At 40.2% G+C, this 57,671-nt stretch carries 52 protein-coding genes and 5 tRNA genes (1 of these 57 running past the window's edge); 32 read left to right on the top strand and 25 right to left on the bottom strand.

The features are described 5' to 3' along the window. Positions 1 to 841, top strand: the 3' portion of a protein-coding gene (hcp, locus tag ACTB1O_RS06035) for a hydroxylamine reductase (protein ID WP_462994238.1). The gene continues 776 nt to the left of window position 1, outside the view; only the last 841 of its 1,617 coding nucleotides appear in the window; the start codon falls outside the window, past its left edge; it ends in the stop codon at positions 839 to 841. A gap of 108 nt (positions 842 to 949) precedes the next feature. Here hcp and ACTB1O_RS06030 read toward each other — a convergent pair. Further along, positions 950 to 1,023 (bottom strand) — tRNA-Lys (locus ACTB1O_RS06030). A gap of 106 nt (positions 1,024 to 1,129) precedes the next feature. Continuing rightward, entirely contained in the window at positions 1,130 to 1,372 is a 243-nt protein-coding gene (locus ACTB1O_RS06025; RefSeq protein WP_462994237.1) for a hypothetical protein, read from the bottom strand. A 189-nt stretch (positions 1,373 to 1,561) separates the two neighbouring features. Here ACTB1O_RS06025 and ACTB1O_RS06020 point away from each other — a divergent pair, with 189 nt between their 5' ends. Continuing rightward, positions 1,562 to 2,809, top strand: coding sequence for a PAS domain S-box protein (locus ACTB1O_RS06020; RefSeq protein WP_462994236.1), 1,248 nt, complete (start codon positions 1,562 to 1,564; stop codon positions 2,807 to 2,809). 25 nt (positions 2,810 to 2,834) lie between these two features. Further along, the gene (locus tag ACTB1O_RS06015; RefSeq protein WP_462994235.1) at positions 2,835 to 3,443 is read left to right on the top strand and encodes a sensor histidine kinase; all 609 of its coding nucleotides are present in this window, start codon (positions 2,835 to 2,837) and stop codon (positions 3,441 to 3,443) included. A gap of 21 nt (positions 3,444 to 3,464) precedes the next feature. Here ACTB1O_RS06015 and ACTB1O_RS06010 read toward each other — a convergent pair whose 3' ends face one another. Next, the gene (locus ACTB1O_RS06010) at positions 3,465 to 4,370 is read right to left on the bottom strand and encodes a PPK2 family polyphosphate kinase (protein WP_462994234.1); all 906 of its coding nucleotides are present in this window, start codon (positions 4,368 to 4,370) and stop codon (positions 3,465 to 3,467) included. 336 nt (positions 4,371 to 4,706) lie between these two features. Here ACTB1O_RS06010 and ACTB1O_RS06005 point away from each other — a divergent pair, with 336 nt between their 5' ends. The 3 genes from ACTB1O_RS06005 to ACTB1O_RS05995 all read left to right on the top strand — a co-directional run bounded on the left by ACTB1O_RS06005 (position 4,707) and on the right by ACTB1O_RS05995 (position 6,500). Next, positions 4,707 to 5,009 (top strand): hypothetical protein, encoded by a 303-nt coding sequence (locus ACTB1O_RS06005; RefSeq protein ID WP_462994233.1) that lies wholly within the window; start codon positions 4,707 to 4,709, stop codon positions 5,007 to 5,009. A gap of 192 nt (positions 5,010 to 5,201) precedes the next feature. Beyond that, positions 5,202 to 5,954, top strand: coding sequence for a rhodanese-like domain-containing protein (locus tag ACTB1O_RS06000; RefSeq protein ID WP_462994232.1), 753 nt, complete (start codon positions 5,202 to 5,204; stop codon positions 5,952 to 5,954). A 93-nt stretch (positions 5,955 to 6,047) separates the two neighbouring features. Beyond that, positions 6,048 to 6,500, top strand: a complete 453-nt coding sequence (locus tag ACTB1O_RS05995) for a pyridoxamine 5'-phosphate oxidase family protein (protein WP_462994231.1) — start codon at positions 6,048 to 6,050, stop codon at positions 6,498 to 6,500. Positions 6,501 to 6,562: 62 nt separating this feature from the next. Here ACTB1O_RS05995 and ACTB1O_RS05990 read toward each other — a convergent pair whose 3' ends face one another. Then, positions 6,563 to 7,612, bottom strand: a complete 1,050-nt coding sequence (locus ACTB1O_RS05990; RefSeq protein ID WP_462994230.1) for a tetratricopeptide repeat protein — start codon at positions 7,610 to 7,612, stop codon at positions 6,563 to 6,565. 1,321 nt (positions 7,613 to 8,933) lie between these two features. Further along, entirely contained in the window at positions 8,934 to 9,302 is a 369-nt protein-coding gene (locus ACTB1O_RS05985; protein ID WP_462994229.1) for a hypothetical protein, read from the bottom strand. 112 nt (positions 9,303 to 9,414) lie between these two features. Here ACTB1O_RS05985 and ACTB1O_RS05980 point away from each other — a divergent pair, with 112 nt between their 5' ends. Then, complete coding sequence (locus tag ACTB1O_RS05980) at positions 9,415 to 9,702, top strand: SemiSWEET family sugar transporter (protein WP_462994228.1); 288 nt, start codon at positions 9,415 to 9,417, stop codon at positions 9,700 to 9,702. A 52-nt stretch (positions 9,703 to 9,754) separates the two neighbouring features. On the opposite strand, the gene ACTB1O_RS05975 is transcribed toward ACTB1O_RS05980, so the two are convergent. The 3 genes from ACTB1O_RS05975 to ACTB1O_RS05965 form a co-directional block, all read right to left on the bottom strand. Continuing rightward, positions 9,755 to 10,201, bottom strand: a complete 447-nt coding sequence (locus ACTB1O_RS05975) for a CGGC domain-containing protein (RefSeq protein WP_462994227.1) — start codon at positions 10,199 to 10,201, stop codon at positions 9,755 to 9,757. Positions 10,202 to 10,408: 207 nt separating this feature from the next. Then, positions 10,409 to 11,509, bottom strand: coding sequence for a ribosome small subunit-dependent GTPase A (rsgA, locus tag ACTB1O_RS05970; protein ID WP_462994226.1), 1,101 nt, complete (start codon positions 11,507 to 11,509; stop codon positions 10,409 to 10,411). Between the two features lie 101 nt (positions 11,510 to 11,610). Next, positions 11,611 to 13,302 (bottom strand): PAS domain-containing sensor histidine kinase, encoded by a 1,692-nt coding sequence (locus tag ACTB1O_RS05965; protein WP_462994225.1) that lies wholly within the window; start codon positions 13,300 to 13,302, stop codon positions 11,611 to 11,613. 158 nt (positions 13,303 to 13,460) lie between these two features. Between ACTB1O_RS05965 and ACTB1O_RS05960 the strand changes: the two genes are divergently transcribed. After that, positions 13,461 to 13,631, top strand: a complete 171-nt coding sequence (locus ACTB1O_RS05960) for a hypothetical protein (RefSeq protein WP_462994224.1) — start codon at positions 13,461 to 13,463, stop codon at positions 13,629 to 13,631. Positions 13,632 to 13,687: 56 nt separating this feature from the next. Here the strand turns inward: ACTB1O_RS05960 and ACTB1O_RS05955 are convergent, their stop codons facing one another. Together ACTB1O_RS05955 and ACTB1O_RS05950 are read right to left on the bottom strand one after the other, a co-directional pair. Next, a complete protein-coding gene (locus ACTB1O_RS05955) occupies positions 13,688 to 14,305 on the bottom strand; it encodes an HD domain-containing protein (RefSeq protein ID WP_462994223.1) in 618 nt (205 codons plus the stop codon). 194 nt (positions 14,306 to 14,499) lie between these two features. Further along, complete coding sequence (locus ACTB1O_RS05950; protein ID WP_462994222.1) at positions 14,500 to 15,699, bottom strand: glycoside hydrolase family 3 protein; 1,200 nt, start codon at positions 15,697 to 15,699, stop codon at positions 14,500 to 14,502. A gap of 314 nt (positions 15,700 to 16,013) precedes the next feature. Here ACTB1O_RS05950 and ACTB1O_RS05945 point away from each other — a divergent pair, with 314 nt between their 5' ends. Beyond that, entirely contained in the window at positions 16,014 to 16,178 is a 165-nt protein-coding gene (locus ACTB1O_RS05945; protein ID WP_462994246.1) for a hypothetical protein, read from the top strand. Positions 16,179 to 16,289: 111 nt separating this feature from the next. Here ACTB1O_RS05945 and ACTB1O_RS05940 read toward each other — a convergent pair whose 3' ends face one another. Next, positions 16,290 to 17,237, bottom strand: coding sequence for a gasdermin (locus tag ACTB1O_RS05940; RefSeq protein WP_462994221.1), 948 nt, complete (start codon positions 17,235 to 17,237; stop codon positions 16,290 to 16,292). Positions 17,238 to 17,479: 242 nt separating this feature from the next. Here ACTB1O_RS05940 and ACTB1O_RS05935 point away from each other — a divergent pair, with 242 nt between their 5' ends. Continuing rightward, positions 17,480 to 18,358 carry a hypothetical protein gene (locus ACTB1O_RS05935; protein ID WP_462994220.1) on the top strand — a complete coding sequence of 293 codons (879 nt, stop codon included), beginning with the start codon at positions 17,480 to 17,482 and terminating at the stop codon, positions 18,356 to 18,358. A gap of 240 nt (positions 18,359 to 18,598) precedes the next feature. Here the strand turns inward: ACTB1O_RS05935 and ACTB1O_RS05930 are convergent. Further along, positions 18,599 to 18,681, bottom strand: a tRNA-Leu gene (locus tag ACTB1O_RS05930). A gap of 469 nt (positions 18,682 to 19,150) precedes the next feature. On the opposite strand from ACTB1O_RS05930, the gene ACTB1O_RS05925 reads away from it, so the two are divergent. Further along, positions 19,151 to 20,146: a YbgA family protein gene (locus ACTB1O_RS05925; RefSeq protein ID WP_462994219.1), complete on the top strand. Its 996-nt coding sequence runs from the start codon at positions 19,151 to 19,153 to the stop codon at positions 20,144 to 20,146. A gap of 7 nt (positions 20,147 to 20,153) precedes the next feature. On the opposite strand, the gene ACTB1O_RS05920 is transcribed toward ACTB1O_RS05925, so the two are convergent. Further along, a complete protein-coding gene (locus tag ACTB1O_RS05920) occupies positions 20,154 to 20,792 on the bottom strand; it encodes a class I SAM-dependent methyltransferase (RefSeq protein WP_462994218.1) in 639 nt (212 codons plus the stop codon). Between the two features lie 129 nt (positions 20,793 to 20,921). On the opposite strand from ACTB1O_RS05920, the gene ACTB1O_RS05915 reads away from it, so the two are divergent. Continuing rightward, positions 20,922 to 22,109, top strand: a complete 1,188-nt coding sequence (locus ACTB1O_RS05915) for a cation:proton antiporter (protein WP_462994217.1) — start codon at positions 20,922 to 20,924, stop codon at positions 22,107 to 22,109. A gap of 1 nt (position 22,110) precedes the next feature. Here ACTB1O_RS05915 and ACTB1O_RS05910 read toward each other — a convergent pair whose 3' ends face one another. After that, positions 22,111 to 25,977 (bottom strand): DNA-directed DNA polymerase II large subunit, encoded by a 3,867-nt coding sequence (locus ACTB1O_RS05910; protein WP_462994216.1) that lies wholly within the window; start codon positions 25,975 to 25,977, stop codon positions 22,111 to 22,113. Between the two features lie 101 nt (positions 25,978 to 26,078). On the opposite strand from ACTB1O_RS05910, the gene ACTB1O_RS05905 reads away from it, so the two are divergent. Beyond that, positions 26,079 to 26,807: a thymidylate synthase gene (locus ACTB1O_RS05905; protein ID WP_462994215.1), complete on the top strand. Its 729-nt coding sequence runs from the start codon at positions 26,079 to 26,081 to the stop codon at positions 26,805 to 26,807. Between the two features lie 67 nt (positions 26,808 to 26,874). Here the strand turns inward: ACTB1O_RS05905 and ACTB1O_RS05900 are convergent, their stop codons facing one another. Next, positions 26,875 to 27,381, bottom strand: coding sequence for a HEAT repeat domain-containing protein (locus ACTB1O_RS05900; RefSeq protein WP_462994214.1), 507 nt, complete (start codon positions 27,379 to 27,381; stop codon positions 26,875 to 26,877). Positions 27,382 to 27,605: 224 nt separating this feature from the next. Between ACTB1O_RS05900 and ACTB1O_RS05895 the strand changes: the two genes are divergently transcribed. Together ACTB1O_RS05895 and ACTB1O_RS05890 are read left to right on the top strand one after the other, a co-directional pair. After that, complete coding sequence (locus tag ACTB1O_RS05895; RefSeq protein WP_462994213.1) at positions 27,606 to 27,791, top strand: hypothetical protein; 186 nt, start codon at positions 27,606 to 27,608, stop codon at positions 27,789 to 27,791. A 134-nt stretch (positions 27,792 to 27,925) separates the two neighbouring features. Then, positions 27,926 to 28,255 carry an acylphosphatase gene (locus ACTB1O_RS05890; RefSeq protein ID WP_462994212.1) on the top strand — a complete coding sequence of 110 codons (330 nt, stop codon included), beginning with the start codon at positions 27,926 to 27,928 and terminating at the stop codon, positions 28,253 to 28,255. Between the two features lie 63 nt (positions 28,256 to 28,318). On the opposite strand, the gene cas1 is transcribed toward ACTB1O_RS05890, so the two are convergent. Continuing rightward, positions 28,319 to 29,254 (bottom strand): CRISPR-associated endonuclease Cas1, encoded by a 936-nt coding sequence (gene cas1 / locus ACTB1O_RS05885; RefSeq protein WP_462994211.1) that lies wholly within the window; start codon positions 29,252 to 29,254, stop codon positions 28,319 to 28,321. A 415-nt stretch (positions 29,255 to 29,669) separates the two neighbouring features. Here cas1 and ACTB1O_RS05880 point away from each other — a divergent pair, with 415 nt between their 5' ends. The 5 genes from ACTB1O_RS05880 to ACTB1O_RS05860 all read left to right on the top strand — a co-directional run bounded on the left by ACTB1O_RS05880 (position 29,670) and on the right by ACTB1O_RS05860 (position 34,259). Beyond that, complete coding sequence (locus ACTB1O_RS05880) at positions 29,670 to 30,497, top strand: ABC transporter substrate-binding protein (protein ID WP_462994210.1); 828 nt, start codon at positions 29,670 to 29,672, stop codon at positions 30,495 to 30,497. 275 nt (positions 30,498 to 30,772) lie between these two features. After that, positions 30,773 to 31,459, top strand: coding sequence for an amino acid ABC transporter permease (locus ACTB1O_RS05875; RefSeq protein WP_462994209.1), 687 nt, complete (start codon positions 30,773 to 30,775; stop codon positions 31,457 to 31,459). Between the two features lie 3 nt (positions 31,460 to 31,462). Then, on the top strand, positions 31,463 to 32,218 hold the full coding sequence (locus tag ACTB1O_RS05870; RefSeq protein WP_462994208.1) for an amino acid ABC transporter ATP-binding protein: 756 nt from the start codon (positions 31,463 to 31,465) through the stop codon (positions 32,216 to 32,218). 6 nt (positions 32,219 to 32,224) lie between these two features. Continuing rightward, complete coding sequence (locus ACTB1O_RS05865) at positions 32,225 to 32,887, top strand: amino acid ABC transporter permease (RefSeq protein ID WP_462994207.1); 663 nt, start codon at positions 32,225 to 32,227, stop codon at positions 32,885 to 32,887. Between the two features lie 160 nt (positions 32,888 to 33,047). Next, positions 33,048 to 34,259: a hypothetical protein gene (locus ACTB1O_RS05860; protein ID WP_462994206.1), complete on the top strand. Its 1,212-nt coding sequence runs from the start codon at positions 33,048 to 33,050 to the stop codon at positions 34,257 to 34,259. Positions 34,260 to 34,403: 144 nt separating this feature from the next. On the opposite strand, the gene ACTB1O_RS05855 is transcribed toward ACTB1O_RS05860, so the two are convergent. Further along, positions 34,404 to 35,207: an ABC transporter substrate-binding protein gene (locus ACTB1O_RS05855; RefSeq protein ID WP_462994205.1), complete on the bottom strand. Its 804-nt coding sequence runs from the start codon at positions 35,205 to 35,207 to the stop codon at positions 34,404 to 34,406. Between the two features lie 173 nt (positions 35,208 to 35,380). On the opposite strand from ACTB1O_RS05855, the gene ACTB1O_RS05850 reads away from it, so the two are divergent. From ACTB1O_RS05850 to ACTB1O_RS05835, 4 genes are all read left to right on the top strand, one after another. After that, a complete protein-coding gene (locus tag ACTB1O_RS05850; protein WP_462994204.1) occupies positions 35,381 to 36,673 on the top strand; it encodes a phenylacetate--CoA ligase family protein in 1,293 nt (430 codons plus the stop codon). Beyond that, positions 36,670 to 37,974, top strand: a complete 1,305-nt coding sequence (locus tag ACTB1O_RS05845) for a phenylacetate--CoA ligase family protein (RefSeq protein WP_462994203.1) — start codon at positions 36,670 to 36,672, stop codon at positions 37,972 to 37,974. Before ACTB1O_RS05850 ends, ACTB1O_RS05845 begins: the two co-directional genes overlap by 4 nt. Next, complete coding sequence (locus ACTB1O_RS05840; RefSeq protein ID WP_462994202.1) at positions 37,975 to 38,409, top strand: ACT domain-containing protein; 435 nt, start codon at positions 37,975 to 37,977, stop codon at positions 38,407 to 38,409. Between the two features lie 80 nt (positions 38,410 to 38,489). Continuing rightward, positions 38,490 to 38,561: transfer RNA gene (locus ACTB1O_RS05835), tRNA-Arg, on the top strand. 47 nt (positions 38,562 to 38,608) lie between these two features. Here the strand turns inward: ACTB1O_RS05835 and ACTB1O_RS05830 are convergent. The 3 genes from ACTB1O_RS05830 to ACTB1O_RS05820 all read right to left on the bottom strand — a co-directional run bounded on the left by ACTB1O_RS05830 (position 38,609) and on the right by ACTB1O_RS05820 (position 46,204). Then, complete coding sequence (locus ACTB1O_RS05830) at positions 38,609 to 41,614, bottom strand: VWA domain-containing protein (protein ID WP_462994201.1); 3,006 nt, start codon at positions 41,612 to 41,614, stop codon at positions 38,609 to 38,611. A 280-nt stretch (positions 41,615 to 41,894) separates the two neighbouring features. Next, positions 41,895 to 43,319, bottom strand: a complete 1,425-nt coding sequence (locus tag ACTB1O_RS05825; RefSeq protein WP_462994200.1) for a PEGA domain-containing protein — start codon at positions 43,317 to 43,319, stop codon at positions 41,895 to 41,897. A 326-nt stretch (positions 43,320 to 43,645) separates the two neighbouring features. Next, the gene (locus ACTB1O_RS05820; RefSeq protein WP_462994199.1) at positions 43,646 to 46,204 is read right to left on the bottom strand and encodes an MEMAR_RS02690 family S-layer glycoprotein; all 2,559 of its coding nucleotides are present in this window, start codon (positions 46,202 to 46,204) and stop codon (positions 43,646 to 43,648) included. Positions 46,205 to 46,772: 568 nt separating this feature from the next. Between ACTB1O_RS05820 and ACTB1O_RS05815 the strand changes: the two genes are divergently transcribed. Further along, a tRNA-Gln gene (locus ACTB1O_RS05815) sits at positions 46,773 to 46,845 on the top strand. A gap of 110 nt (positions 46,846 to 46,955) precedes the next feature. Here ACTB1O_RS05815 and ACTB1O_RS05810 read toward each other — a convergent pair. From ACTB1O_RS05810 to ACTB1O_RS05800, 3 genes are all read right to left on the bottom strand, one after another. Continuing rightward, positions 46,956 to 47,660 (bottom strand): DUF1614 domain-containing protein, encoded by a 705-nt coding sequence (locus ACTB1O_RS05810; RefSeq protein WP_462994198.1) that lies wholly within the window; start codon positions 47,658 to 47,660, stop codon positions 46,956 to 46,958. 116 nt (positions 47,661 to 47,776) lie between these two features. Further along, on the bottom strand, positions 47,777 to 48,385 hold the full coding sequence (locus tag ACTB1O_RS05805; RefSeq protein ID WP_462994197.1) for a fibrillarin-like rRNA/tRNA 2'-O-methyltransferase: 609 nt from the start codon (positions 48,383 to 48,385) through the stop codon (positions 47,777 to 47,779). Continuing rightward, on the bottom strand, positions 48,382 to 49,251 hold the full coding sequence (locus tag ACTB1O_RS05800) for an NOP5/NOP56 family protein (RefSeq protein WP_462994196.1): 870 nt from the start codon (positions 49,249 to 49,251) through the stop codon (positions 48,382 to 48,384). Before ACTB1O_RS05800 ends, ACTB1O_RS05805 begins: the two co-directional genes overlap by 4 nt. A gap of 168 nt (positions 49,252 to 49,419) precedes the next feature. Here ACTB1O_RS05800 and ACTB1O_RS05795 point away from each other — a divergent pair, with 168 nt between their 5' ends. Next, complete coding sequence (locus tag ACTB1O_RS05795; protein WP_462994195.1) at positions 49,420 to 50,337, top strand: calcium/sodium antiporter; 918 nt, start codon at positions 49,420 to 49,422, stop codon at positions 50,335 to 50,337. A gap of 23 nt (positions 50,338 to 50,360) precedes the next feature. Here ACTB1O_RS05795 and ACTB1O_RS05790 read toward each other — a convergent pair whose 3' ends face one another. After that, complete coding sequence (locus tag ACTB1O_RS05790; protein WP_462994194.1) at positions 50,361 to 51,569, bottom strand: tripartite tricarboxylate transporter permease; 1,209 nt, start codon at positions 51,567 to 51,569, stop codon at positions 50,361 to 50,363. A 110-nt stretch (positions 51,570 to 51,679) separates the two neighbouring features. On the opposite strand from ACTB1O_RS05790, the gene ACTB1O_RS05785 reads away from it, so the two are divergent. The 4 genes from ACTB1O_RS05785 to ACTB1O_RS05770 all read left to right on the top strand — a co-directional run bounded on the left by ACTB1O_RS05785 (position 51,680) and on the right by ACTB1O_RS05770 (position 54,432). Next, complete coding sequence (locus ACTB1O_RS05785) at positions 51,680 to 52,360, top strand: uroporphyrinogen-III synthase (RefSeq protein WP_462994193.1); 681 nt, start codon at positions 51,680 to 51,682, stop codon at positions 52,358 to 52,360. Between the two features lie 4 nt (positions 52,361 to 52,364). Then, positions 52,365 to 53,510: an RNA-guided pseudouridylation complex pseudouridine synthase subunit Cbf5 gene (locus ACTB1O_RS05780; RefSeq protein WP_462994192.1), complete on the top strand. Its 1,146-nt coding sequence runs from the start codon at positions 52,365 to 52,367 to the stop codon at positions 53,508 to 53,510. Between the two features lie 147 nt (positions 53,511 to 53,657). Further along, positions 53,658 to 53,741 (top strand) — tRNA-Ser (locus ACTB1O_RS05775). 166 nt (positions 53,742 to 53,907) lie between these two features. After that, the gene (locus ACTB1O_RS05770; RefSeq protein ID WP_462994191.1) at positions 53,908 to 54,432 is read left to right on the top strand and encodes a hypothetical protein; all 525 of its coding nucleotides are present in this window, start codon (positions 53,908 to 53,910) and stop codon (positions 54,430 to 54,432) included. A gap of 80 nt (positions 54,433 to 54,512) precedes the next feature. On the opposite strand, the gene ACTB1O_RS05765 is transcribed toward ACTB1O_RS05770, so the two are convergent. Continuing rightward, positions 54,513 to 55,247, bottom strand: coding sequence for a hypothetical protein (locus ACTB1O_RS05765; RefSeq protein WP_462994190.1), 735 nt, complete (start codon positions 55,245 to 55,247; stop codon positions 54,513 to 54,515). A gap of 199 nt (positions 55,248 to 55,446) precedes the next feature. On the opposite strand from ACTB1O_RS05765, the gene ACTB1O_RS05760 reads away from it, so the two are divergent. Continuing rightward, positions 55,447 to 55,590 (top strand): hypothetical protein, encoded by a 144-nt coding sequence (locus tag ACTB1O_RS05760; RefSeq protein ID WP_462994189.1) that lies wholly within the window; start codon positions 55,447 to 55,449, stop codon positions 55,588 to 55,590. A 288-nt stretch (positions 55,591 to 55,878) separates the two neighbouring features. Then, the gene (locus tag ACTB1O_RS05755) at positions 55,879 to 57,453 is read left to right on the top strand and encodes an amidohydrolase family protein (protein WP_462994188.1); all 1,575 of its coding nucleotides are present in this window, start codon (positions 55,879 to 55,881) and stop codon (positions 57,451 to 57,453) included. Positions 57,454 to 57,671: the final 218 nt, after the last annotated feature.

Genomic DNA, 57,671 nt, shown 5'->3' with positions numbered 1-57,671 from the left:
CGCAAACGCATACCCGCAGCTCAAAAACCACACACACCTCATCGGAAACTACGGAGGCTCATGGCCTTTCCAGAAAGAGGAGTTTGAGAGTTTCAACGGCCCGGTACTTGTGACAACAAACTGCCTGGTCCCGCCAAAAGGCTCCTATAAGGACAGGGTTTATACAACAGGACCTGTAGGATTCTCAGGACTGATTCACATTGAAGAGGATGAATCAGGATTCAAAGACTTTTCAGCCATAATTAAGCACGCAAAACGCTGCAGTCCGCCTACACCCCTAAACGGGGGAAATAACACAGACCTGATAACAGGATGTGCACATGATGCAGTCCTTTCAATTGCAGGCACAGTTGTTGACGCCGTGAAGTCCGGTGCCATAAGACGATTTGTTGTAATGGCAGGCTGCGACGGCCGCCACAAAGAGAGGGATTACTATACAGAGTTTGCAAAGGCACTCCCGCAGGATGTTATTATTTTAACGGCAGGATGCGCAAAATACAGATACAACAGCCTCGGACTTGGAGATATCGGCGGAATCCCGCGTGTGATAGATGCAGGACAGTGCAATGACTGCTACTCGCTTGTTGTGATTGCAAACGCACTTGCAGAGGCATTTGAGACCGATATCAACAGTCTCCCAATCTCATATAATATCGCATGGTACGAGCAGAAAGCCGTTTTAGTGCTTCTCTCACTCCTCCATTTGGGAATTAAGAATATTACTCTCGGACCAAATCTTCCTGCGTTTGTGTCCCCCGGTGTCTTAAATGTCCTTGTTGAAAACTTTGGAATAAGGGCAAACTCAACAGTTGAAGAGGACTTAAAAATAATGGTTCCCTAAATACCATTTTTTTCTACCTCAAAGCCAAAAAAATAAAATTATCTCTGAAGAATTAATCAGCATACTTTTTTTAAGATTTTTTATCCCTATTAAAAAATGAATTAAAAACGGGCCCAAAGGGATTTGAACCCCCGACCACCTGATTAAAAGTCAGGCGCTCTGCCAAACTGAGCTATAGGCCCATGAATATATTCCGGCGCATTTTTCAAACGAATAGTATAACAAACCATTTTTAAGAGTTTGTTTTAAGATCCAACCGGAAATTACAGTTACAAGTTGCATTTCAAATTAATTAAACCTATCTAAAAGGTTTTTCAGAGATTGGAGACCATAAAGCCCATAATATTTATTCACAATTATTCCAGACAGAATATTTGAAATTTTTTTCTCTGTCTTCATAGCCTTTTTTTCCGAAACACAGAATATCAGTATCTTTTCTGAAAGTAACAAAAAAACTTTGTTTTTTTTACCAGCAGGAACATTATTAGAAATAATATTTTTTTTTGAACTTGTTTTTGAAATATAATTCATTTTCATCACCCATTTTTTAAGATAGGTATATATATTGTAATGAATAATTGAAGATTATCCAAACTGCATATCAAAAAGAATTGCGTGAATTATAAAATAAGATATTTGCCCGTTTGATCTCTGACAGAAAAATGATCAGGATAAAAACAGATTAGATCTGTTAAAAAAAATAAAGGGGGGAAATTATAAATGGAAATTTTAGATGAACAAATTTTTCTTTTGTACGTCGACAACGAACTTTCAATGCCTGATGTAACCAAAAGTTATCTGGAGCACAAAGGGAATTTTATTGTAGATACTGCAATATCAGGAAAAGAAGGGCTGCAAAAAATCAGGGATCAGAAATATGATGTAGTTGTATCCGGTTACCAGATGCCTGAAATGAATGGTCTTGAATTTTTAAAAACAGTTCGCAGTGAAGGGAACAACATTCCTTTTATATTTTTCACAGGCAGAGGCGGAGAAGAAGTTGCAATTGAGGCACTCAACGCAGGGGCTGATTATTATCTCAGGAAAGGAAAAAAGCCGAAAGACCGGTTTGGTGAACTTCAGAATTTTATCAGACAGTCTGTTGAAAGAAAACGGGCAGAAAAAGAAGCTCTTGAATCAATAAGGGAACTCACTGAATACAGGCTGACAGAAGGTCTCTATAAGACTATCTTTGAAAATACCGGAACTGCGATGGCAATTATCGAAGATGAAATCACCATCTCATATGCAAATGACAGGATGAAACAGCTCCTGGGTTATTCCGAAGACGACCCGGAATTTTTTGAAAACTGGCAGGACAGAATTGTAGAAGAAGACAGAGATAAGGTGCTTCAATACCACCGCATAAGGCGAACGAATCCGGATTCAGTGCCAAATAACTATAATTTAAGTCTGATTCACAAAAACGGGGAGTTAATAACTACTAACCTGACCACTGCAATGATTCCGGGTACAAATAAAAATATTGTCTCCTTCATAGATATCACAGAGAGGAAAAAAGCAGAACAGGCACTGGCAGAGAATGAAAAAAAGTTTCGGGAAATATTCAATTCAACAAGTGACATCATATTTTTGTCCGAGTTTAATCCACAAACAGGCCCGGGGAGATTTATTGAGGTCAACGATGCCACATGCAAAAAATTTGGATACTCTCGTGAAGAACTTCTTCAGATGTCTATTAAAGACATTCAGACTCATGAAACCAGTGATTTAGCTGAAGATATTGCAAGACAATTCGGCACTAAGGGAAGAGCAACATTTGAAGCAGGATGTATAAGAAAAGACGGTAACATTGTTTCACTTGAAAACAACTCAACCTTCTTTAAGCTAAACAACAGGCTGGTTCACCTCTCTGTCGGAAGAGACATCACAGAAAGAAAAAAGGCGGAAAAAGCACTTAAGATACTTAACAAAAAGTTAAACCTTCTCATCTGTCACAAGGCATGATATCAGCAACAGGATCGGTGTGCTCATGGGTTATGAAGAGATGTTAAAATATGCGATTGATGAGGAAACAGTCAATACTTATCTTAATCCTATAATTGAGGCAACTGACATGATTCAGAAACAGATCGCATTTACACGTACTTATCAGGTAATTGGCCAAAACAGTCCGACATGGCAGCCGGTTGGGTATATCATAAATTCAGTCATCTCAAATTTGCCTGAAAATAATATAAAATTTAAATTTGATACAGGCGGACTTGAAATTTGTGCCGACAATATGCTTGAAAAGGTATTTTATAATCTGTTTGAAAATGCCATCAGACATGGTGAGCATATAACTGATTTCAGAGTTTCCTTTTATGAAAAAGAAGAAAACGGGATTTTAGTAATTGAAGATAACGGCAAAGGTGTTCCTGATAATATGAAAAAGAAGATTTTCGAACATGGAATAGGGAATAACACAGGTCTGGGGCTGTTTCTGACAAGGGAAATTCTTGACATTACCGGAATTTGTATATCTGAGACAGGAACAGAAGGCAGGGGTGCACGATTTGAAATTGTTGTGCCAAAGGACGGATACAGATTTAAAAAAGAGAAGGATCCTGATGAAAACAATCAACCCGATAACAATTAAACATAAATCCGACATTAAGGATTATTTATCCTCACTATTCAGCTCTTTTCTTGCACGCCGGATATTTTCCAGAGCCTCATCTGAGACTTTTGGATAATCAAGTTTTAAGGCCTGTATCTTTGTAGAGATAATATCTGCAACAAGTGTTCTGGCAACCCACTTAAAGTCTGCAGGCACTACATACCACGGAGCCCATTTTGTGCTTGTTTTTTCAAGCATTTTGGCATACACATCCTGATAGTCGTCCCAGTAATGGCGCTCGGAGAGATCTGAGAGTGAGAACTTCCAGTATTTATCCTCATTTTCAAGTCGCTTAAGAAGACGTTTTTTTTGCTCGTCCTTTGAAATGTGCAGGAAAAATTTAAGGATCAGTGTCCCGTTCTGCGCAAGGTGTTTTTCGAATGCATTAATATCCTCAAAGCGGGCATTCCAAAACTTTTCATTTCGTTCTCCGGGAGGAAGTTTCATTGTATCAAGAATCTCCGGATGGACACGCACCACCAGAACATCCTCATAATATGACCTGTTAAAAAACCCTATACTCCCGCTGGGAGGTAATTTCCGACTGTATCTCCAGAGGAAATTATGATCTGCCTCTTCCGGTGTCGGCACCTTAAAGCTGCTGACATCAACACCCTGCGGGTTGACGCCCGACATAACATGCCTTATTGTTCCGTCTTTGCCGGCAGTATCCATGCCCTGCAAAATAATGAGCACCGAGTAGTTATTACTCGCCCAGAGAAGTTCCTGTGAAGATGAAAGAGCCTCACGGTTTTCTTCAAGTAATTCTTCGGCCCTTTTTTTTAAGTCTTCTTTTTTGATATCTTTGAGTTCACTGTAATGGGCCCAGCCTGTACCAAAATTTTTCAGCGAGACTTTTTTTTCAGGCACTACCAGTGTATTTTTTATTATTTTATCCTTTATCATCGTTTGTTTCTCCTTATACCCATCTAATCAGACTAAATCTCCGAAACACTACCTAAAAACCGGCTCATATTGGGGTCATAGTAAAATCCTTTCGCAGAGAACATCTCATCATGGTTACCGTTTTTCATAAAACGCCCTGATTTATAAAAAAAGGATCTGGTTTGCCCTATTATATTGACAAGGTATGAGACGTATTTAAATTAATCCCAAAAGCTGGCGATGAGATTTTTACTATCAATTAACAAACCAAGACAAAAAGCAGGATTTTTCATACCCTGACTTCACATTAATTTTTAGCAAATTATATTTCCCAACAGTGTAACATGATTCCTATCAATGAAAATTGTTGCATTACTTATTCTGGCTCTTTTAATTGCACCGGTCTCAGCATTATCACCGGATGAAATCGACACATCCGACCTGGACATGCCTGAAATAGACGATCTGGATCTTTCAGGAAATCCCATAGGAAGCCTTGATGCTCTCGAAGCCTACGTAAACCGCCTTGTTACCGCAGCAGAGGAGTTGTTAAATTTCATTGAAAGCATCTTTGAGATGCTTGGGATGGAAGAGGATGAGGATATAAAAAAACTGTTGAGTGTTCTGGATGAAGGTATGGATATGTCAGGCAGGAAATGAAAAACTTTGAATAATTATCTTTTTTAGATTGTTAATAATACAATCACTCTTCTTCACAGGGAGGTGTCACATCATCATAAATCCAGACTGCATGCACTCCTAAACATTGAAAAAAATATCCCTGCCACCGGCACAAACTTTATATCCTATATTGCACCATTCAAAACCTGTTTAACAAAAACGGGGGGAGTTATGAAAACAAAACTATTCTTAACAATTATGGTTGTTTTTTTCCTGATTCTGACGGCAGGTTGTGCTGGTCAGGAACAGACACCGGCTGCAACACCAACTGCAACACCTGTTGCAACACCGACTGAAACTATGACCAAAGATTATTCTGAGGTCAATACTGTCGAAGCAAATGAGATGATTATGGCAGGAAGTGCTGTTGTCGTCGACGTTTCTCCGATCTGGGCACAGGGACATCTGCCGGGCGCAATCAGCATACCGCTTGCAACAATCAATGACGAGATAATGTATCTGAACAAAGACAACGCTTACCTGATATACTGCCACTCGGATGCCGCAAGCATGCAGGGAGCAGAAACATTTGCTAAAAACGGATTCAGTCCGGTTTACCGTCTGATTGGTAATTATCAGGCATGGACTGATGCAGGATATACTGTCGAAAAACCGATGTATACGGACGTCTCAGTCGGAAAAGCGAAAAGTATGATGGATGAGGATTCAGGGCTTGTAGTCGTTGACGTTTCTCCGCTCTATGACGACGGCCACATCCCGGGTGCTATAAGTGTACCTCTGAGCAGCATAAGCACTCAGATAAAGACGCTTGATAAATCAGCACATTATCTGATATACTGCCATTCAGATGCCGCAAGTATTCAGGGTGCAGAGACATTTATGAACGCCGGATTCAATCCGGTTTACAGACTCGACGGCAACTATCAGGCATGGGTAGATGCATGGTATCCTGTTGAAAAATGAAACTTTTACCTTTTTTTTCATGATTTGAAATTTCAAAATTCATAAACAAAATTATTATCCACGGGTCCCCATAGAAAATGACAGGAGCATCATATGGGAGATATTGTAACCGATAAAAAAGTAATTGAAGAGCTCCTCAGAGATTCACTATATCTGAGGCTGGGACTCTGCGATGAGGGTAAACCGTATATTGTCCCGATGACATTCGGATATGAAGACAGAGTCATATATCTTCACAGCTCAAAAAAAGGCAAAAAAATCGATATCCTGAATAAAAACAAAAATGTCTGTTTTGAAGTCGATAAAATGTATGAGATGCTCCCGTCCAAAAATCCCTGTTCGTATGACATGAAATACCAAAGTGTTGTGGGATTCGGAAAAACAAAAATTCTGGAAGATGAGACTGAAAAAAAGGCAGGCCTTAAAGTTATAATTGACCGCTATCACAATGAAGAATATAATAGTGATAAAATGAATGTCAAAGGTCTGGCTGTTATACGGATTGATATTGAGGAGATGCAGGGCAGAGAGAATAATATGAAATAAAAACCGATTACTAAAAAATTTGATTTAAATGTTTAATTTGCCGCAATACACAGTAAAAAAAGTTAATTTTTATTCTGATTTAAGCTTTTCAGGTGCTCTTTTGCAGGTTCATAATCACTGTTGTATTCAAGTGATTTTTCAAATGCAGCGACTGCATCATCTGTCTGTCCCGTACCGGACAATGCCACACCATAAACATCCATATACTTCTCCGGAGTTAAAAGCAGGTCATTACAATAATCATCCAGTTTGTCAGTATCAACGCGTTTTAGTATCTCTACAGATTCATCAAATCTTCCAAGGTTGTTTAAGGCGACTGCCCTGACAATACCGTCATACATAAGGGATATTTCATCCCATTCAAATGATTCGTCTGAATTTAAGGCCTGCCTGCTCAGTTCAATGTTTTCAAGTGCCTCTTTGGAATTTCCCATCTCGGCCAGTGCAAAGGCTTTGAAGAGAAGGAGTTCTCCCTTCCCCCAGTTATCCGGATTATAATTTTTAACAGCCCGGTCTGTTACTTCAACAGCATAAGTGTAGTTTCCGGCCAGAATTGCATAAAAACCTGTATTTAAGGAATACAGTGGCGTGGGATTTAATTCGGAAGCTTTTTTAAACGCTTCAAAAGGCCCGTTTAAATCCATATCAGTGTTGTTTCTATAAAGCCTGTCAAGTGCAACACCAAGATAGTTCCAGGCAACATCATCTTTCGGGTCTGCTTCTATGGCCTTTTGTGCGGCAGAATAAGAAAGTTCAAAGTCCTCAACCGGTTCATCAAAAAATACCAGGATTACAGATCTCCAGTCTTCTGAACTGACATTTTCACATTCCAATGACCTGTTAAAGGCGGTGTAGGATGCTTCATTATCAGTCGATGATTCATTCCATAATGCCTTTCCAAGACCTGCCCATGCAAGCGGGGAATTTTGTCCGGAGCTATAGCCAAGGGCACGTGTAAACAGATCCTCTGCCATCTCATTGTTTCCGCTGTCAAGTGCAATGTACCCTGCATCGATTAAATCATCAACTGAAGGGGATGCTGACGCCGGGGTTAAAAGAAGCAGGAAAGCAATTAAAAGCGATAAACCAGCCACAAATAAACCATTTTTCATGACTTAATTTAGGATTAAATTCTATTTATAGCAGACCTAAATGAAAGTGTCAGGTTTCAAAGGTGCAAGGACTTCGTCCTCATAACAGTTTGTAACTGAAGTCGGCCATCGGAAAAATATCTACAGAAAATACTAATTTCATGCCTGTTTATTCGGGATATCACAATTTAGATATGATTAAACCAAAAATCTACATTTTTTTAAAATCATCGTGACAACAAAAAATAATCCAAAACCAAAGAAAAATCCAAAGTAATGGGCCAATACATTAGTGATCATTCCATTTGACAAAAAATTGTTTGGAAGAATAAAAGGAAGGATGAATAAATAAATTAGCGAAATGACGGATGTCAAACACCAATAATTATTCCAGAATTGTGATTTGTTGCGAAAATTTTTGAAAAATAATGTAACATGAGATTTTAATTTTATTATAGTTTCACGGGAATGCCAGATAAGATAAACTAAGAAAATTGACAATGTAAGAATTGAAAGCCAAATTGTGGATGAAAACGAATTCCACCACATAATAATAATTAGAAAATTTACAAACAGAAAAACCCACATAAGATCAAAATTGTATTCCTTTTTCTCTCTCAAATATGAAAAAAAGGTTACAAAATAATATCCTATAAAACCGGATAAAATTCCTGAAAATCCTAATATATTAGGGATATAGATTAATCCAGAGAAATAAGCAGAAAGTATCATTACTCCAGATATCTCAAATATGAAATAAAATAACAACAAAAAAGCGGATATAGACCATAATCTGACTTTTTTTGTTTCGTAATTAAATAGTAAAAAAATTACCAGAAAATAGAATATTAAATTCCCCAGATAATGGTCAAAAGCCATATGAGTCCAGGAATACAGAAAACAATTCGGTAATATGAAATTATAGTTAGGAAGAATGAAAAAATTAACTTTCATTTCATAAGGCAATATGAAAATTAACGTTAATATAAACGGAATTAAAAAGAAATATACAATATACTCTAATTTTGAGTGATTGAAAAGAAGAGGATTTGATTCATATATCTTGTTTTTTAATTCTTCCACACTTCTTCTTATTATTCAACATACAAAAAATACTTTCACCCCGAGGGTAATTCTATTAGAAAAAAAGTTATACGTATCATAAATCTCATTCAAAAAGTCCGGCCTTAAAGTGATAATTTACCGTTATCACTAGAGCAAATATAACATTGATAAAACGAATGTCAAAGTTATCCGTTATTCGTATTGACATTAAGAATATACAGGAAAGAATGAATGGGATGAATTATGAAGAATATACTCCCAGATCCAGATTTGTTTTTTAAAGTGCTGATTTAATCTCATTAAATTTTTTAAATTGATTATAAATTATGATCGTGTATGTAAATATTGCAATTGTTACAACCACTATTGCAATTCCCCGATATATATTTTCATTTTTGAAATAAAAGTCTATTAAAGATGTAAGTGTCATTAAAGCAACTAAACCAGATAAAGCAATAGCAGCATAATTCATTTTTAGCATTACATTGGATAATTTATTTTGTGATTCGATAAAATTTAGTAAGATAGAAATTTTTGCATTTTCTGGATTTTCTTGGAGAAATTGAGAAAATTTTTCATTTTCAGATATTTTAGAATGAGTCTCAATAATTTCATCATATAATTGAATAATATTCTCATTTTCCATAACATCCAAACAACGTCAAATATAATAATGATATTTATTACTTTGAATTTCTAAAAATATTCTAAAAGTGAATATCGAAAACCGTGATTTAAAAGATCAATCAAGACACAATATGTTTATAATAAATTCAAAAAGATCTGATGATATGGATATTATTCATGTAACAGGTTTATTTGCAGGAGCACTGACAACGATCTCCTTCTTACCACAGGTAATACGCTGCTGGAAATTAAAGGAAACCAGAGATTTTTCATATCTTATGTTGATTCTTTTTTGTGCAGGGATTTTTCTCTGGATTTTGTACGGGTTTGGCATCAGCTCGATTCCGATTATAGCTGCAAATGTTGTAACAATCACTCTTATCCTGACCCTAATCGCTCTGAAAATAAAATACGGATGATAAAAAAAACGAAAAGCAGGCTGTGGAACTATACAGTCCGGTTCAAAAAGCCCTAATCGTATGCTTTTCTGGTCTCTTCATCAGAAAGTGTTGGTGCGATAAGGTTTTTCCAAAGCTTTGAATCCCAGGTTTTCAGATTATTGTGTATCCTGTAATACTTCTCCGGAATCGGATGAGTCCCGACAACGACATCCATACCATATTTTTCCCTGATAAATTCGGTGAAATATTTTATCCTCGGGCATGGCGGATATCCCACAACCATTCCGGTCGCAAGATGAATAACCTCAACGCCGTTTTTCTTCATCTCCTCAGGTGCATATTCAATATTTCCGCCAGGACATCCTCCGCAGGTTGCATAGCCTGCAATCTCCACATCCTCCCCCTCATATATGGAGAACGCCCCCTCACGATTGTGAAGTGAACGGAGGCACTTTCCACCCGCACAGGTCCGGTAGCGGTCACAGATGATAATTCCGATCTTTTTTGTACCTGTCATATAATAGTCTCTTTAAGCCGCATTCAACAATATATTGTCGGTGATCCCAAATATATTCAAAAATACTTTTACAGAACAAAATCCAAAATGCTAAGAGAGGGATTAAAACCCCACGAACACCTGCGTGAATGGTGCATGAATCCACAACTATTATCCCGACTATTCTTCCTGACAGCAGTCAGATATGTGCATAAATAATAAAAACCGTTATGAAAACCGATCCTTCGATTTTTTTATATCCCGTGCCTGAATTTTTATCGATTTCCACTTATTACGTTCCAGCCGGGCAAGTCCGATATCATTTTTTTCCTGCTCAAAGGTGACCTCTTTTCTAAGCCGCAGGTAGTTTTCAAAACGGGCCTCGGAAAGATTTCCGTTCTCAACTGCAAAGCGTACGGCACATCCCGGCTCATTCTCATGCCGGCAGTCTGAAAACCGGCAGTCTTTTGCGAGTTCTTCTATATCCGCAAAAGTTTCGCTGATACCAAAGCCTGCTGTTCCAATCCCGACTTCTCTTAAACCCGGATTATCAATGACTATTGCACCGTTGTTTAATATGAAGAGCTGGCGGACAGTTGTCTTATGATGCCCTTTTTCGTCCGATTTACGGACCTCGCACGTATCCTGAACAGCATCCTGTAACAGTGCGTTGATGAGCGTTGATTTCCCGACACCTGATGATCCGATGAGTGCAACTGTTGCGCCGGCCGGGAGATACGGGTCGAGGAGGGAGAGACCTGTGTTGTTTAAGGCACTTATAGTTATAACCGGAACTCCGGCAGTAGACGGTGAAATTTTTGAAACCAGTTCATCAGGCGTATCAGTCAGATCGCATTTATTGATAATAATTACAGGTTTTGCTCCGGATGCATGAACAAGGGAAAGATAGCGTTCAAGACGGCGGGGATTCAAATCCCTGCCTGCCGCTGTGACAATAAAAACCGTGTCAATATTGGCAGCAATTACCTGATTCTCCCCGTCTTTTCCGGGAACACCACGGGTAAATTCCGTTTTCCGGGGCAGGATATTAACAATTGTTGTGACTCCGGCTTCAGGCTGTGAAAGCAAAACAACAAAATCACCAACAGCAGGACTTCGGCCGGCTTTGCGCAGAGCTCCTGAGATACCTGCTTTAACACAATCACCTTCAGTTAAGACTTCATAATGTGTCCGCTGCCGGCATGAAACCCTTCCTGGGATATATTGCGAGGAATAGGGAGTAAATGCAGAATCAAACTCATCATTCCATCCAAGAGCTTTAAGAGTTATATTTTTATTCACTCCGGCGCAAAAATCAGAGTTTTTCATAATCTGAAAAGAAAATATGAATTTAATTATCAAATATTCTTGTGGTTGAAAAAGTATTATGAGCTTTATTCAGACAAAAAGAGGAGCAAAGAGTCAGGTTATCAGGTTGAATCGTCTGAATTCACTTTTCTGTATGAACCTTTTGGAACAGTCATCTCAAACCGTGCTCCCTTTCCTGCTTCACCGTTTTCTGTGATGCCAATGCCGGTAATTGCAAGAATCTCCCTTGAGAGAAATAGTCCAAGACCCGTGTTGTTTCCAAAACCGCGTGTGAAAAGCCGCTTTTTGAAATCTTCAGGAACACCTGCGCCGTCATCAGCAAATACGACAGATAATCCATCCTCCTTCTCTTTGCAGGAGACAGAGATTGCCTTAAACGGAGGTGCATACCTGAATGCATTATCAAAGAAATTATAGAATACTCTCTCAAGGAGGGGATCTGCAAAAATCTCAATATTCTTACATTCAATATTCAGGGTCACATCACCCATTCTAAATTCCGAACCGGCTTTCCGTATGGTATCACAGACATTATGCCAGGTTGCTGCATTTACACCAATCATTTCGTATTCACGGGTAAATTCAATATGGTGCCTGATTTTCTTTGTGCTCTCATCCATTTTACACAGGTAATCCTTAAGTTTCGGATTTGGCGATTCATCAAGGGAAAGATCAAGGTAGCCTGTAAGAACTGTAACCGCATTGAGAATATCATGACGGGTGATGCTTGATAGCAGGTTTAATTTCCTGTTTGCCTGATAAAGCGCTTCCTCCATCTGCTTTCGGGCAGTTATATCCCGCATAACACAGATAATATGAGGTATGCCCTGCAGGGTGATGATTCTGGCAGACAGAATAATGGTTATATCTCTGTTGTCTTTTCGGTGCAGCACGGATTCTAAATTTTCACAATACCCTTTCTTTAGAATTTCATCACGAATATCCTGCAGATCATCGGGATTTTTCCACAGGTTGAGATTCAGGCATAATGATCCTATAGCATCATCACGGGAAAAACCGGTTAAATGCGTAAAACCCTCATTAATATCAGTTATAACCCTATTGTCAATACGCAAAATAAGAATGCCGTCAGGGCTTGTATGAAAGAAAAGTTCAAAGTGCTCTTTTGCTTCAATAACATCCGCATTCAGCCGCTGATTAACCATGATTATGAGGCCAATAGTCAATAAGAATCCGCCTGCAAAGTAAAACATGAATGTTGCAGTCTGTATAAGTGTCGTATTAAAAAAGCTGCTGACAGGCAAAATCATTAGGACATAACCTGCACGGACCAAAAGGAAGCACGCCAGAAAAATTTCGACGCCTGCGATAAAGCGTGCAGAGCCGGTTATTGAACGCGGCATCTTCCCTAAAAGCACTGATCCGGTCAGGATAAGGAAAAAAGCATGGAATAATGACTCAACTGCTGTTCGAACAGTGATATCATCGCTTACGTAGGTGAAATAAAGATACAATGCAGTAAATAGCACAAAAACAGAGACAATAAGTCCGGTGTTCTCCTTCTTATCTAAAAAACGCAGGATTCCAGTATAAATGAAAATAGAGCCCAATACAATCAGGGCATTTGCAAGGATTATTGTTAAGAAGGCAACAGGTATTATATCCCGCATAAGAAGTAAGAAAATACCAATTGCCGGCATGGCACTTCCCAGGACCCACCATCCAATTCCACGGTATTTTTTACTGCTCGTATAGAGAAAAGCAATTGCAAATGCCTGCATGACACTTGCAATAACAACCAGCAGAGCAAAAGTGCGAAGATCAATATCCATTCATTTCACCAAAGGAATTTTTCATTATAAAGCATAACAGGATGAACAATAGCCAAAAGACCGGGAGTTCCCCCTGATGCAATTAGGATTATATTTTTATATAGCGTCATCAGCAAAAAAAAGGATTGTCTCAAATAAACAAATTAATTTTTAGAAAAATGCGAGCGTTAGGGAGTCTAATCCGCGAACAACTGCGTGAGTGGATCTCGCAAACCTCTTCATTGCCGGTCGTTCTTGCAACTGATGTATACGTGCCTGCGAAGAGCGGAGACATCGCAACAAGACTGAGTGTATCCAAAATAAGGTCCTTAGAAGAATTAGGATACTGAAAAAGCCCGGGCCCTGCCAGGAAAAAAAGGTTCAGGATCACATACCAACTATACAATCAGGAAGTAAATGGATCCCACAGATAAACATCCCCGCTATTTACGGTCTCATCTTCCAGTGCGTCAACAAAGCGTTGCGGCAGGGCATGCCTTTCTTCGGCCATCTCATTTGCAGTGCCTGTGTACATCAGTTCTCTTAGTTTTAGCAGTTTTTCATGGATATGAGTAGTAGCACCTTCAATACCATCCCCGTGTTCTCCTGCCTGCATAAAAGTCCGTGCAATCCCTATCGCCCCCATGGCATCGAGTTTGTCGGCGTCACAGAGAATCTTTGCCTCAGGAGTTTCAGGTTTAGTGCCTGTACTGTAACGATGTGAGCGTATTGCATGAATGATTGCCCGGATGCGATCTTCATTGCACCCATTTGATCTGAGATATTCCTCTGCAATCCGTGCTCCTTCCTGTTCGTGCGGAATTCCGGTTTCCTTTTCCAGCGGACGGGCAACATCGTGAAAGAGAGCAGCAGGAATGAGGATCTGCATATCTGCACCTTCTGTTTTTCCTATTTCTACGCAGAGGCGGGTGACACGAAGTGTGTGATCAAGACCATGTGATCCTGACTGTCTGAAGAAAGTTTCAACAAAGACCAGTATCCTCTCAATCTCAGTGTTTTCCATGTTAAGAGAGGTTGGCGTTTAGCAGAAATAAGGGGTTTGTCATATGCAGACCCTGTTGCAGGGACTAATGCACTCAAAAGGGAATGATAGTTATCATTCTACAATAATCTCCTCTGCAAAACGATCTCCCAAAACCACACCTTTTCAAATCTTAAGTTAGAAAAATGTATACGAGACATATGGAAAAGACCATACTATTCGCACATTATGTACTTCATCTTTAGCCGGATTATTCTATCATAAGACTCGTTTATCCTCTCCTCCGGGATCTCACCTTCCTGTATAAGCTCCTTTATCAGTCCTGTCGCATTCTCTGCAATCCTTTCATCATAGACGATATTGTTCGCAAAGAGAATTATATCGCAGCCGGCATTTATTGAAAGATTTAAGGCTTCCTTTATTCCGTAATTATTGGCAATTGCACCCATATCCATCGCATCGGTAATTACAACACCTTCATAACCCAGCCTGTTTCTGAGAATACCAGTTATGGTTTTTTCCGAGAGGGTTGCAGGATAATCGGGATCAAGGTTTTGGTTATAGATATGTGCGGTCATTACCATATCCGCAATACCCTCATCTGTCAGGATTTGATACGGTATTAACTCCTCCTCGCTCCATGTACCCGTCACATCGGTAAAACCCGCATGGGAATCTGCCATCGCACTACCATGACCAGGGAAATGCTTTATCGCCGTGATTATACCTCCTTTTTGGTGTTCATCAATAATCCATCCTGCATTGCGTGCTACGACATCCGGGTCTTTTGAAAAGCTTCTGTTAAGCTTTCCTATTGCCGGAGAATTTGGATTAACCATCAAATCAACAACAGGAGCAAAATTCATATTGAACCCAGCATCTTTTACGGTGTTTGCAAGAATGCTTCCGGCACCACGCGTTATAGTCTCATTGTCCATGCTGCCAAGATACCCGGCGGAGGAAACTGCCAAAAATCCATAACTTTCCTTGAGACGGCATATTTTACCGCCTTCCTGGTCAACAGAAACAAAGAGAGGAATTTCTCCTGCATAGCCCTGAAGCTGGCTGTTTAGTAAAAGAACCTGTTCAGGGGATTTGATATTTCTTTCACTGCTGTTTAGGGCCACATCGCGATCGAATAAGATTACTCCGCCGATTCTTCCATCTCTGATATCATCGGCAATCTGTGAGTCATTATCTGCGGTAAATCCCCGGAAGCCTACCATAATCATCTGGCCTATTTTTTCATCCAATGTTGCATCAGGGATCATGCACTCGTTTTTGGATTCATAAGCCACCAAATCATCAGGTGTTTTGGTTTGTCCGTTATACTGGAAGTCCCCGGTACAGCCGGCTGCCAGAATACATGCAAAAAAGCATAATAAAACAGATATTGAAAATAGCTCCCCTTTCATTTAATCACCAATGTTTGATATTGGATGTATCACAGGAGATGAGATAAAGTTTACAATTTAATTTTTTGATATCAGGTTTAACAGAGACATAATTCAGAAGATAACTCTAACCATTCAAAAATGCGAGGGGAGGGAGTCGAACCCGCGAACACCTGCGTGAGTGGATCTTGAGTCCACCGCCGTTGTTCTTTCAGGCAATTTGACTGACATTCCTATATATTCAGGATAATTCATATTTTTTAAAATTTTCATGAAAATAATTATTTTCATGTTACTTATGTAATCTTACGCAATAATTTGTCATATAAAACACTATATTAGAATCATTAATTGTATTCTGCCCAATTGAAAAAAAAGGAGAAAAGTCCATACTTGGAATTAAGCGCCAATATATAATGTCAGAGGATAATAAACCCTTCAGTGTAATAATTGACATTACAACATTTAAAAAGATAGAATCTGTTATTGAAGATTACTGACTTTCAAAATATATCACGGAAGCAGATGATGAAGAGCCATTAAATCATCCTGATGTTCTCAAATACTACAAAGAACTAAAGGAATCCGCCTGAAATGGAATGAAAAAACAATTATTGAATTGTAATATTATCCTCAGGTATTAACCAATTCACCACATATTTTGGTTTTTCAACAAACGGTTTATGAGGATATGAATTGGTTAAATCTCTAATATTAACCTTAACATCACTAGAAGATTCAAAATAATTTTCATCACTTTCTTCAATAAAATCATTTTCTTTCTGCGAATTCTCTATAAATCCACCACCAAAAGAAGGATCAGCAGAAAGCATAACGCGCGCTTTCACAGAACCCGAATCAACTAATTTATACCTGGAATATTTTCCATCTTTATAGAACAGTCTAGCAGCTTTTAAACAAAAAGCAAAATTTCTTTCTTTATTTTCAATAAAAATTTTCCCAGATTCTTTAGATTCCAAAGAAAATTCAACATCAGCATTAGATAATCCCTTCATCAACGGTTTTTCGATATCTATTGAGAAACCTTTCTCATCATAAGCATCTATTGAAATAGCGTTACTATATAATACAGAAGTTATAATACAGACCCTGTCTTTTTCTAAATCAATTTTTAAAGTCGGAGCAGGAATTATCGAATCGGAACAATTTAAATACTGATCTAAAGGATACAATTCTACTTCATTTCCAAAGACATTCTTGAAAGAGTAATTTATTTTAGCAATTTTCTTGAATGAACTTTCAATGTTTGTATTTGGAAGTCCCATGAGGTTTAATAATTGTTTAAAAAATGATATTCCAAACCCCACCTTAACATTACTATCGATTTCCCCACTCATATGGGGTATGTAAAATGTTTTAAGAGGAGGTAAATTACACTCATTTTTTTTCCTAAAAATTGATTTCAATTCTGTTGAAATATAGTCATAACTATTCCAATCCTTTACCAAGATTTCTAGAGGATTTAATCCCGTACGAGGAACTTTTACACCAAGATATCTTTGCCCTTTTAATTGTTTCATTAATGGATCATCAACCATCTCAACCTCCCCTATTGAAATTAATCAATAAATAGCATTACTATAAATAAAAGTATCTGCTACAGAGCGGGGGAACCACCACATACAGTCCACAGAGCTGAGATGAAACGGAAAGGCCCCTGCCAGTTTAATACAAACCAGCCCAGAGAAAACAAGACAGGAGTTGCGAAGTGAGACTTGCGAGCGAGAAGGCAATCCCGGCTGGCAAAATATAAATTATCTTTGATAATTAATTCTATTCAATGAAACAACAAAATATGAATATTGAAGCTAAAACAGCTGAAAAGAGAGAAAAGTTGACAAAACTGTATAATAATGATTCAAATTTTTTTACAGTTTTAAAATTCTTTGATAGTGTAACTAAGCATCAAATTAATAGCAAATTCGAACTAGGAAATAGTCTAAGGCATAAAATAGACGCCATATATTTTTTTAAAACTGAAATTTTACAGCAGATTGAAAAGGTAATAGAAGAGGAAAAGGAATGTAAAAAAAATGGATGGGGAAGTTCACTTGAAGCCACAATCCTGCTTATAAAATTTGAATCATTGTTAAATGCAATCTATTCACTATGTGATAATGTTTCATTTATTGGAAGTAAATTACATAGAGGCCTCCCATTTGGATTTAATTCACAATTTACTGGTTTTGATAAATATTTAGAGAAATATCCAAAATTCGAAGATTATCTAAATTTGATTAAGAATTGCGAATGGTATACGGAAATTCATACAATGAGAACTGAATCAACACATTATCTCTCAGGATTTATCTGTTACCCAGATTCTGAAAAATTAGGAGTATTATATCAAAATATGATTCATTCTAATGATAAAATTTTGATCGAAGACATTTCATCCTATATTATTGAAATAGTAAAAAATATTGATGAATTTTTAGATAACTTTAGCCTATATGCAATTACCAATTACTTATCAGATGAATCAAAAACAGGTTACATCTGTTTAATAAAACACCAAAATCCAAATGGATCTATTGCTAACTTAGTCGGTCTTCGTGAAGTAACATACAAAGAGTATAAAGAAAAGGAAGTTGGAAGGTGCGTCATTAAAGATGTACCTTGTCCAGATAAAGAATACTGTCCTGCATATAAATTTTAAAAAAAGAGAATTCATTCATTCCTCCCCGTCCCCAGTACGGAAGTCAACCGCCCGCTGTACATCACCCGCAGCCCCAATAACAACGACAGCAAAATCATTTTGTATGTATCATAGCCACACTGCGATATAAGCTGACTAATTATCGATAACAGGTGTGCCAATCCATGATCCTAAAGCACAACAAGATGAAGGGTCACATCCGGATTGAAAAACTTATAATTACTCTAAAAAAAACCAAAATGCGAGGGGAGGGAGTCGAACCCGCGAACGCCTGCGCGAGTGGATCTTGAGTCCACCGCCGTTGACCACTTGGCTACCCTCGCTCAAAAATATGCAGCTGTTAAAACTGCAGGAACTATATTGTCCCTTCTTAAATTTAAAGGATTCACAAAGATTCATTGAATATCACGTGAAAACATCGGCATAACAATACCGGGCCTGACAGAACTTTCAGGCACTCAGGTCATAATTAAACCCTGAACATATATTTAAACAGTCATGAAAATTGAAGATCATTCTTCACTTTAAACCAGCAGATGCAGCAGATAAACAAACTACGGCAGCTGATTCAGGAAATTCAACAACGTGAACAAAAACCTGAACAGCAGCAATTACAGAAGCAATAGCCGGAAAATATAAATGATGATCGATTGAGCACATTTTTTATCAGGGGATGCACACCAGAGCACAACCGGATAATCCTTTTTTCTATTTTTTTCATACCAAATCCTTTATCCTGAGAACGGATAATATACAAAAAATTAACAGCCAAAAATACGGGGGGGAAAATTTTTGAATTTCACAAGAGTATTTGAAAAACCTGAAATTGTCGTCAGCAGGTGTATAGAATTTGATCCCGTCAGATACAACGGATCAGTTGTCCACAGCCGGGAAGTGTCAGTGATGAAAAATTATGTAAACTTCATCCCTGTATGTCCGGAAGTGGAAATCGGTCTTGGAGTACCAAGGGACACATTAAGAATCGTAAGAGAAACCAACACTGACAGGCTGATTCAGCCCGCAACAGGCATTGATGTAACTGAAGATATGATGAATTTTTCTGAGCTATTTTTAAACTGCCTCTTTGCAGTTGATGGTTTTGTATTAAAGAACAAATCACCAACCTCGGGAATTGCAAACATAAAGGTATATGCAGGAGCCGATAAGGCAAACTCAGTCGGAAAAAGACCAGGATTTTTCGGTGGCGCTATTGTTGAAAAATTTAAAAACTATCCTATTGAGGATGAGGGGAGAATAAAAAACCAGAGAATCAGGGATCACTTCTTTACAAGAATATTTATGCTTGCAGACTTAAGAAAAATCGAAACCGAAGGAGAAATCTCATCGCTTGCAGATTTTCATCACAAAAACAAGATGCTGATATCAGCATACAGTCAGAAATATTATAATATCCTTGGAAATATCACTGCAAACAAAGAAAAATTAATATTTGAGGATATTATCAAAGAATACAAAGAAAATCTCCTTTTAGCAACAAAAAATCCTACCCGTTACAATTCAAATATTAACGTAATGATGCATGCTCTTAGCCGGATGCCTGAAAGACTCAGAAAAGAGGAGAAACAATTCTTCCTGGAAAATATAGACGATTATAGAGACAAGAGAATTCCGGTAACAGCAGTAAAAAATATACTAAAAACATGGGCTGTGGAATTTAAGGATGAAGATCTCTTAAACCAGACTTTTTTCTCTCCATATCCGAAAGGTCTTGATTTTTATGAGGACTACGAAATGGAGAGAGGTAAGGATTACTCAGTTTCAGACTGAACGGATTTTACCTGTAAGCAACAACAACCGCGTAATAGCCACAGCTGTAAGGGACAATAACCTCGCCAAACCCGGCCTCTATTAACTCTGATACAAATGATGAAACTGTATTCTTCCGGCAGTAATCATCAAGAGGATTTAGCATATCCAAAGTTTCCTTATGCGAAAATCCGTTTTTAAGCATCTTTTCAGCCCATAATTTTTTGTAGATATCCTTTTTCAGCCCGCTTTCGGGAGCGAACATATCCCCGACAATAAACCTCCCGCCCTCTTCAAGCATTTCAGGGATATTTCCGGTTAAAGACTTCCTGTCCTCATCACTTATGGCAAATACGGCCTGTGTGATAACAACCACATCAAATTTTCCACAGGTTAAATCCCTCATATCACCTTCGATAAACTTAAACTTAGAAAGTCCGGGTTTTCTTTTGGCGGCCTCAAGCATCCCCCCGTTACAATCAACACATGTTATCTCAGAACCAGGGCATTTCTCCGCAATCATCTCTGTTAAAAAACCGGTTCCGGATGCAAGCTCAAGTATTTTTTTATCAGAAGGATTAATAAAATCAAGAACTGTCCCGAAAAATGCCTGCCAGTATGGAAGACATCTCTTCTCAACATCATCATATTTATCCGGATTATACATAAATAAAAATCCTATCCCGGTTTATTTATCTCTATCCCGTAATTTTCTATCCTTAAACCCGGAATAAAAAGAAAAAAGGTATGCCGGCAGATTTTTTTATAAAACCACCACAATAAACAGAATAATCATATGATTGAACTGCCTTTTATCAGCATAGAATTTCAGCTCGCACTCCTGCTCTTAATCGCAGTAGGAGGTTACCTTGTTGCGGCATACATACACCAGTCGGCAGTTGTCGGAGAAATATTATTAGGGCTGATAGTCGGCCCGAGTATTCTCGGGCTTATCACATACACAGACTTTGTAAGTGCTCTTGCACAGATGGGCGCAATCATCATGCTTTTTGTGATTGGATTTGACTTCCACTTCAAATCCATACTGAAATTCAATTACTTTATAATCGGAACATGCGGAGTAATTCTTCCCTGGATACTCGGATTTTTTGCAGCAGAACTTCTCGGTTACTCAGTTGAAGGTTCATTTTTCATAGCCGCCGCCCTTACAGCGACAAGCATTGCAATAACCGCAAACGTTCTAAAAGAGATGGGAAAACTTCATACTCAGGTTGCAAATGCAATTATCGGAACGGCTGTTATAGACGACATCCTCGCATTAATTGTCCTCTCAGTTACAATCGATGTCGTATCCGGCGCAACAGGAGCTCCGGATATAATAATAGCCATAATCAGTCCTGTTCTGTTCATAATCCTTGCAGCTCTCGCCGGACTTTATCTGGTCGATAAAATAATTGTAAAACTTGACAGCTCGGAAATCGCATTAAAATTTCCTGAGTTCGTATTCCTTTTCGGACTCTGCATCGCATTTGTATATGCACTCATTGCAGAATTCTTCGGGATATCGCCGATGATAGGAGCTTTTATTGCCGGAGTCTCGATAAACAAAGTATCACTAAAGCACAGCCTCAGCATAAAAAAAGGATCAGAGTATCTTTACGTTCCCTTTGCGGCAATCTTTTTCATCTCACTCGGAATCCTCGTGGACATCCACAAAGTTACTGAGGCCATAATTCCGGTAATAATAATTCTCACAATAGTTGCCGCAGTTTCAAAATTCATAGGATGCAGTATTCCGGCAAAACTGCTTGGAATGGACAGACATGACTCACTCACCATAGGAGCGGGCATGATTCCGAGAGGAGAGATGGCAATGATAATCGCACTTGTAGGGCTTTCAATGGGAATTATCAGTCAGGACGCATTCATATCAATAATAATGGCAAGCTTAATCTGCACAATAATTACGCCTCTTCTCTTAAAAGACTGGCTTTTCCGCGAAATACACGAATATAAAAATTAATTTACATGAAATCGGCAAGACCTAACTGCTTCTCGGGAGGTTCGCCGAATGTTGAGTAAACGGCCATATTTAAGACCTCAATCCTCTGCTTTGTGTACTCGGAGACGTCATAATTCTCACACATCCGGTTAGACATCTCCAGGTATTTTTTAACCGAACCTTCATGAACTGTTGCAATGAGTTTGTTTCCGCATTTTGTGCATTTACCGGCGATAGGCATTCTTCTGTACTTCGAGCCGCACTTTGTGCACCTCATCGTCTGCTTTGAATATGAGTTGAGATTGCCCATAATATCGCGGATGAAATGAGTCTTCAATACTCTCTCGGCAACATCGCTCTCATCAACCGCACGTATAATACGGCCCAGTTCAAGTTCAGCCTCCAGTTTTTCAATCATCGTTGTCAGAGTATTGTATGACGAAATAAGAGGGCCTGCCGAGATATCAGAAGTATCATGCGTGAACATAATCCCTTCATACTGGGCAGGTGTTCCAAGCCTCAAATCGACGTGATCAATCTCCTTTTCGATATCCTTCGGATGGGTGTATTCAAGTGCCGCAAGATACATCTTCAGAGGATATTTTTCACATGCATCCACATTGTGGCACTCACCGTCAACCTCTCCCGGATCAATTCTTTTTGTAAGAACCAGAGGTGCATCCATTGAACCGCCCCTCGTCTCAGGCAAAAACGCCTTTGAAAAGTTGATCAGACCATCTAAGAGAAGCATGACACAGTCCTCATCACCGTCGCACTGGCCTGTAAAAATCCCGTTTGCAGAAAGATTGTGATCGGTATCAACTGTTAAGCAGTAAACGTAATCCTCAGCGGACTCAAGAATTGTTCTCTTTGTGATTACGTCTGTTATCATCACACCGTTCTCAAAAGTCGGCACATAATCGCCTTCTTTGAGTTCAAGCGCCTTTATCTTTCTCTGATAGGTCATATCACAGACAAGCATTGCATGATCAGGAGTAACTGTTACAGTCTTTTTCCTCCCTGTCTCAAACATAATGAGAGTTTTCGGTGCACGGTGAACAGAAACAGACGTCACTCTTCTCAGCCTTACCGCTCCACAGGTATCTATCGAATGAACCCAGAATGTATTTTGAGGATCAGAATAATACGTGCCGACCCGGTCAAGTTCAGGTCTTGTAAGATCAAAGTTTTCAACAACAAAATCCTTTATCGGAAGACTCTTCCATTCCGCACCGTCATTCACCGTAATTTTAGTCTCGCCCGCAAAGCAGTTGCGTCTCTTTGCGGCATGGAAATAAGGATGGGCATATCCGACATGGGCTTTTGAATACCCGAGAAGTCTTACAAGAACTCCCGCACTCGTATGCGGTGCAAGACCGATTAAAAGCTGTCCGACAAGATCCTCCTTTTTCTTCGCATTGTAGTAAGGCTCCAGTTTATAGAGTTTAACCAGCATCTCGTCGATGAAATTTGCAACCTTTAAGAGCCACTCCCCACAGTCATACGAGACTAAAATATCCTGACATTTGAGCTCGAGAATCTGATCGTCGCTAAGAAGCGGCTTTCCGTATACATCACGCAGATAACCGAGTTTTACAAGTTCCTGCCAGGAAACCGCTATCTCACGCGGCCTGAAATGCGTAAGCGGAAGGTCGATCATATCGTACCTGACAGTTCCGTCCTTAAAAACATAGAGCTCTTTTGCTGCCCGTAAAACTCCTTTTTCGAGAGGCTCAACACATCTCTCCTTAGACATCAGCCCCTTAACACCCTTGCAGAGTTTAACTTCCGGATCTCTCATCCCGAGATTAAAAAGAGCATGTTCATATTCCGATTTTACATCCAGTTTTATCTCCTGCATACAGATGACATCATTTTTGCAGGCAGGACATACCGCATCCTTTGTCTCGCGTCCGCATCTCTGACACCGGAAAACGGCATCCGTATGTCCGCCGCACTCACATCTGTTTCTGAAAGTCTCCTTTTTGCAGACTACACAGCGCCTTAAGCCCATCTCAGCTGTTATCAGACCGCCCTGACGGTTGTCGTGGCTCTTTGAGGCCTGTTGAAATGAGCGTCTTGAGCCACCCTCATCTCCGACCGGAAACAGGCCATGTGGCGGCGGATTCATCTTTCTCTCCTTTGACTTGCCCGGACGCCCCATACGACCGCCGATGCGTGTTCCTGCCTTAGACCTCATCTTAAATCCGGAGAGATGCATAACCATCTCCATCGGATTTTCCTCTGTAACATCATCCCAGGAAGGGAGTTTTAAAAGATCCTCTGATAAACCGAGACAGGATAAAAACACAAAAGGATTTTCAATCAGAATCTTATTTTCCCGGACTTTGTGCAGCATTAAAAGCTCTTCCAGGACACCTTTTTGCTCTTCATCATTGGGAAGTTTAAGAATTCCATCTAAAAGCTCCCCGTTCTCTTCAACAAATAAAGAGAGTGCCCGTACCTTTTCACAGGTTAAGTCATCCCAGAGATACATGTAATCGGGATGCAGGAAATATCCCTCATTTGCAAGCTCTATTGCGGATTTTTCATCCACAGGGCGATCTTTATCGTCTGATTCCAGAGTCCACCACTCATGACAGTATGAGGCAGGGATAAGCGGATGGTTATTCTCCAGAAATTCCCCGAAACTTACAAGCATCTCTCCGACATCAATTATCGCCGAGATGCTTTTCATTAAGGGCAGCGCCTCTTCAACAGTATCAATTCTGACCAGATCACCGTTTAAAAGTCTTATTGTAGGCCCTTCTATTGAATCAACAGGAACAACACCGGCTGCCTTTCCGGGACGTTCAACCTTCATCTGGGTACCTACCGCAAGGAAATTTCCAAGAAGGTGAAGAGCTGCGGGATTAAATCCTGCCGCGGCAAAACCTGTGTTTCTGGACCGGCCGTACCGAAGCCTGAATCCCCCCGTTCTCATAGGGTATGAGAAAACAGGCCTTCCACCGATCAGATCGCGGATATACTTATCTTTGGGCTTAATCTTCGGGCCGCCCTCGTCATCCCCGTCATCATCCCCGGATTTTGTTGCACCGGACACTAAAACATCCAGCCATTCCCAGCCGTCCATCTTTACTTTTCTGACGACCTTCTGAATTTTGGGCGCCTTTAAACCCAGACCTTCCGCGACAACAAGCGCCATTCCGCCACGGACAGTGTTCGTCTCCACCCTCTCAAGGTTTCTGTAACCCGATACCTCAACCCTCTCTGTAGGTTCGCCGTCGACGCACACCGGACAGTTTCGGATAATATGCCTTATATCATCATCAGAAGGGAGATACTGAAGACTCATTATCGAGTTGTATCTCTTAATCTCCTCGACATACCGCTCAACCTCCTCTTCGCGGGGAATATAGCGGTTCATCCCGAGCTTTTTTCTTACGGAATCTCCTACAAGAACAGAAAGCGCCTGGGCAGTACCCCCCGCACTTCTGATAGGGCCGGCATAGTAGATCTTGAGGTACTCAGTCCCGTCATCGTTTTTGCCGATTCCAATCTTCCCGATTCCTTCTGTGGGTGCGGCAACAACACCTTCCGTTAAAAGCGCCATCGAGGCCCTGATGGCGTGATCCAATATTTCCTCTTTATTCTCCTCACCGAATTTTTTCGCGATGAAATCGTCTCCAATCTTAATTGAGACCTCTTCACGCGACATCTGCTCACCAAGCTCACGCAGACGAACAGCTACGCCCTTATACCCCATTAAGGCTTCAACCCTGTCTGCCAGATCACTTGCAATGGGTATTTCAACGACGGTGCGGGGATCAAAGCCTTCCAGGCGCGCCGCTTTTGCGATTTCTATGGCATCCAAAAGCCCGTCCTCAATCGATTTGAAGTACGCTTCCATCTCCGGTGAGGCCTGCATGATTCATAATTAGTCTTTAATTGAAGATAAAAAGAATGACAAATACCAAATAATATACAACTGACATAATTATCTTAGATAATATCAGGGGAATTTTTCAGATGTTTAATGTTCGCGCCTTCTCAATCGGAAAAGCACACGAAGAGGTCATAAAAACAATCCTCAAATATGGAATATATATTGTGACAGAGGATAACGAAAAGACAATAGAACTCCCGGAACCTCTCAATATCCATGTAAAAGAGCCTTTTGCAGACTATATGATAAGTCCGCATAATATGTTCGGAAAAGGTGCAATGGAGAAGTATGTCTATGATCTCCTAAACGGAACAGACAACGACTTTGTCTATACCTATCATGACAGGCTGTTTGATTACCCTGTAACAAAAGGAGACGGTGAAATTTTAGGCGACGGAGATAAACTTGGAATAAACCAGATAGACTACATTGTTGAAAAACTGAAAAAAGAACCGAATTCAAGGCGTGCAGAGGCAATCACATGGTTCCCGTTCAAAGACATCACATCCGAAAATCCCCCCTGCCTTCAGAGAATCCAGTGCTTTGTACGTGATGAAAAACTCAACATGCACGTTGAATTCAGATCAAACGACATGCTCTCAGCCCTCGGCGCAAACATGTATGCACTGGTAAATCTCCAGAAGATGATTGCAGACAGACTTGGTCTTGGTGTCGGCTGGTATTCTCACACATCTGTATCCGCACACATGTATCATGCACGCGACCACGAGGAACTTGTAAAATACATAAAGGGACTCGGTCTGGAAGAATCCTTAAAGCATTACGAAAACTCTGAGCACATAAAATTATAATTAGAAAAGCCAAAAAAAGACAGAAATATTTTTTATTTTCTTTTTTTAAAGGCAGGATACCCCGACTTTAAAGAATCTTCTCAACAGATTCGGGCTCTTCCGAGCCAAGTTTTTGTAAGGTCACAACTGCACATCTGTGGGATATCTCCTCAGGTTCGGACTCTTTAATGAACTTTCCAAGAGGAACAACCGCAGATTCACCAATTCGAATCAGCGCCTTTGAAGCCAGACCCCGTGTGATACTGTCGTCATAGTTAAAGACTGCTATCAGCTCCGAAACCGCAGGTTCACCTATTCCTGCAAGGGCTGCTGCCGCATAGCGTTTGACACCGTCATCAGGAAAATTCTTCAGTGTGAAAATCAGGGATTCCACCGCAGGCTCTCCGATTTTTGCAAGTGCGGATGATGCATACCACCTGACATCATTGTCAACATCGCTGCACAATAAATCAGTAAGAGGGTCAACTGACTCCGGGCCTTTCTCTGAAAGAATTGAAACTGCCTCCCTTCTTTCATTCAAATCTCCATCTATTAAGCGTTTTATCTGTATTTTTATATCATCCATATCTGTCATATTAAAACCCGGGTTTTATGATTTATCTTATGATTATTAGATTATAAGTCCTGTTTAAAGTTTTTATGATCTCATCAGAATCCTCTGGCAAATATTATTTGTATTATCTAAATATTTCTAAATATCGAAGTTTAATTTGTATTTAACCAACAATAATTGTGCTTTTTTTGAAGAACTTTTAAATATAACCATACATATGAAATATCAGTCAGAGGTGTATTAAAATGACAATCTATGCAGAACTAAAAGAAAAAGAACTGAACGGATTGAAGGAATGTGAGGATGACATGGGAGTTATTCTTGTTGCATATGAAAAGCCTGTACCGGCTGCACATATTGACGAATCAAAACTCGGAAAGATAAAACTACTCGAAAAAGAGATTGGCGTAAAACTTGTTGCATATGAATAAACAAAAATCAACAGCTAAAAGGGAATCCAAAATCTTTTAAATGGTGTTTTTTCAGGCAATTTAACTCTTTTTTATACAGGTGCACATCATATGATATATTTAATATCAGGTGCTGATATACTCCCATAAGGAATATGTTCTCCGAAGAATACGAACATGCACACACTGAAGAAGAAAGCGATCCTACCCGTATCAGAACAATAGAGGCCCTTATATCGGGTCAGGTTCAGGGAGTGGGATTTCGTGCATGCGTAAAAAAAATAGCGTCAGGACTGTCCATAACAGGTGAGGTGAAAAACCTTGATGACGGAAGAGTATATCTTCTGGCTACCGGAGAATCTGCAATAATCGAGAAAATGCTCTCATCAATATATGAATGCCCAAGAGCATACGTCAGGGAGATAAGAACAGGGGAGCTAAAAGTCAGGGAATTTGATGATTTTGCAATAGTAAGAATTACATAAAATATTTATAATAACTTTTTTAACAGGAAAAATTTTCTGAAAATCTGGATATAAAAAAAATATCTAATAACTCATCATGAAATTTTGTCCGTTTAAAACAGAATCCCTGTAGGATAAAACATTTCTCTCAACTTCTTTCTGGACAATCGATTTGTGGAACGCTTCTGTTAAAATATCCAGAAGAGAATCATGGAGATGGCAGCGTTTTGTCCCCAGATCATAATGATCACTGGTAAGATACTCTCTTGCAACCGAAAAAACGACAGAATCAATCATCTTAGGCTTTATCGGATCAATTAAGTCCTGAACAAGTGATCTCTCCCCTTCCCTTAAAATTCCAATATCCACATCCATATTTGCACCGATTACAGGAACACAGCAGTTTCCAAAGAGCATTGAATATCCCAAAGAGAGCATTGAATTTATAGGATCACTATGAGGTCTTTTGGTCCGTCTCCTAAAACCATGAGCAGGGTTTATGCTTCTGGACATAATTTCATAGTACATATCACCTGAAAGCTTCTGGATACGCCTGAGTTCACCCATCTTTATGAGAAATTCTGCTTCTTCAAGCATATTGCAGAAAAGTTCACCCTCTCCTTCATAAAAAAGAGACTTCCCTACCTCTTCACCGGATCTTTCAATCATCATAATCCGGGACTTTATAGAGGATTTGACAAGTTCCAGAGCCCTTGCATGACTGGGTGACTTCTTCTGCAAAGTCCTCATCTCCTCATCAGGACGGGAGCCAAAAGGCCTTAGTATTGCAAGCGGTGTTCCGTCCGCATCAAAAAACGATATTGAAGAACCCTTCCGCAAAAGATGCGAAATAACAGATGTATGGAGATTATGCCCACCCGACACAAGAAGATGAGATACCTCTGATAAAGGATACTCCTTTACAGCACCCTTCTTCTGAATTATAAGAGTTGTAGAAGTGGCCTTAATGTGCCCCCCAAAACCGGTGACAGTCTGCCATGGCAAATGTAAATTCTCCATATCAAAATACCTGCAGGAAGCAAATTATATATTTAATTTTATTGCTAGAACGCATACATTAACTTGATCGTTTATTTTTAAAAAACAGACCTGCTGCATGTAACACCAAAGAGTGAGATGTAATAAATATAAAAGCGCTGTACGTATCAGACTATTGCAAAAACCTCAGATACAAACTGAAACTAATTTTTTTCCCCAAAAATCAGAGATCTTTTAAAAACAAAAAAAAACGGCCCCAAAGTCACACATTTTTACAGTAATACTGATCCACTCTTTAAAAAGACACAATTCTTTTAAAACAGACATGAAAATGTAAAATAAAGTAAATTAACTCAATAAAGAACCGTAAAAAAGGTTCAGATATGACAGACTCAAGTCATAAAAGATAAATTAACACATACCAAAACAATTCCTGATGAACAATAAGGTTTCTGGTGTACTTATTATTCTTCTGGCTGTAATGGCAATATCATTTGCAGGCTGCACAGGCAGCGAGCCGGTAGACAGCACCCCCGGAGCTCTGGCAACAGAGCAGGTATCTGAAGAGATGCAGACATACATTATCGGAATAGACGGCGAATACAAGCCATATACATTCATTGACACTGAAGGAGAGGCCATCGGATTTGATATTGAATCTGCAAAATGGATTGCAAAAGATCAGGGTTTTGAAGTTGAATTCATACCTATGGCATGGGACGGACTCATTCCTGCACTCAATGCAGGCAAAATTGACATGATTTATTCCGGCATGACAATCACAGAAGATCGTCTCTTAAAGGTAAACTTCTCAATACCATACTTAAAAGTAGATCAGGGTCTTGCATTCAACAATGATTCGACCCTTACTGCAGAGGACTTTATGGCAGGAAAGGCTGTTGTCGGTGCACAGAGAGGCACAACAGGTGCTATCTGGGCAGAGGAGAATCTCATTGACACAGAACTTATGGCTTCTGACAATCTGAAGTACTATGACAACTTCCCAAGTGTAATTAACGACCTTCAGAACAAGAGAATTGACGTTGCAATCTACGATGTTCCTTCACTAAAGGATGCAATCAGTGGAAAACCAATGGAGATCCGCGATCAAATTGAGACAGGAGAGGTCTATGGCATTGCAATCAGAAAGGAAGACACAGAACTTCTGACAAAGATGAACGCAGGTCTTGACAACCTGATTGATGATGAAAAGTGGCAGGAACTCTTAGAAGAGTACAAGCTTGTCGGTGCATCACCACGCTGAACAAACAAAAAACTTAAATTTTTTTTAGTAAGGGCAAATATCAAAACCCTTCAACACCTAAATTATTGTAAAGGCAGTGTCGCGTGACATCTGTATCCATTCATAAAAATCAGATCTTAATCTGCTTTTTCAATGTGGTGCAGGCGGACATCCTTAATCTTGGTATGAAAGAAATTTACCGGTCTTTCAGATACATAAAAATAATATAGGACTCTTCCTGAAAATCCAGACAGGAGTCTGATATATGCAGGTTTTCGCCTGCCAGGGATTTTAAGATGGATGTATTTTCAATATTAATAGACTGGCTTCCATATCTGCTCTCAGGAGTGGTTGTGACACTCGGACTTGTTGCATCTGCACTGGTAATAGGTGCACTTCTGGGTCTTCCCATGGCTGTGGGACAGGTTTACGGCAACAGAACGATAAAAGCGGGGATTGGCTTATACGTGTGGTTTTTCAGAGGGCTTCCTGTCCTTCTGCTTCTCTTCATGTTCTTCTTCACACTGTTCCCGCTCCTTAATCTGGATGTTCCGGCATTTTTTGTGGGCGCAACAGTGCTTGGACTTCGCGGTGCCGCATACCAGTCGCAGATATTCAGGGGAGCTATCCAGTCGATAAGCGAAGGGCAGATGACTGCCGCACGCTCGCTTGGAATGAGCAGACTGACAGCAATAAGAACAATAATTATCCCACAGGCAACACGTGTGGCACTTCCCGGATGGTCAAATGAATACCCAAATATACTGACCGATTCAGCGATATGCTACGCAATAGGTGTTGCAGAACTTCTTACAAGAACATCCCAGATAGTTGCACAGACATACATTACAATGCCAATTTACCTGGTATGTGCACTGGTATTTATTCTCTTAAACTTCGCGGGAATGAGAGTCATATCTCTTCTTGAAAAGAAGTTTGCAATACCGGGATTTTCCGGAAGTTCAAACAGCGGAGGATTGTAAAAGATGGCAGACGACGAATATGTATTAAGAGTCGAAGATATTCACAAGACTTACGGAGATGCTGAAGTTTTAAAAGGCGTTTCTTTTAACGTAAAAAAAGGAGACACAATCGTCTTCATCGGATCATCAGGGACAGGCAAGAGCACACTTCTCCGATGCATCAACCAGCTGACGGTGCCGGAAAAAGGCAGAGTCTGGCTTCGCGGTGAAGAGGTTACAAATTCAGGAAGCAGGATCAACCATTTCAGACAAAAGATAGGGATGGTTTTTCAGAACTTCTACCTGTTTGATCATTTAACCGCTGTTAAAAACGTTGAGATAGCGCTTTTAAAAGTCAAGGGCATGAGCCCAGAAGGGGCAAGGGAAAAAGCTCTTTTTGAATTAAGGCAGGTCGGAATGGAGGAATGGGCTGACCATTATCCTTCTGAACTTTCCGGCGGACAGGCACAGCGTGTATCAATTGCACGTGCACTTGCAATGGAGCCGGACGTAATTTTATTCGACGAACCCACATCGGCACTTGACCCCGAACTTACAAGAGAGGTTCTGGAGGTTATGAAGAAACTCGCACTTGAAGGGATGACAATGCTTGTCGTAACTCACGAGATGGGATTTGCAAAGTCTGTTGCGACTGAGATTATCTTTATGGAGAACGGAACGATTCTTGAATCGGGAACACCGGATGAGATAATAAATCATCCCAAATGCGAGAGAACAGGAGCTTTTATCGGACAGTTCGGCGGGCTTTCAGGAGATTAATAAAGAATGGATGCGGATTTTTTATTTAATATTCTTTTGCCGGCACTCTGGGGCGGGCTTTTAATAACACTCCAGTTAATAGTCCTTTCAGCACCTTTCGGACTTGCATTCGGGATACTTCTTGCAGTGGGAAGAGTTTACGGCGGATTCGGCGTAAACCTCCTGTGCAGATTATTCGTGGGCTTTATCAAGGGATGCCCGCTTATCCTTCTGCTTTTTATCCTCTACTTCGGACTCCCGTCTGTAGGGATAACAATGACTGCACTTGTGGCATCTGTTACCGGTTTCATATGCTGCAACAGCGCCTATAACTCCGAATACATAAGAGGAGCCATTCTTTCAGTAAAAGAAGGACAGTTAATTGCGGCAAGTGCACTTGGGATGACAAAAGTACAGGCGATAAGGTATGTTGTTCTGCCACAGGCACTGAGAAGGGCAATTCCCGGACTTTCAAACGAATTTATCTATCTGATAAAGTACTCATCGCTTGCATATATGATTACATTAATAGAGCTTACCGGTGCCGGAAAACTGGTATTCTCAAAGTATTTTGAGCCGGATGTATTTTTGATGATAGGTCTTGTCTATCTTGCACTTGTAACAATAACAACATTCGGCGCAGGTGCAATCGAGAAGAAATTTGCTGTTCCCGGAACACAGGGAAGATAAACGGAAATTATCTCTTTTTAAAAAAAATACTTTTATCCTTTTTCTCTCCTGAAAAATGAGTTTTAAGGAATTAAAACATTTAAACTGATTTAACTACTAAAACAGGAAAAAAAACAAAAAATGCTTAATTTTTTTATAATTTCATGCAATATATTGAGACATGAAAAAAACATCCAGGGAATATTTATTCGGAGTATTATTACTGACCGGTCTTTTTCTGATGACTGCCCCCGTATCAGCAGACACACAATGGGAACAGTCAGAGATCTATAATCAGGTTAACAGCTCGGTAATCGGCATGGATATTTCAGGAGACTATATTATCTTTCTTACATCATCAGACAAGTCCATGAACCAGTCGTCCAACAGGGTTCATCTTTATGATGCTATAACTAAAAACCAAAAAATTATAGGCGTTCCTTCACAGGGAATGACTGTTACCGGCAATGACATTTCAGGAAATTATGCTGTCTGGTTTGAGACACAGACAGAAAATTTTGAATTAGATGAATCTGAAACAAAACCCAATACCATATATCTGATGGATATCGCTAAAAACACAACAAAAAGCCTCAGTCTCCCAAAAACCGCACAATGGCCAAAAATAAGCGGCGATACAATATTGTTTTCAGAAACACCAAGAGATTCATTTGAAACAGATGTCAGCATCTATGATATCGCAACTAAAAAAACCATACGGATTTTTAATATATCTCCTGAAGATCCTGCCGGAATAGTATATGATAATGGAAATATTGGATACACCGACTCAAAAGGAGTTCATATCTACAACATTAAATCAGAAACAGATTCTGTCATATTCACACCCGAATCTAACAATGAGTCCGGTTCGGATGTAATGGATTTTGATATGGCCAGAGATTATATGATATATTTCAAACACCAGGTGGTTTATAAGGGAGACAATAAGGGATTGTATGATGAACCGTACCTTTATACAATTTCCACAGGGAAAACAAGCCTCTTAAACCCGATAACAGGCAATTTTACAGACTCACTTACAAAGACTGAAAAAAAGGCATCAATTGCATCACCATTTACAGACGGTGAAACTGTCGGATGGGGATATTTAAAGAGCGAAACAGGCTCTGATATTATCATTCTAAAACCAAAAACAGGAGATTCGTCAGTAATTACAATTAAGAGTGTATTATCTGATGCAAAAATTGACGGAGAACAGATACTCTGGACAGCGTCTGATTTCATGTCATTTAAGGACACACTTTATCTTGCAAAAGAAAATAAAACAGACGGTGAAAGTCCGTCAAATTCAGCACCGGGATTTTCAGTCTTCATAGGAATTCTGGGCATATCCCTTTGTGTTTTCCTTCTAAGAAAGGTTAAAGAATAAACATAAAACACATTTTTCCCGGTTGCGTATAAATCCGGATACAACATAAAAACAAAAATAAAACCTGTAATCAGGAGATATTTCTTTTTAAAAATTCAAAAAAAAATTTAATCTTAAAATCCCAACAGGGACTGAAATATCAAATCAGGCAAGTTTATATTTTACAATTAATTCCTGCCAGTAAGGTGAGGCCATTAATGCGTCAAGACCCTCATTTATTGAGTTTAAGAGCTCAACGTCAGCCTTTCTGATTGCAATTCCGTACTCTTCATTGGTCTCAATTGTGCCGAGTTTTACAATGTCCTTACCCTCGATTGACTCAATTACAACAGGTGTGTCATACATTGCGGCATCCACACGTTCATTTTCGAGATCAGAAATTGCGAGTGCAAAGTTATCATAGAGTTTGAGATTATCTTCAGTCATAAGACCTGTATCAATCAGATTTGCTGTGATCCAGTCTGCCGCAGTGCATCCTCTCTGTGTGCCGATAACAACTTTTCCTGCCTTTAAATCATCCATTGTAACAGTTGAGCCATTTCTTACAGCAACACCCTGATTTGCAATCCAGTAAACATTTGAAAAGTTGACCTTCTCAAGGCGCTCGTCTGTGATTGTCATGCCGGAGTAGACCATGTCAATCTTTCCTGCCTGAAGTGCAGGAATAATTCCGTCCCATGCCATAGCCCGGACCTCCACATCAAAGCCCTGGTTTTCTGCAATCCATTTTACTGAATCCACATCAAAGCCCTGTGCATTTCCGTCCTTGTCAATGAATGAATAAGGAGGATACTCTCCGTCAATACCTACAATGTAAACAGTCTTCTCTTCAACAACGACAACATCAACTACCTCTTCAGATGGTTCGGTTGTGCCTGTACAGCCCGCAAATGCGACTGCCACAACAGCTACAATCAGAATAAATGCAGCCAGAATCTTTTTGTCCATACTGGAAATTTGGGTTAAATAAATATAAAGAACTTCTGAAAAATTACTGATTTATAATATTTTTAAAAAAGTATTGTATAATAAGAAATTTTCAGGTAAAGCTCTGAATATATGGTTTTTTTTAAATACCACAACATTCATGCCATGCTATAGCATACCATACTATGAGCTTCATGTTCTGGAATAAAGAAACGGAGACGCTTAAAGGAGACGGACTGGAGAAACTCCAGATAAAGCGCCTTAAGTGGACAATAAAACAGGCAGGGGAGATACCTTTCTATAAAAAACTGCTGAACGACTCAAACGTATCTGCAGACAATATAAGAAAAAAGGAAGACATACAAAAGCTCCCCTTTACAAAAAAAGCAGATCTTCAGGGAGGTTATCCCTTCGGATTCCTTGCTGTTCCGAAAAGAGATATTGTCAGAATTCACACCACCTCCGGTACAACAGGAAAACCGACTGTTATCGGATATACAAGAGGGGATATTGAAAACTGGTCTGAATTAATCGCAAGAAACATGACGATGGTGGGCCTTTCTTCTGATGATATATTTCAGAACGCTGTGAACTACGGCCTTTTTACAGGCGGTCTCGGCTTTCACTACGGTGCTGAAAAGATTGGAATGACTGTCATTCCAAGCGGTACAGGAAACACAAAGCGCCAGATAGAGATGATAGACGACTTTGGAGTGACTGCAATGCACTGCACACCCAGTTATGCGATGCACCTTTCCGAGGTTGCAGAAAGCATGGGCACAAAACTCGAATCATTAAAGACAGGAATGTTCGGTGCAGAACCCTGGTCTGACAATATGAGAAAAAGCCTTGAGGAGAAGCTCGGTGTAACTGCATATGACTCATACGGCATGAGCGAGATGTACGGCCCGGGTGCCGCATTCGAATGTCAGGAGAGAGACGGACTTCACTTCTGGCATGACTCATATCTAATTGAGATAATCGACCCGGAAACATGCGAGGTTTTAGAACCCGGACAGAAAGGAGAACTTGTCGTAACTCCTCTTGTAAAAGAGGCAATGCCGCTTTTAAGATACAGAACTGGCGATATCACAATGATCCTTGAGGATGAATGTCCCTGCGGAAGGGGAGCAAAGATTGCAAGGCTTACCGGAAGATCCGATGACATGCTGGTAATAAGAGGCATAAACGTCTTCCCGTCACAGATAGAACATGTTCTGCGCTCAATTCCGGAAGTCGGCGAGCAGTTTATGGTCTATGTCGACAGGATAAATCATCTGGACGAGATGACAATAGATGTCGAAGTCAAGAGAGAATTCTTCAAAGGTGAACTAAGCGACCTTGAAAGGATACAGAAAAAAATAATTCACTCCCTGAGAGATATATTAAACCTGAGAACAAAAGTCTCACTTGTCGAACCTGAATCCCTGCCGAGATTTGAGGGAAAGGCAAAGAGGGTAATTGACAGAAGAGGTGACAAATTTTGAGAGCATGGGACCCGAGAATTGAGGAGATGCCTGTAAGTGATCTGAAAAAACTTCAGTACAGGCATATGAAGGCGCTTGTCTACCGGCTTTACAGTTTTTCAGATTTTTATCACAGGAGAATGAAGGAGCAGAATGTCCACCCTGACGACATAAATTCACTTGCAGACATCAGAAAACTGCCCTTCATGTACAAAACAGACCTCAGGGACAACTACCCGAACAAAATCTTCACCTCTTCAACAGACGAGCTTGTAAGGTATCACGTATCCTCGGGAACGACAGGAAAACCAACAGTGGTTGGATACACCCAGAAAGATCTTGACCTCTGGACACAGTCCCTGGCACGCTCCTTAACAGCATGCGGTCTTGGAAGAGGCGATGTGATGCAGGTTTCATACGGATACGGTCTTTTCACCGGCGGTCTCGGTCTTCATTACGGTGCCGAAAAGATAGGCGCAACAGTCGTTCCGACAAGTGTCGGCAACACTGAGAGGCAGATTGAACTTATGCAGGACTTGAACGTAACAGCAATCGCCTGCACACCTTCTTACTTAAACCACCTCGGAGAAACCGCCGTAAAAATGGGGGTCTCAATTAAAAATGACACCAAACTGAGAACCGCAGTCCTCGGTGCAGAACCCTGGTCTGAACAGATGAGAGACCATCTCCAGAAAGAGATGGGAATTTCGGCATACAACATCTTCGGAACATCAGAGATCTCAGGACCCATGTTCACCGAGTGCCCGGAACAGAACGGGATTCATATCTGGGGAGATATAGCATACACCGAGATAATTGACTCTGAGACAGGAGAAAACCTCGCACCAGGGGAGAAGGGTGAGCTTGTAATGACCATTCTTCAGAAAGAAGCTCTTCCGATTATCAGATACCGTATAGGAGATATCACATCCTTAGACGAATCAGTATGCCCCTGCGGGAGAACACACCCCAGAATTGAACGTATAAGCGGAAGGGTGGATGATATGCTGATAATCAGAGGAATCAATGTATTCCCGTCACAGGTGGAACATGCACTTATGGGAATAGGAGAGGTTTCCGGCCAGCATTTCATGATTATTGTCGAAAGAGAGGGCACTCTTGACAACATGCTTGTTCAGGTGGAATTAAAGCAGGAATCATTCTCAGACAAGATTAATGATTTAATGGATATAAAGAGAAAAGTATCTCATATACTGAAAAATTCCCTCAATGTGAGTTGCGGTGTGGAAATTATGGCGCCTAATTCACTCCCGAGATTTGAGGGAAAGGCAAAGAGGGTAATTGACAGGAGGAATATGTAGATGGATACAAAAGATTTCATTATAAAACAGATCTCGGTCTTTTCCGAGAACAAACCGGGCCGTCTTGCAGCGATTGCAAAGGCGCTTGAAGAAGAGAAGATAAACATCTTCGCATTTTCAATAGCAGAGTCAAAAGGATTTGGTGTGGTGAGAATTCTGGTTGACAAACCCGCACCTGCGCTTGAAAAACTTGCACATCTCGGATTTATGGTCTCTTTTACAGACGTAATTGCCGTTAACATGAAGGACGAGCCGGGAGGCCTTTATGACACAGCAAGAATTCTCGGTGATACAAATATAAACATAGAATATGCATATGCTTATTCAGGGAAAGAGGCCGCAGTTTTAATTCTCCGTGTAGATCAGGTTGAAGAAGCCATTCGCGGAATCCGTAAAAACGGCGGCGAACTCTTAAAATCAGAGATGTTTAAATAAAAATATAAATTTCATTTTCATGCCCGAACCTGTTTCGAATACCAACTTTTTTGATATAGTCAGGTCAATCTATTAAGACAGGATCCATAGGGTAGTGGATATCCTTTTGGGCTTCGAACCCAAAGACGCGGGTTCAATTCCCGCTGGGTCCGTTCAGTTTTTCATTAATTTATTCGGCATGTAAAAAAATAATTGAATTTTATTCAATTTTAATATATGTTGTCTGGTTATTACCTATAAAAATCGGCTGCGACAGAACAGCAACAGAATCATTGGTATCTATTGAGGTCCCTATCACCCGTATATCATAATTTCCGGGCTGGAAATCCCTTATCAGAAGATTTGTATTCTGAGTAATTGGAGCACCCATCGGACCTGAAACACCAGGCATCGACTTAAAGAAAATCCAGCTGCCTTCATCATAACCACCCTCATCTGTCTTCATATACTCCAGAGTCTGCCAGGCTGAACTTTCACCTGTGTATAATATATTCCACTCCAGATTGAGTGTATCCATAATTTCGCCTGTGTTTGTGGAATGAAGATTTGATAAAGTAAGATCCATAAACGGAGTTCCGCTTACATTAAGGTCGTAAACTGCAGTCACATATGTTTTCGGAAGTGCAAGGGTGTCTGTGGCGTTATTAAATGTTATAGTGGAACCCGGACCAAATATATTGATATTCCCGCCTGTTAACACCCGGAGTCTGAATGTCGTCTCCCACGTCTCTAAAAGCTTTATTGTTCCAACATCAAAATCAAGGGATTGATCCTCGCTCCAGTCATCTGTGTCATCTTCTGTGTACCTGGGAATTACAGTACTTGTCTGATTCCACTTTTCAATCACTGTTGAAACATCATTTAAATAGACATATCTGAGTATGGAACTGTCACTATTTGATGTTGAGACGTTGTTCACTTCGATATTTTCAAAATCAAGACTCATCTGGGTGTTTACACCGGCTTCGGTTTTTAAGGCGCCTGCGATTTCCAGATATACATCATTAATGTTTGTAGAAGTAGCTGTGTAATATTTTCCATTGCTCTGTTCGGCAAGATCCCTCAGAACCTCAGATTCTCCCTGGACATATGCTATTGTGTATATTTTTATGCCATTATTAGTAGCATATACGGCAAGGTTTTGTTCTTCACTGGAAAGATCGCCATAATACGTATAATCTCCATCTGCAAGAGGATCACCATTGCCATTGCTGCTGCCTGTAGTATAATCACCATCTGAGAGCACAACAACGGCTTTAACCGCATCAGTTCGTGAATTATCCACAAGCTCTTTTAATGCAAGATAAATTCCTCCCCGCATCGGAGTTCCCTCCATAGGAACGAGATTCCCAATCTCTGTGTCAACCGTTGCATGATCTGTTGTTAGAGACAGATCCAAAGTTGCATAATCTGAATAATAATGGGTGGAATCACTCCATGGATAATGAGAGCTAGTATATGAATTATCATCCCATGTTTTAGTATCTCTTCCGGCCCACTCATATGCCCAATAATTAGGCAGATATGCACGCCCGGTTGTACCAAAACTTGTAAGACCTACCCTGTCACGCCCTTCAGCCATACCGGAATTAAATGTCTTCATTGCATCCATGACAGAAACCATTCTGTCAGGATAATCCTTCAGCATACTTCCCGAACGGTCTGCTGAGAGCATAACGTCAATAGGGTCAGGCTGAAGAGCCCAGCCGTCGCCGATAAGCCTTATTGTTACATCAACAGTCCCGTTAACAGCCACAGTTTCAGGGTCTACCTCAGTCTCAACAGAAAGATACGGATAGTTTTTCCATTCAATTAAGATCGTCTTTACAGTCGTATTCCAGGTTGCCTCTACTGTACAGTTTGCAGACCCGGCACTCTCATAATCGGGATCAAGTACATCAGATATGAAAGTTCCTGACGTAAAATAAACAATTGCCTGACCATCATCATCTGTTGTTGCAGTTGCTGCGGAAAGTGAGGGATCAGCTGTCTGGTAAACAGGATATGCCCCGGGTGTTATTGAAAATGACACCTCTTCGTTCTCAACAGGATTACCCCTGATGTCAATAACTTTTGCACGGATTGCAGACGTTCTGGTCGGTGCGACCTCATGACTCGGCATAACCTCCGGATTTGCTGTCAGAATCATATTATCCGGTTCTGTGCTGTCAAACTGAAGATCTGTCTGCACACTTAGAGATGCATTGTCAATGGAATATGCCGTAACTGTATCAATGCCTTTCTGGTATTTCTCTCCGTAGGAGATATTTATAACACCATATGAATTCGATGTTCTTTCACCAATCAACGGGTAATTGCTGTCTGAACTGGAGATATAAACAGCTCTGTTGCCAGAAGGATTGCCGTACTTATCTGTAAGATAGTATCTTATGTAGAATTTGCTCTCTCCGTCAGCCGGCAGATAGGGAGGTACACCATTATTCGGATTTACACTTACATCGATTGAAACCGGTTCTAAATCTGCAATCCCTGTAATTTCTCTGGCTAATGGACGTTCCCAGTATATGGAAAAAACGTTAATCAGATTCTGACCAGGTCTTGTTGAAACCATATAACTCGTCCCTGCAACACCATCACTGTTGACATACACTCTTGCGCTATTAAGCGTATATCCTGATCCGTCAAAGAGATAGGAATCAGCAGGACTGCAATAGAGGTCAAAATATTCGGGTGTTTCAGCTAAATTATCCTCTTTTTTGCTGTCAATCAGATTTCCATAAATGTCAGTCATCCGGATATCAAATGATGTGACTTCCCCGACTGTCACTTCATTTGAATAAGTAATATTTTTGACTTCCCAGGGGGCTGCATGATCAATCTTCTGCTGAACTGTTTTAGTAACAGAACCCGGAATACCATCATCGTCCTCATAATTTATTACTGCCTTAATCTCAGCAGTGCCACTCTTAGTTGATGAAAAAGAGGTAATAAATGGATAAGCAGTCACCCTTTTTGTAGTCACATCACCATATACATCCGACTCTGTGCATGCAAAATCCACATTCACTATAGAGTATGAAATATTTGTAATAGAAGCTGATATCGTTGCAGAAGCGCCGCCTGCCACAATCCAGTTACTATCAGTCTGCAATAAAACTTCGGAATCCTCAAGTGCAAAAGCTGTATTTACAATTAGCAGAGTCATAAATAGGATTAAAAGGAGGCTTATCGTTAATTTTTTCATAGTAATCACCAGTCAAATCACTTTTAGGCATTATCTAAATATTATTATATATAGTACAGATAATTTACGAGTTCTAATATATATATAGATTCATAACTTTATAAAAAAGGAAATAATATTTCGTAATTGCAATAATCCTGAATATTCAATTTCAAAATCAGGTTAAAAATAATATTTCTAGATTTTGATCTCCCTTAGCTCAGTATTTCTAAAAAATAATTAATTCATAAAATTAAAAAAAAATTAAATTTTATCGATAAATACTCCAAATTACAGTGTTCTAAAGTCCGCCGTCATCATATCTTCTTGGAGGCCGTCTTTTATTACCGCCTTTTCTTCTTCCGCCACCATTTGCCTTAAACTTAAAAATACCCACAACCAGAAGAACAATAATTCCTGCCAGAACAGCTCCTATCAAAACCACATTAAATTTTCTTTCAAGGATAAATGTCAGTGTCATCTCTGTACTGCCAAGAGGAATCTGCCGGGTCTCCTCAAACTCATTGTAATCCTCAGCAGTGACTTCAAAAGTATAATCGGCATTTGTCAGAAGTTCAGTTGTAATTTTTCCCTTATCGTCCGTAACCCCGAGATTATTCCCGTTTGCGGACACAACAGCATCTGAAACAAGTTTATTGTCCTTATCCTGTACAATTATTGTAACTGCTGCTTTTGAGTATGAAAGATCTGCTATTATATTGTCATTACTGCCGTCAATATTAACTGTTGTTTCATAGTCCTCATATCCTGCTTTTCTGACCAGAAAAATATGGTTTCCGGAAGATAATTTTGTAACAGAACTCCTCCCGTAGGAATCTGATTTTCCGAATAGATCTCCGTCTATGTAAATTTCAGCATCATAAACAGGTCGCTTTTCCATATCATAAACCGAAACTGTTACAGGATAAAGATTCTTTGAGAGTGTTACTGTATAGAGAATATCATCACTGGCAAAATAATGATCCTCTTCAAAGGATTCATACTGGACTTTCTGCACACCTACCTTATAGGATTTTTCATGCTCAAGGTACAGGGTAACCCTGCCGTCATCTCCGGTCTCACCGGCAAGTTTGTCATCAATGTAAATCTGTGCATCATAAAGAGGAGATTTAGTCTGTCCCTCCGATTCACCGTCCAGAATCTGGAATATTACAAGATCATTTCTTAAAAGAAGGTAATCCACTTTCTTTGATGAATCCCCCATCTCCACAGATTTAAAGAGGGTTTCATAGCGGGTCATCTGGACCTCAACAACATATGTTGAACCTAAGAATACCTCAAACTGTGCCGTTCCTTCAGAATTGGTAGATTCACTATCGGCAAGGCCAGCCCCTGATATTTTAACAAGTGCATCCCCTATAGGTGCAAGTGATTCAGAGTCCATGACATTTACCTGTAAAATACCCTTATCTCGTATCAAATCAGCAACAACTGATGTTTGTCCGGGAGTTATCAGGTCACTCCAGTATTTATAGCCGTCATTATCTATTCCTAGTCTGAAACTTGAGGAGAGAGAATGGGAATATGTAAATATGCCTTCACTGTTTGTGCTTCCGGCATAACTCCCGTCTATATACAAAGATGCTCCGGAAACAGGTGTTTGATCAATCTCATCCCTTACAGTTATGGTAAGGGTTGTTGCCTGAACCGTACAGCATATCGCTCCCAGTAATAGAATGAATGTCAGAAAGCGACGAATATCCATGAAATTACTTTAATTTTCATTGCTTTTATATTATCCGGATACCTGTAAACCAAAAAGAGGCAATCCAGAGCAATTTAGTTAAATTTGTCTGATAAATACCAGCCGGAAGAGAGAGGGCAAATTATCGGTTCTGTTTTCATAGTGAGAAATCAGCTATTAACAGATTTCATTATCTACAAATTATAGATGCAACTCATAAATTTGCTAGGAATCCATGAGTTTAACCGGACGTTTATTCTGGCAAACAACCTAAAAAACCCGGAATTCGGGATGATAACAATATTAAGAAACAATATAATGCAAAAAAAAGTTTTGAATTTAGGAATTTAGTCCTTTCTCATTACCAGTGCCGCTACTGCGCCAAGGCCAATGAGTGCAACAAATGCTCCAAATCCTGGTGATGCCGTTGGCTCAGGTGTTGGGACGGTTGTTGGACCGGTGGTTGGTACGGTTGTTGGACCGGTGGTTGGAGTTACTGGGCCAGTTGTTGGTGCTGCACCCTTAAGGACATTGAATGTTGTGGTTGCAGTTGCGTCTGCTTCAATTGCCTCAACGTTTACGATGTACTCGTCTGGCTTGAAGGTTGATGCGTCTACGTCCATTGCCCATTCATTGTATGAATCGCCTTCTGTAACCTTTACAGTATTAGATACACCAGAGAATTCACTACTCTGTGTCTTCTGTGTTGGCTGGAATGATGAAGATGTAACTTCAACAATCAGGTCATCACCAACAGCAAGGTTTGTTGTACCTGATACCTTGAACATATCACCAACATAGTGGTCACCAATTGAATTGATCCTGATCCAGGGCTCTTCAATTAAGAATGTGAGCTTGGTATAGGTATCATCAATATCTGGCGAGTTGATTGAAGTGACTAATGCTTCTGCTGCGTCAGAGCCCTGAAGCTTGGAAGCTCCCCAGATAACGAAGTTCGTGTTTGTAGTTGCAGTTGCGGTCTCAGATACAATAATCTGATCATTAACAGCATTATAAGCTGCAGTCACATCGAAAACATCGTTATACATCGGGTGCTGGACAACTACAAAGTACTGGCCGCTTGCCATGGCCTTTGTTGTTGCAGTGCCTACTTCATATTCAAATGAACCATCATCTGCTACAGTCTCGGTTGTAACTGAAGAAAGTGCTATAGTTGCTCCTGCACCGTTCCAGTAGTTCTTTCCGAGAATCCAGATTGCAACACCAGGTGTTGGGTTACCTTCTGCAGTTCCACGGATGTAGAGCTTGTCACCCTTTGCTACTGTTGATGCTGATGTTGTTGCTGTAACAAAAGGCTTCTTGATTACAACTGAAACAGTATCATACTTTGCATTTGCAAGGTTTGCCTTGTTTAACTGCTTTGATACTGCATAGATTGTATATGTACCTGCATCAAGAGATGCACCAGCTGTATCCCACTTGTATTCCCAAGTGTCGTCTGTTTTTACAGTTGCTTTTGTGAAGTCAACGTTTGAAGCAAGTGTAGATTCATTAAATGCAGTCTGTGCGTCAGTAATGACTCCACCGTTCGTAGGAAGGTTTGGACCTGTAATGAACATGTATGTGTCATCTGTATCAGTGTTTGTACCTGAGAGTGTTACTTCTTCACCAAGGTAGTATGAACCATCACCGGATGCTGTAACTGTTACTGCTCCCTTCTCTACTTTTACTTTTATAGTATCATAGAGCTGGTTGATTCCATCAGGTTTCTGAACACGGAATGTGTAAGTAGCTGCTTTTGTATTTCCATCAGTTGATAATGAAACTGTAATGGAACCACTTGCATCTGTTGTAACATTTCCAGCCCATACCTTAGGTGGGTTCTGAACAGGAACATCAGATCTAATCCTTGTGGCTGTGCCTTTGTATACATAAGCTAACTCAGCGGGTATTGCAGCCCCAACGTTTACCTGATTTGGTGTAATCCATGGTGCATAATCAATTTGTGTACCAGTTGCGTTATTATAGTTACCAATTCCGGTTATCCATAAGTAGTACTCAGTTTTAGGCTTACCTGTAACAGTAACAGCGAAATCATTGTTACGAACAACTGTTTCCTTGTCACCTGTGATTGTTACTGTCTCTTTATCGATTGTAACTTCTGAGACTGGAGAAATTGTCTTTCCTGAAATTGCACCAAGGTTATCCTTCATGCCGTTAATGTTAGATTCAATCCAGACCTGGTATGTTCCTGCTGTGTATGCAGAGTTTCCGGTATACCATATGTCTATAGGTAAACCTGCCCCACCAGTTGCATTCTGAACATAGTACTTTGAATTGTCAGGAAGAACATCGTTGATGAAGGTTGTATAACCAGACGCATTGTAAAGACCACTGAGGGTTGCTCCATCAGGTGTTACAACTTTTGCTGCAATACTGCTTGTTGCTAATCCACGCTGGGATATAAGTGTGTGCAGATTTGTCTGGAATGCAATCTGAAGAGTGTCTCCTTTAATTGCTGATTTGCCACTGATATCCTGTGCAGCTGCCTGAGAGGTACTGTTATCAAGGATCTGGACATTGCTAAGGTAAGGATAATCTACTACAAATGTTACATTACCATAGATACTTGCATTGTCATACCAGTTACCAAGCTTTGAGCCAAAAACTGCCTCAGATACTGTGAAAGATGTTTTCTGAGCTGCAGATAATGTTAAACTTGCTGGCTGTGCAGTCGTGCTCTCAAACCAGTAAAGTGTTGTCACTACTGGACCTGCACCATTCTGGCTGGTTGCGTTTGTAATATCGAGGCCGCCTTCCCCGATAAACACTGTATCTCCTGCTGAAATATTAGTTGCTGCAGCCCAAGCAGATACAGGTGCAACTGCAAAGAGTGCGAGCACTAATAAAGATAACAGTGCGATTCCGAATTTTTTACTTGTCATTTAAACCTCCTTAACATACGATTTAAGGTTTAGGCAATCAATCAAATTCGACATGTGTCGAAAATGGATTCACCTTGCCCCATACTCCGAACGACGGAATATACACCAATATTTGTAGAACACTTAATATATCCTTTGTGGTTGAAAGAACGCAAGATCCAATATAAAGAATAGATAATCGGACGCTTTTTAAGCCATGTTTCGATATAATCAGATTTCAGGCATACAATATTCACTGTAAAACAGTCTTCACATCAAGAGCAAAGTAAAATCTGAATTAATCGACAATTACCAAAATATCTTCCCAACAGGGAATTGAGGATTGATATTGCCTGCAAATGACTGCGCTTTTAAACAGCCCCCCTATTTTCTGTAAAGCCGGCGAATTAGAACTTTATAATTTATTGCAAAGTTACTTTGGAAGTTTATTCACAAAGCCACCCTGATGAAAAGAAAAGACTTCATATATATTATTATTCCAAAGGCAGGGATTTTATTTCGTCACTTTAATTAGTCTGAACTGACAAAATATGTAGTGCAACTTACATCAAAAGTAAGACTGACATTTAGTCCGGTAGTGTAGCGGTCAATCATGTGAGACTCTGGATCTTGCGACAGCAGTTCGAATCTGCTCCGGACTATAACTTTTTTAGTGAATTTTCCAGGAACCCATTCATAAATCAGTTCATTACTATTGATCATTCAGATAAATTTAGCTGAATATAAAGTATTATGGGATAATATTTGATGATTATACCAGAAATGCTGCTATAATTCCGGCTAAAAACACGCCGTCAAATGTTCCTGCACCGCCTATTGATGCAACAGGAACACCCATAGATCCCATCTTTTTCAGATTTAACAAGTCAGCACCCAGAAGAGTCCCGATTGTTCCGCTAACATATGCGATCACCGGCGCTGCAAACGGTATTCCTCCGGAGAGCATAAGTCCGCATATTAATGCACATAACGGCGGAATAAAAAGCGGTGTTGCAATTCCCACGCCTGCCACCGGTTTTGCTGTAACATTGGTAATAATTGCAACAATCATCACTCCAATCAGAGCTGAAAACAGGATATTCTGTCCTCCGGGCATAAATGACGCCTGAATCAGGAGGTATGCGGATACCAGGACAGGAATTATGCAGCCACCGAGGTTTGCGGCAATTGTGGTTTCGGTTGCAAATTCCTGTGGTTTGTAGAGCCTGTTCATCAGCTGACCATGAGGGATGCGGACAAACTGCTGTTCGGATTTTATTTTTGTTATGGGAATATTTACAAAACTGCCCACAATCATCGCAATCACAAGAAGAATTACCTGCCACAGACTGAAGCCGAGTTTTGATAAGGCACTCCCTATTATCCCGAGAAACAAAAGCGGCAGGAGCAGAATCAGCATTAGTATCAGGAAAATTAGCAGAATTACTGAAAAAGGGCTGAATAAGTATCTTGCCATCAGATAAATTTCAGAGCTCATCTGATTTTAATGATGCTGATGGCAGGAGGCCACTATACTAATTTTGGATTTCTTATTTTGAATTTCTGATTCCGGTTTTTTGAGAAAAAAGTAGATTATTCTTTAATTTTTTTGCATATGATACATGCATGATCATGATGATAGGGCTCAAGCCAGCATGCATCCTTTATTTCAAGACCTGATTCTTCAAGCTCTTTTAATGTATCCAGAAATACAGTCTTTGGATCTGTTGTTACATCCACGCTTCTTGTCTTTAGCATCAGTATGAGAGTCCCTTCTTTCTTTAAAAACGGCAGGTTCAAAATTGCGATCTCGGCCTGATTGGGCTGTGCAACATCCTGATAGATCATATCAACATACTCCATAAAAGGAGCATACTCACGTGGATTTCCTGCATCCGCCATTATAGGCATGATATTCTTTCTTCTCTTTGAGACCTCAATTAAGTCCTGCATCGGACGTGGTGCAAACTCAACGGCATAGACACAGTCGACATAATCTGCAAAATGAGACACAGTCGTTCCGTTTGCGGCACCAAGATATAAAACCCTTAAATCAGCTTCAAGGTCAGTTTCAGGACGCAGCATTGCAAGAGCGGCGAACTTGCTTCTGTAAGGATTCCATACACGGTGCCCTTTCATCATCTTTTCGCCGTAAACTCCGCCCTGTCCTTTGGAGACCAGAACACCGTCAATATTTATCATTTCGCCTTCTCCTCTCCGAGAGCAAATACATAATCTATCCTTGCCTGTGCGGGCTCTATGAATTCAGGAACAAGTTCGCCCCTGAAATAGTCAAGCTTTGCCGCAATCGCAAGTTTACCGCCAAGAACCCTTGAAACTTTACCCCGGACTTTCGCCTTTGAATTATGAACTCTCCTGTGCTGAAAGATAATCCCGTGTTTGGGGGAGGGCGTATTTCCCTTCAGGTGTGTAAAAAGAGCACTTTCGGCACCTAAAACCTGAATCGCAGATGATGCCATCCTTGACATCTGAAGAAGACTTCCTGCTCTTGATATAAGCCTTGCAGCAACAAGCCCTCCGACAAGAGCACTGCAGTTTGGCGCAATTATATCTGCACGGCCTGATATCTCCTTCATCAAACGTGTTCTTTCAGAGGACATCCTGTCTATCTCATATCCGAGTCTGCCAAGAGACGTCTTTTCACGCCTGATTATTGCAACCATCTTCTTTGCGCCGACTGATTTGTATTTTCTCGAAAATTTTGGATTCTGAACGAGATACCACTCGGTTGCACGCTCAATTAAGAGATTTATGACATGGTCCATCTCGTCAAGCATCCTCACCATCTGGACAAGTTCTATGTCGCCCTTAGTATAGTGTGCATGAATCTTCTTTTCAGCAAGAAAAATGCATAACAGACGGAGTTTTTCCATATATTCTTCGCGGTTTTCCGCCACACCGCATTTTACTGCATCCTCAGGTGAAAGAGGTACAAAATTGTTCATACTGGCATCTATATCGCGATAATGTGCCGCAAAAACATCCTGTTCCCCTTTCAAAGGAACACAGCTGCCATCAGGATTTATGTCCCCAAACCAGTACTGCATAATTGATATCAGATCTGTCTGCAATCGTTGATTAAATGTTCACACACCTAAGCAAAAAAACAGGTTTGTGAACAGCAGTAAAAAAATTCTTGCGAACAAGTAATATAGAATCTGTACTTAATTTATACACAGTCCTGCCGGGAATTCCGGCAGAATAATTGGTTAAATATGATAGTTACAATACTGCTTTTTATTGCAGGTCTTCTGTTTCTCGTAAAGGGAGCCGACTACTTTGTTGATGGAGGAGGGGGACTTGCCTCACGATACGGCGTCTCGCCGACCACAATAGGCCTTACCGTAATTGCATTCGGAACATCGCTTCCGGAGTTCGGGGTGAGTATCAACGCTATTATATCCGGAGATCAGGGAATTGCACTTGGCAACATTCTGGGCAGCAATATCGCAAATATTGCCCTCGTTCTTGCGCTCTGTGCATTTATTAAGCCGGGAATAGTCCATGAAACCATCAGAAAAAAAGGATGTCTTGGTATTGATGCGTACCTTATGCTTGCTGCAACCGTTATTTTTGCACTGTTTGCACTCTTAGGGACCTTAAATTATATCAGCGGAATTATCTTTCTGATATCCTTTGTCTTAATCCTCATATACCTCTGGAAGAGCGGAAATGTGGAAGAGGAGAAGATTGAATCTCACGGAAATAAGGACTTTTTATACATAATCTTAGGTCTTTTTGGTGTTGTAATCGGTTCACAACTCCTCCTTGACAGTGCAGTGTCAATTGCGGAAATTATGGGCATTCCGTCTTTTATAATAGGAATGTCGATGGTTGCTGTCGGAACATCGCTTCCCGAACTTGTGACATCACTTATGGCAATTATAAAGGGCCAGGGCGGAATCTCAATCGGAAACCTGTTTGGAAGCAACATATTCAATCTTCTTTTTGTTATGGGCGTGGGCACCCTTATAAGACCTGTTGAAATCCCTGCATATTCAGATGTTTTAATAATGTGCGGTTTTACGGTTGCAGGCCTTATTCTGTTCTGCAGAAAAGAGAGATTTACAAGGGTATGGGCAGTTGTTCTTCTTGCAGCCTATTTTGTATATATGGGATCTCTGTTCATCTGAAAAACCCTGACTAAATTCCTTTTTTATAATATTGAAAACGACCAGCATATTACAGGAATCATTACAGCACCCATACAGGGAACTCTTCTGACATTTACAAGATACGGCACATAACCTGTCATTGTTGCAAGAACCAGAATTAAAATCCCAAACGGCCCTGTAAGAACAAAGGTCAGAAAAGTCATGAATACTACAATAAAAGTGCTTAATTTTCTCACATTCATACCCATAAACAGCCTTCCAGAACGGGAAAAGAGAAGTGTAAGCAGGTATCCTGCAACAGCGGCACAGAACCCTGCCGAGAGAATAAGGGTTACCGGGGGCAGATTCTGAAGATGGGAAAATGCAGCCATAACACCGTTTCTCATCCTCATTATTGCGTAGAACGCCGCTATTGATATGAAAGCATTTGCAGTGTTTGCAGCACTTGTTGCAATTATAAAGCCCCTTCCCTCACGATCAATTCTGATTGCGGATGCAAGTACTGCGTTTGCGGAAGCATTTGAAAGGCCGGGCAGCCATCCGACTGCTGAGCCTGCAAGTGTTCCTGCAATACTGCATTTAATAATCTCTTTTCTGTCCGTTTTTACCACACCTGATTTCTGCTCAGGCATAATGCCCTCAGATGAGACCAGAAGGACAGATATTCCGAAAAGGCCGGTTAAAAGAGGCATAAGAACAGAACCGCCGCCTGCCATGCCTGTGGAAAGCCAGGAGTATTCAAACGCAAAAATGCCGAGTATTCCCGAAACTGTGAATATCGCAAACGACCATTCAGGCGATTCTGAATATACTATGAGGATTCCCGCAACTCCAACCAGAATTATTCCAGTCCACCAGTCGATATATGGCTGAAGAGAAGGCAGGAGCATTATGAATGCGGCAAATACAACAAGGCTGAATACTGAACCATAAGCGCTTCCAAGTGCGGAGAGCCTGACTGCCTCCTCACCGTTACCCTCAAGGCACAATTTGTGGGCAGGAAGAACGGAAAGAGCAGTATCCGCATCAGGAATTCCAAAGAATGTTCCCGGAACAATGTCTAAAAACGTATGAACGATGAGCGCTGCAATTAAGGATACCGCCATTGCCGTTTCGCCGAAAAGAGCAAGAAAACCTGTTTCGACTGAGAGAAGAATTCCCGCCATAGTGTTTGAGTGAATTCCGGGAATAAGTCCGCTAATTGTGCCCAGAAGTATTCCTGCAAACAGGCAGATTATAATCTCAATCATTGTTTAGCAGATTTCTTTATATTTTAACAGTAATATAGAAGTTTTCAAACGCTTTTGTCAGATTTTTTTTCATACAGTTTTATCTGAATTCCCGACATATTCATCTCCCAATGATAATTGCAGTTACCCGCCTTAAAGAGAAGGCAGGAAAGGATGACGAACTCTGCAAAAAATACGGACACGATTGCCGGATTGTGTCCCCGATGGAGGCTAAAATATACACCGACAGGGTAGAGGAGTTTGCCGCTGCTGTTAACAAAGGTGACTTTGACTGCATATTTTTCACAAGTGCTCTTCCGGCACAGGCTATAGGGTCGCTTCTTAAAAGATGGCCGAGAGTCGTTGCAATAGGCCCCCAGACGGCAAAGACACTCAAAAATTTTGGGATTGACTGCGAGACGCTTCCAACTTACTACTCACGTGATTTTGTCCCATTCCTCGGGGACTGGATATACGGTAAAAGAATTGGTATCCCACGGGCAGAAGTTCCCAATCCCGGTTTAATCAGCGGAGTTGAGGACAAGGGAGGGATTGTTACCGAGGTTGCAATATACTCACTTGAGCCGACAGAAGAGAGACTTTTACTTGAGGGATGTGATGTTATATTGTTTACAAGCGCCAACTCTTTTACATATTCTGTGTGGGACAAAAATATGAATATAATTCCCGCTGCAATCGGGGATGTAACCGGACAGAGAATGATTGAAGGCGGAGTAAAACCCCTCGTTACAGGAGACGGTTCACTTGAAGGCACGCTTATAGCCCTAAACGAATACTTAAAAAAAGTCTGAAAATATGAGTGAAGAAATAAAAGATCCGGAAATAAAAGAGCTCCTTGAATGCGGTATAATTGCGGTTGACAAAACGCAGGGCCCTTCCAGCCACCAGGTTACAGCCTGGGTTAAGGAAATTTTTGGACAGAATATGAGAATCGGACACGGAGGAACACTTGATCCGATGGTATCCGGCGTTTTAATAGTAATGCTCGGACGTGCAGTCCGGCTTGCGCCCGTAATCCTAAAACACAGAAAAGAGTATATCGCGGTTTTGAGACTTCATGGCGATGTGGAAAAAGAGGAGGTTTACAGGGTTGCAGATGAATTCCGGGGCAGGATCTATCAGAGACCCCCGCGGAAAAGTGCAGTCCGCCGTCAGTTAAGAATACGGACAATGTACGATATCGAGGTTCTGGATTTTTCCGGCAGACTCGTTCTCTTAAGAATCAGCTGTGAGGCAGGATCATATGTCCGCTCTCTCTGCACCCATATGGCATTTGCAATGGGTGTCGGCGGTCAGATGGAGGAACTCCGGCGTTCACGGTCAGGTTCAATCGGACTTCCCGACACATGCACACTTCAGGATTTAAAGGATGCATTTGTCTTTTCACAGGAGGGAAATTCCGAAGAGCTCAAAAAAATGATTCTTCCGGTGGAAAGACTCATATCCGAAATTCCGATTGTGAAAATCCGTGATTCAGCGGTTGAGGCGGTCTGCACAGGAGCAGTCCTTGCAGGCGTCGGAGTTGTATCAAAGGAGAGTTATAAGAGGGATTCGAATGTTGCGGTTATAACCGAAAAAGGTGAGCTCGTCTGCATCGGAAAGGCCCTCATCTCATCTGAAGAGTATAAGCCAGGCGATACAGGTCTTGTTGTTGCACCACTGGCTGTTGTGATGAAGAGAGGCACATATGAGAAGGGATGGACAAAAAAACCATTTGATCCCGAGAAAATAAGAGAGAAAAAGCCGGTAATAAAACCAAAGCCAAAACCCCCACAAAAATCTCCGGAGAAAAAAAGATTTCGTCCTTCAAATAAGAGAACATCCGGATATCCGGCTAAAACTCAGGTTAAAGCTCCGGAAAAAACTCCTGATAAAAAACCCTCAGAAAAACGGCAGAGGCCTTTTTCAAAAGCACAGCCTTTTGACAGAAGACGGGGATAAAAGACTTTTTTGTCTGCCCGGGATTTTAAAACTTAATTTTCCATTTTTTCATTTTTTTCAGTTATAATTTCAGTTGTTACGGCGGTTGCAAAAGGATAGGATTAATAAATTTAGTGCCTTATTAATTAAGGCACTGATACTTCTTTTGCTGAGGTAGTCTAGTCTGGTAGGGCGCAGGCCTGGAAAGCCTGTGGGGTTCGCCCCTCGGGAGTTCAAATCTCCCCCTCAGCGCATTTCAAATTTATACAGGGAGATAAATCTCCGGAAAAATTACTGGATTTTTTCATGTATTTATAAAAATCACGCGAATATTCATCTAATCAGATTATATTCTGTAAACCGGGATTATTTTAAAAAAAATTCATTTATATTGTATTATAAAGAATTAATAAACTGTATGATTAGTGAGGGTTTACAGGGGGTCATTCTCGGGGGTTTTATTGCAATAATCTCACAGTTTCTGATTATCAAATATTACGGCCATGAATCCACAAAAAATCTTGAATATGCCGTAATTTCAGATGTGGAATCTGTAGAGACATTACTTAAGGACTTTTCAAAAGAACACCCAAACCCCGATTTTGTTCCGAATGCGATAAGCCTCCCACAGCCGTTTTATACTGATAACGGTCTTTTTTACAGCATTCAGGGAGATATCCAGAAATTAGATGAAAGTAAGGCAGGAATCGTCTATAAATTTTACATAAACCTGACAATTGCGGAATCGGAAAGAAAACTGATAAGAGAGCAGTTAAAGCTGATCAATGAAAACCCCCTGTTAAGCACAGAAGACATTACCCTCATATCCACAAAACGGATGGTTTCATCAGTTAATATCGCATCCGCCTTAATTGACGATATAAAAAATTTCAGGAATCAAAAAGAACCACTTTTTTCCAAATATATTCCCAATAAAAAATAATTTTGAAATTTTTAACGGTACACTACATTTTAACAATTAATTTTCTAAAATATTGAAGGGATAATCAGACAGGGCAGCGTTTATTTTCCGCCATGCTTCTTTAAATGCCTTTCATAATCCGCATCTGCCAGATATTCGTCCACAAGAATTTCAAATAACGGGTATATCTCCCACGCCCAGATTATGGCCCACAGATTTTCTCTTTCTCTTTTCTCTTTATCTCCCGCCATTTTATCAGTTATCTGATCAATTTCCGGAAAAGTTACTTCATTATTTGTTATCTTATTCTGAATGATTTCGGTGTTTTTTACGATCTCCTTAAAGCTCTCTCCAACTTCGGATTTAACTCCCCGGATTAATTCATCACTGAATATAGCTTCACAATTCAGATTAACGTAAGGATTTCCGAGATTATCCTTTATTCTTTTGAAAGTTTTGTTGAAAAATTTTGGCAGTAGCGAACTCTGATGCCCTTCTCTTTTATTTTTCAGATTTCTGGAATAAAGTATCAGTTCTCCAAATGCTTTTTCGTTTTTTACTCCGTCATGAACAAGTATAATCTCTTTTAGGGTTGCCTCAATTAACTGCCCCATAAGCATGATTCCGGGACGATACATCCCGCAGAGGAGGCATTTATATGAGTCATAATAGATCTCATAAAGATTGGATTTCCCTTCAAATTTTTTATTTTCAGGGTTGTATAAGGGAGGAAGCACAGTTTTGTTACTCTCAAACTGTTGTTTTTGATCTGATGCAAAAATTTCCGCATTGATATCTATTGTTTGGAGTGAATCAGATTCACTATTTTCAGACATAGCTACAAATAACTGTTAAAGGTGATATATTTACCCGAAAAATACCAGGGAATTTTGGAAAAAACAGGCGCCAGAAAGCCGGTTCTTATTTTTTTTAACTCAGGAATCCGGCAACTTCGTATCAGGAAAAAAATTAAAAGCTGTTTCAGGGATGCTTGCCCATCCCTGAAGCAGCCTGTCTTTCTGTCAGGTACTGATAATGACAAGTGAAGTTCCGCTACGGTTTTCCTTTAAGAGTCTGTGTGGTGAACCTCTTGATCAGAAAGCTATTGACAGCCCGGATGCTACAAAAGTCAATCTTTCAAATGATGATGAGCTGCAATATAAATTGTTCAAAAGATAGATTATTAGAATGAAGAAAGAAAGGATTACTCTTTGAATTTCAGTAATTCTCTAATTTTCAGCTAGTCCTCACTAAGATCAGAATAACTCAAAACAGACCGGTACAAGGAGAACAAGCATCAGCGGTGCCGAGACGACCACAAACACCATTTTCAAATTTTCGCACTAAAAAGTATTTAAGGAGATGGGATATTAATAATCATTTTGTAGTACATCAAATGCGGGAGAGAAAACTATGATGCGTACGAGGTCTGGAAAAACACTAGTAATTAATGGAAATTATCTGGATGTGGAGGGAAATGTATCCAGGGGCTATATTGTTGTAAGTGATGGTCGTATTCAGAGCATAAGGAACTCGCCACCAAAAGAAATATCGGATGACTCTTTGATTGTCCTGAATCTTGATGATGATGATATTGTGTTCCCTGGTTTTCTGAATCTTCATACCCATATTGAATACAATACAATCCCTATCTGGGATTCCCCGAATGCCCCGTTTAATTGCCGGTTTGAATGGCGGAATGATCCAGGATATAAAAATGATATAAAAGCTGTACATTGTTGCATTACTGCCCAATTGGTAAAAGATTCAAAAACAAATGAAAATGATTGTACTAAAAATTGCATAAATTTTTTAGAAAAAATAGCCAGTAAGGATAAGAATGAACAACCTCATCCTTTGGTCTACGGCATTACGACTGAAATTCAGGCAATTTCCGGCGGGACGACGTGTATACAGGAGGATCAAACGCTTGATTATGAAAATCCCAACCAGAGTCCGAATATTTTGTTACGAAGTACGAGTTCTCCGAAAGATTTTGGTTTTCCCCCTGAAAACAGAATTTTTTCTGTCATTGACTTTTACCGGCCTATACTATCGGATCATAAATGGAAACCTAAAGAACAAGATGATTTGAATACCTTTGATTTGAATATTAAACTTAAAAAGAATGACCAAGGCAAATTTGTTGCCACACTGGCTCATCTTGCGGAAGGGCGTTCGGGGTTCCTTGAGTATCAAAAAGGAGTGGATGAGTATACCCGTAAAGAATTCCAGACATTTATGTCTCACATAAAATCTAACAACAGTAAAGACATAATCCCCATGCATTTATCGATCATTCACGGGTGCGGAATTGATGTATTCGATTCCAGTCATGTTGATTTTCTGAAAGAATATGGGATAAGCGTACTATGGGCCCCAATTTCGAACCTGTTGCTTTACAAAGATACCCTTCATATTTCTGAACTGCTGAAGAAGGGCGTAAATGTTGCCCTTGGATCGGACTGGAGCCCCAGTGGCGGAAAACATATCCTGGAAGAAGCAAAGTTCGCTTTATGGTTCGCTAAAGAATTTGATCAGGAAATAAAAAGTTATGACATTTTTAAAATGATTACCACTAATGCCGCAAAATGCCTTGGTCTTGAAAATGTGGGCCAGATAAAACCAGGAAATTACGGGGATTTTTTGATCTTCACAAAACCAAAATCCGAATTAAATGCGCTTGATGCTTTATTGTCTCCTCAATCTGACGATGACGCAATTAAGTGTGTGATAGTAAACGGCCGTATCTTGTACGGTGATAAAATAATCTTTGATGATCATCATATTGATTACCAGCCATTACCAAATGAGGGAAATTCAGCACAGAAAAAAGGAGTGAGCCTGAATTCAGATCTGGATTTCAAGATGGATCGGGATATTCCCTACATAGAATATCTTTTGAAAAATAATATTTATCGATCATGGAATCGTTCCCATTTTCTGGCAACAGATGATAAAGATTATTTATCACGTTTAGATAAATTAAAAGAAGATATCCATAAAAAAAGTATCCGGGTAAAAAAATTTCATTCATTATAACATTTTTCTGTTTTGTCCTGCCCGCGATTTCACACGAGGGAAAGCCCATGAGGTAGAGCAGGCCAGGAGCGAACTTTTATGCCCCTATCTTTTATTTTTCAGATTTCTGGAATAAAGAATCAGTTCCCCAAATTCTTTTTCATTGTTGACACCGTCATGAACAAGTATAATCTCTTTTAGGGTTGCCTCAATTAACTGCCCCATAAGCATGATTCCGG

Source organism: Methanomicrobium sp., from assembly GCF_055145805.1.
Note: the sequence above shows the minus strand (reverse complement) of the source record. Positions and strands in the feature narration are given on the sequence as shown.

Bases quoted from the DNA above. Each gene is read 5' to 3' on its own strand.
- ACTB1O_RS05880 (WP_462994210.1), top strand. From the start codon at position 29,670: ATGAACAATAAGGTTTCTGGTGTACTTATTATTCTTCTGGCTGTAATG.
- ACTB1O_RS05785 (WP_462994193.1), top strand. From the start codon at position 51,680: ATGATAATTGCAGTTACCCGCCTTAAAGAGAAGGCAGGAAAGGATGAC.
- ACTB1O_RS05905 (WP_462994215.1), top strand. From the start codon at position 26,079: ATGTTTAATGTTCGCGCCTTCTCAATCGGAAAAGCACACGAAGAGGTC.
- ACTB1O_RS05920 (WP_462994218.1), bottom strand. From the start codon at position 20,792: ATGTATAATCCGGATAAATATGATGATGTTGAGAAGAGATGTCTTCCA.
- ACTB1O_RS05860 (WP_462994206.1), top strand. From the start codon at position 33,048: ATGAAAAAAACATCCAGGGAATATTTATTCGGAGTATTATTACTGACC.
- ACTB1O_RS05825 (WP_462994200.1), bottom strand. From the start codon at position 43,319: ATGGATATTCGTCGCTTTCTGACATTCATTCTATTACTGGGAGCGATA.
- ACTB1O_RS05770 (WP_462994191.1), top strand. From the start codon at position 53,908: ATGATTAGTGAGGGTTTACAGGGGGTCATTCTCGGGGGTTTTATTGCA.
- ACTB1O_RS05875 (WP_462994209.1), top strand. From the start codon at position 30,773: ATGGATGTATTTTCAATATTAATAGACTGGCTTCCATATCTGCTCTCA.
- ACTB1O_RS05890 (WP_462994212.1), top strand. From the start codon at position 27,926: ATGTTCTCCGAAGAATACGAACATGCACACACTGAAGAAGAAAGCGAT.
- ACTB1O_RS06025 (WP_462994237.1), bottom strand. From the start codon at position 1,372: ATGAATTATATTTCAAAAACAAGTTCAAAAAAAAATATTATTTCTAAT.
- ACTB1O_RS05910 (WP_462994216.1), bottom strand. From the start codon at position 25,977: ATGCAGGCCTCACCGGAGATGGAAGCGTACTTCAAATCGATTGAGGAC.
- ACTB1O_RS05870 (WP_462994208.1), top strand. From the start codon at position 31,463: ATGGCAGACGACGAATATGTATTAAGAGTCGAAGATATTCACAAGACT.
- ACTB1O_RS05855 (WP_462994205.1), bottom strand. From the start codon at position 35,207: ATGGACAAAAAGATTCTGGCTGCATTTATTCTGATTGTAGCTGTTGTG.
- ACTB1O_RS05760 (WP_462994189.1), top strand. From the start codon at position 55,447: ATGACAAGTGAAGTTCCGCTACGGTTTTCCTTTAAGAGTCTGTGTGGT.
- ACTB1O_RS05950 (WP_462994222.1), bottom strand. From the start codon at position 15,699: ATGAAAGGGGAGCTATTTTCAATATCTGTTTTATTATGCTTTTTTGCA.
- rsgA (WP_462994226.1), bottom strand. From the start codon at position 11,509: ATGAAAAACTCTGATTTTTGCGCCGGAGTGAATAAAAATATAACTCTT.
- ACTB1O_RS05940 (WP_462994221.1), bottom strand. From the start codon at position 17,237: ATGGTTGATGATCCATTAATGAAACAATTAAAAGGGCAAAGATATCTT.
- ACTB1O_RS06020 (WP_462994236.1), top strand. From the start codon at position 1,562: ATGGAAATTTTAGATGAACAAATTTTTCTTTTGTACGTCGACAACGAA.
- ACTB1O_RS06010 (WP_462994234.1), bottom strand. From the start codon at position 4,370: ATGATAAAGGATAAAATAATAAAAAATACACTGGTAGTGCCTGAAAAA.
- ACTB1O_RS05965 (WP_462994225.1), bottom strand. From the start codon at position 13,302: ATGGATATTGATCTTCGCACTTTTGCTCTGCTGGTTGTTATTGCAAGT.
- ACTB1O_RS05865 (WP_462994207.1), top strand. From the start codon at position 32,225: ATGGATGCGGATTTTTTATTTAATATTCTTTTGCCGGCACTCTGGGGC.
- ACTB1O_RS05800 (WP_462994196.1), bottom strand. From the start codon at position 49,251: ATGCAGTACTGGTTTGGGGACATAAATCCTGATGGCAGCTGTGTTCCT.
- cas1 (WP_462994211.1), bottom strand. From the start codon at position 29,254: ATGGAGAATTTACATTTGCCATGGCAGACTGTCACCGGTTTTGGGGGG.
- ACTB1O_RS05810 (WP_462994198.1), bottom strand. From the start codon at position 47,660: ATGGCAAGATACTTATTCAGCCCTTTTTCAGTAATTCTGCTAATTTTC.
- ACTB1O_RS05980 (WP_462994228.1), top strand. From the start codon at position 9,415: ATGTTTATAATAAATTCAAAAAGATCTGATGATATGGATATTATTCAT.
- ACTB1O_RS05795 (WP_462994195.1), top strand. From the start codon at position 49,420: ATGATAGTTACAATACTGCTTTTTATTGCAGGTCTTCTGTTTCTCGTA.
- ACTB1O_RS05935 (WP_462994220.1), top strand. From the start codon at position 17,480: ATGAAACAACAAAATATGAATATTGAAGCTAAAACAGCTGAAAAGAGA.
- ACTB1O_RS05900 (WP_462994214.1), bottom strand. From the start codon at position 27,381: ATGACAGATATGGATGATATAAAAATACAGATAAAACGCTTAATAGAT.
- ACTB1O_RS05820 (WP_462994199.1), bottom strand. From the start codon at position 46,204: ATGACAAGTAAAAAATTCGGAATCGCACTGTTATCTTTATTAGTGCTC.
- ACTB1O_RS05995 (WP_462994231.1), top strand. From the start codon at position 6,048: ATGGGAGATATTGTAACCGATAAAAAAGTAATTGAAGAGCTCCTCAGA.
- ACTB1O_RS05840 (WP_462994202.1), top strand. From the start codon at position 37,975: ATGGATACAAAAGATTTCATTATAAAACAGATCTCGGTCTTTTCCGAG.
- ACTB1O_RS06005 (WP_462994233.1), top strand. From the start codon at position 4,707: ATGAAAATTGTTGCATTACTTATTCTGGCTCTTTTAATTGCACCGGTC.
- ACTB1O_RS05915 (WP_462994217.1), top strand. From the start codon at position 20,922: ATGATTGAACTGCCTTTTATCAGCATAGAATTTCAGCTCGCACTCCTG.
- ACTB1O_RS05975 (WP_462994227.1), bottom strand. From the start codon at position 10,201: ATGACAGGTACAAAAAAGATCGGAATTATCATCTGTGACCGCTACCGG.
- ACTB1O_RS06015 (WP_462994235.1), top strand. From the start codon at position 2,835: ATGGGTTATGAAGAGATGTTAAAATATGCGATTGATGAGGAAACAGTC.
- ACTB1O_RS05985 (WP_462994229.1), bottom strand. From the start codon at position 9,302: ATGGAAAATGAGAATATTATTCAATTATATGATGAAATTATTGAGACT.
- ACTB1O_RS06000 (WP_462994232.1), top strand. From the start codon at position 5,202: ATGAAAACAAAACTATTCTTAACAATTATGGTTGTTTTTTTCCTGATT.
- ACTB1O_RS05850 (WP_462994204.1), top strand. From the start codon at position 35,381: ATGTTCTGGAATAAAGAAACGGAGACGCTTAAAGGAGACGGACTGGAG.
- ACTB1O_RS05955 (WP_462994223.1), bottom strand. From the start codon at position 14,305: ATGGAAAACACTGAGATTGAGAGGATACTGGTCTTTGTTGAAACTTTC.
- ACTB1O_RS05990 (WP_462994230.1), bottom strand. From the start codon at position 7,612: ATGAAAAATGGTTTATTTGTGGCTGGTTTATCGCTTTTAATTGCTTTC.
- ACTB1O_RS05780 (WP_462994192.1), top strand. From the start codon at position 52,365: ATGAGTGAAGAAATAAAAGATCCGGAAATAAAAGAGCTCCTTGAATGC.
- ACTB1O_RS05960 (WP_462994224.1), top strand. From the start codon at position 13,461: ATGCGAGCGTTAGGGAGTCTAATCCGCGAACAACTGCGTGAGTGGATC.
- ACTB1O_RS05830 (WP_462994201.1), bottom strand. From the start codon at position 41,614: ATGAAAAAATTAACGATAAGCCTCCTTTTAATCCTATTTATGACTCTG.
- ACTB1O_RS05805 (WP_462994197.1), bottom strand. From the start codon at position 48,385: ATGATAAATATTGACGGTGTTCTGGTCTCCAAAGGACAGGGCGGAGTT.
- ACTB1O_RS05895 (WP_462994213.1), top strand. From the start codon at position 27,606: ATGACAATCTATGCAGAACTAAAAGAAAAAGAACTGAACGGATTGAAG.
- ACTB1O_RS05790 (WP_462994194.1), bottom strand. From the start codon at position 51,569: ATGATTGAGATTATAATCTGCCTGTTTGCAGGAATACTTCTGGGCACA.
- ACTB1O_RS05765 (WP_462994190.1), bottom strand. From the start codon at position 55,247: ATGTCTGAAAATAGTGAATCTGATTCACTCCAAACAATAGATATCAAT.